The sequence below is a fragment of the Pectobacterium brasiliense genome, assembly GCF_013449685.1.
GTDB classification, from domain to species: Bacteria; Pseudomonadota; Gammaproteobacteria; order Enterobacterales; family Enterobacteriaceae; genus Pectobacterium; species Pectobacterium brasiliense_A.
The window spans coordinates 63,751-121,421 of the sequence record NZ_JACDSF010000016.1 but is presented as its reverse complement, the minus strand read 5'-3'; the positions used below and the strand labels follow the sequence as shown (position 1 = coordinate 121,421).

General features: G+C 51.9%; 51 protein-coding genes and 1 pseudogene (1 of these 52 running past the window's edge). 25 read left to right on the top strand and 27 right to left on the bottom strand.

The features are described from left to right. Positions 1 to 332, bottom strand: the beginning of a protein-coding gene (locus H0248_RS07005) for a methyl-accepting chemotaxis protein (protein ID WP_180785285.1). The gene continues 1,372 nt to the left of window position 1, outside the view; the window shows 332 of its 1,704 coding nt (coding positions 1-332); the start codon lies at positions 330 to 332; its stop codon lies beyond the left edge, outside the window. Between the two features lie 415 nt (positions 333 to 747). On the opposite strand from H0248_RS07005, the gene H0248_RS07000 reads away from it, so the two are divergent. Continuing rightward, complete coding sequence (locus H0248_RS07000; protein ID WP_180785397.1) at positions 748 to 1,749, top strand: zinc-binding alcohol dehydrogenase family protein; 1,002 nt, start codon at positions 748 to 750, stop codon at positions 1,747 to 1,749. A gap of 53 nt (positions 1,750 to 1,802) precedes the next feature. On the opposite strand, the gene serA is transcribed toward H0248_RS07000, so the two are convergent. Continuing rightward, positions 1,803 to 3,035 carry a phosphoglycerate dehydrogenase gene (serA, locus tag H0248_RS06995; protein WP_180785284.1) on the bottom strand — a complete coding sequence of 411 codons (1,233 nt, stop codon included), beginning with the start codon at positions 3,033 to 3,035 and terminating at the stop codon, positions 1,803 to 1,805. Positions 3,036 to 3,329: 294 nt separating this feature from the next. Beyond that, positions 3,330 to 3,989, bottom strand: a complete 660-nt coding sequence (gene rpiA, locus H0248_RS06990) for a ribose-5-phosphate isomerase RpiA (protein ID WP_180785283.1) — start codon at positions 3,987 to 3,989, stop codon at positions 3,330 to 3,332. Between the two features lie 240 nt (positions 3,990 to 4,229). Between rpiA and H0248_RS06985 the strand changes: the two genes are divergently transcribed. Next, a complete protein-coding gene (locus H0248_RS06985; RefSeq protein ID WP_015841813.1) occupies positions 4,230 to 5,123 on the top strand; it encodes a LysR family transcriptional regulator ArgP in 894 nt (297 codons plus the stop codon). Positions 5,124 to 5,242: 119 nt separating this feature from the next. Here H0248_RS06985 and H0248_RS06980 read toward each other — a convergent pair whose 3' ends face one another. The 3 genes from H0248_RS06980 to H0248_RS06970 form a co-directional block, all read right to left on the bottom strand. Continuing rightward, complete coding sequence (locus H0248_RS06980; protein ID WP_180785396.1) at positions 5,243 to 5,968, bottom strand: oxidative stress defense protein; 726 nt, start codon at positions 5,966 to 5,968, stop codon at positions 5,243 to 5,245. A gap of 252 nt (positions 5,969 to 6,220) precedes the next feature. After that, entirely contained in the window at positions 6,221 to 6,835 is a 615-nt protein-coding gene (gene argO, locus H0248_RS06975; protein WP_180785282.1) for an arginine exporter ArgO, read from the bottom strand. A 103-nt stretch (positions 6,836 to 6,938) separates the two neighbouring features. Then, positions 6,939 to 7,757 carry an IclR family transcriptional regulator gene (locus tag H0248_RS06970; protein ID WP_180785281.1) on the bottom strand — a complete coding sequence of 273 codons (819 nt, stop codon included), beginning with the start codon at positions 7,755 to 7,757 and terminating at the stop codon, positions 6,939 to 6,941. Positions 7,758 to 8,223: 466 nt separating this feature from the next. On the opposite strand from H0248_RS06970, the gene H0248_RS06965 reads away from it, so the two are divergent. The 11 genes from H0248_RS06965 (at position 8,224) to araD (ending at position 19,829) form a co-directional block, all read left to right on the top strand. After that, a complete protein-coding gene (locus H0248_RS06965; RefSeq protein ID WP_180785280.1) occupies positions 8,224 to 9,753 on the top strand; it encodes a sugar ABC transporter ATP-binding protein in 1,530 nt (509 codons plus the stop codon). Positions 9,754 to 9,840: 87 nt separating this feature from the next. Beyond that, positions 9,841 to 10,908, top strand: coding sequence for an ABC transporter permease (locus H0248_RS06960; RefSeq protein ID WP_180785279.1), 1,068 nt, complete (start codon positions 9,841 to 9,843; stop codon positions 10,906 to 10,908). Positions 10,909 to 10,985: 77 nt separating this feature from the next. Continuing rightward, a complete protein-coding gene (locus tag H0248_RS06955; RefSeq protein WP_180785278.1) occupies positions 10,986 to 12,086 on the top strand; it encodes an ABC transporter substrate-binding protein in 1,101 nt (366 codons plus the stop codon). 14 nt (positions 12,087 to 12,100) lie between these two features. Continuing rightward, positions 12,101 to 12,946, top strand: a complete 846-nt coding sequence (locus tag H0248_RS06950; RefSeq protein WP_180785277.1) for an SMP-30/gluconolactonase/LRE family protein — start codon at positions 12,101 to 12,103, stop codon at positions 12,944 to 12,946. A gap of 258 nt (positions 12,947 to 13,204) precedes the next feature. Continuing rightward, positions 13,205 to 14,203 (top strand): 3-dehydro-L-gulonate 2-dehydrogenase, encoded by a 999-nt coding sequence (gene yiaK, locus H0248_RS06945; protein WP_180785276.1) that lies wholly within the window; start codon positions 13,205 to 13,207, stop codon positions 14,201 to 14,203. A 14-nt stretch (positions 14,204 to 14,217) separates the two neighbouring features. Further along, entirely contained in the window at positions 14,218 to 14,691 is a 474-nt protein-coding gene (locus tag H0248_RS06940; protein ID WP_180785275.1) for a YhcH/YjgK/YiaL family protein, read from the top strand. Between the two features lie 121 nt (positions 14,692 to 14,812). Then, positions 14,813 to 16,114 carry an MFS transporter gene (locus tag H0248_RS06935; RefSeq protein ID WP_180785274.1) on the top strand — a complete coding sequence of 434 codons (1,302 nt, stop codon included), beginning with the start codon at positions 14,813 to 14,815 and terminating at the stop codon, positions 16,112 to 16,114. Further along, positions 16,114 to 17,619, top strand: coding sequence for an FGGY-family carbohydrate kinase (locus tag H0248_RS06930; protein ID WP_275898511.1), 1,506 nt, complete (start codon positions 16,114 to 16,116; stop codon positions 17,617 to 17,619). The genes H0248_RS06935 and H0248_RS06930 overlap by 1 nt, the downstream gene beginning before the upstream one ends. Then, positions 17,616 to 18,272 (top strand): 3-keto-L-gulonate-6-phosphate decarboxylase UlaD, encoded by a 657-nt coding sequence (gene ulaD / locus H0248_RS06925; protein WP_180785272.1) that lies wholly within the window; start codon positions 17,616 to 17,618, stop codon positions 18,270 to 18,272. The genes H0248_RS06930 and ulaD overlap by 4 nt, the downstream gene beginning before the upstream one ends. 1 nt (position 18,273) lies before the next feature. Continuing rightward, complete coding sequence (locus H0248_RS06920; protein ID WP_180785271.1) at positions 18,274 to 19,134, top strand: L-ribulose-5-phosphate 3-epimerase; 861 nt, start codon at positions 18,274 to 18,276, stop codon at positions 19,132 to 19,134. Next, positions 19,128 to 19,829, top strand: a complete 702-nt coding sequence (gene araD, locus H0248_RS06915; protein WP_180785270.1) for an L-ribulose-5-phosphate 4-epimerase — start codon at positions 19,128 to 19,130, stop codon at positions 19,827 to 19,829. Before H0248_RS06920 ends, araD begins: the two co-directional genes overlap by 7 nt. A gap of 46 nt (positions 19,830 to 19,875) precedes the next feature. Here the strand turns inward: araD and H0248_RS22085 are convergent. From H0248_RS22085 to tkt, 5 genes and pseudogenes are all read right to left on the bottom strand, one after another. Next, a pseudogene (locus tag H0248_RS22085) lies at positions 19,876 to 20,013 on the bottom strand (mechanosensitive ion channel protein MscS); the annotation flags it as partial. Between the two features lie 104 nt (positions 20,014 to 20,117). Continuing rightward, positions 20,118 to 21,194: a class II fructose-bisphosphate aldolase gene (fbaA, locus tag H0248_RS06910; RefSeq protein ID WP_039487408.1), complete on the bottom strand. Its 1,077-nt coding sequence runs from the start codon at positions 21,192 to 21,194 to the stop codon at positions 20,118 to 20,120. A gap of 138 nt (positions 21,195 to 21,332) precedes the next feature. Beyond that, entirely contained in the window at positions 21,333 to 22,496 is a 1,164-nt protein-coding gene (pgk, locus tag H0248_RS06905; protein WP_010681801.1) for a phosphoglycerate kinase, read from the bottom strand. A 72-nt stretch (positions 22,497 to 22,568) separates the two neighbouring features. After that, positions 22,569 to 23,585 (bottom strand): erythrose-4-phosphate dehydrogenase, encoded by a 1,017-nt coding sequence (epd, locus tag H0248_RS06900; RefSeq protein ID WP_014916731.1) that lies wholly within the window; start codon positions 23,583 to 23,585, stop codon positions 22,569 to 22,571. Between the two features lie 314 nt (positions 23,586 to 23,899). Continuing rightward, positions 23,900 to 25,894 carry a transketolase gene (gene tkt / locus H0248_RS06895; protein WP_039501599.1) on the bottom strand — a complete coding sequence of 665 codons (1,995 nt, stop codon included), beginning with the start codon at positions 25,892 to 25,894 and terminating at the stop codon, positions 23,900 to 23,902. Positions 25,895 to 26,307: 413 nt separating this feature from the next. On the opposite strand from tkt, the gene H0248_RS06890 reads away from it, so the two are divergent. Together H0248_RS06890 and H0248_RS06885 are read left to right on the top strand one after the other, a co-directional pair. Then, positions 26,308 to 27,060 (top strand): M48 family metallopeptidase, encoded by a 753-nt coding sequence (locus H0248_RS06890; protein WP_180785269.1) that lies wholly within the window; start codon positions 26,308 to 26,310, stop codon positions 27,058 to 27,060. 674 nt (positions 27,061 to 27,734) lie between these two features. After that, a complete protein-coding gene (locus tag H0248_RS06885; protein WP_180785268.1) occupies positions 27,735 to 28,280 on the top strand; it encodes a helix-turn-helix transcriptional regulator in 546 nt (181 codons plus the stop codon). A 179-nt stretch (positions 28,281 to 28,459) separates the two neighbouring features. On the opposite strand, the gene speA is transcribed toward H0248_RS06885, so the two are convergent. Further along, positions 28,460 to 30,442: a biosynthetic arginine decarboxylase gene (gene speA / locus H0248_RS06880; RefSeq protein ID WP_010285791.1), complete on the bottom strand. Its 1,983-nt coding sequence runs from the start codon at positions 30,440 to 30,442 to the stop codon at positions 28,460 to 28,462. A 712-nt stretch (positions 30,443 to 31,154) separates the two neighbouring features. Here speA and metK point away from each other — a divergent pair. The 7 genes from metK (at position 31,155) to ruvX (ending at position 36,937) form a co-directional block, all read left to right on the top strand. Further along, positions 31,155 to 32,306: a methionine adenosyltransferase gene (gene metK / locus H0248_RS06875; protein ID WP_180785267.1), complete on the top strand. Its 1,152-nt coding sequence runs from the start codon at positions 31,155 to 31,157 to the stop codon at positions 32,304 to 32,306. Between the two features lie 248 nt (positions 32,307 to 32,554). Further along, positions 32,555 to 33,067 (top strand): SprT family zinc-dependent metalloprotease, encoded by a 513-nt coding sequence (locus tag H0248_RS06870; RefSeq protein ID WP_180785266.1) that lies wholly within the window; start codon positions 32,555 to 32,557, stop codon positions 33,065 to 33,067. 96 nt (positions 33,068 to 33,163) lie between these two features. Beyond that, the gene (gene endA, locus H0248_RS06865) at positions 33,164 to 33,862 is read left to right on the top strand and encodes a deoxyribonuclease I (protein ID WP_180785265.1); all 699 of its coding nucleotides are present in this window, start codon (positions 33,164 to 33,166) and stop codon (positions 33,860 to 33,862) included. A gap of 304 nt (positions 33,863 to 34,166) precedes the next feature. Further along, a complete protein-coding gene (rsmE, locus tag H0248_RS06860; protein ID WP_180785264.1) occupies positions 34,167 to 34,901 on the top strand; it encodes a 16S rRNA (uracil(1498)-N(3))-methyltransferase in 735 nt (244 codons plus the stop codon). A gap of 11 nt (positions 34,902 to 34,912) precedes the next feature. After that, on the top strand, positions 34,913 to 35,872 hold the full coding sequence (gene gshB / locus H0248_RS06855; RefSeq protein ID WP_180785263.1) for a glutathione synthase: 960 nt from the start codon (positions 34,913 to 34,915) through the stop codon (positions 35,870 to 35,872). An 82-nt stretch (positions 35,873 to 35,954) separates the two neighbouring features. Next, positions 35,955 to 36,518 carry a YqgE/AlgH family protein gene (locus tag H0248_RS06850; protein WP_180785262.1) on the top strand — a complete coding sequence of 188 codons (564 nt, stop codon included), beginning with the start codon at positions 35,955 to 35,957 and terminating at the stop codon, positions 36,516 to 36,518. Continuing rightward, positions 36,518 to 36,937, top strand: coding sequence for a Holliday junction resolvase RuvX (ruvX, locus tag H0248_RS06845; RefSeq protein ID WP_180785261.1), 420 nt, complete (start codon positions 36,518 to 36,520; stop codon positions 36,935 to 36,937). Before H0248_RS06850 ends, ruvX begins: the two co-directional genes overlap by 1 nt. Before the next feature lie 64 nt (positions 36,938 to 37,001). Here ruvX and fbp read toward each other — a convergent pair whose 3' ends face one another. Next, positions 37,002 to 38,006, bottom strand: a complete 1,005-nt coding sequence (gene fbp / locus H0248_RS06840; protein WP_010285800.1) for a class 1 fructose-bisphosphatase — start codon at positions 38,004 to 38,006, stop codon at positions 37,002 to 37,004. 169 nt (positions 38,007 to 38,175) lie between these two features. Between fbp and mpl the strand changes: the two genes are divergently transcribed. After that, positions 38,176 to 39,561 carry a UDP-N-acetylmuramate:L-alanyl-gamma-D-glutamyl-meso-diaminopimelate ligase gene (gene mpl, locus H0248_RS06835; protein ID WP_180785260.1) on the top strand — a complete coding sequence of 462 codons (1,386 nt, stop codon included), beginning with the start codon at positions 38,176 to 38,178 and terminating at the stop codon, positions 39,559 to 39,561. A gap of 108 nt (positions 39,562 to 39,669) precedes the next feature. On the opposite strand, the gene H0248_RS06830 is transcribed toward mpl, so the two are convergent. The 11 genes from H0248_RS06830 to nnr form a co-directional block, all read right to left on the bottom strand. Continuing rightward, entirely contained in the window at positions 39,670 to 40,968 is a 1,299-nt protein-coding gene (locus H0248_RS06830) for an adenylosuccinate synthase (protein WP_014916742.1), read from the bottom strand. A gap of 99 nt (positions 40,969 to 41,067) precedes the next feature. Then, positions 41,068 to 41,268 (bottom strand): DUF2065 domain-containing protein, encoded by a 201-nt coding sequence (locus tag H0248_RS06825; protein WP_180785259.1) that lies wholly within the window; start codon positions 41,266 to 41,268, stop codon positions 41,068 to 41,070. Between the two features lie 123 nt (positions 41,269 to 41,391). Next, positions 41,392 to 42,387 carry a protease modulator HflC gene (hflC, locus tag H0248_RS06820; protein WP_180785258.1) on the bottom strand — a complete coding sequence of 332 codons (996 nt, stop codon included), beginning with the start codon at positions 42,385 to 42,387 and terminating at the stop codon, positions 41,392 to 41,394. Positions 42,388 to 42,390: 3 nt separating this feature from the next. Continuing rightward, the gene (gene hflK, locus H0248_RS06815; protein WP_010285819.1) at positions 42,391 to 43,650 is read right to left on the bottom strand and encodes an FtsH protease activity modulator HflK; all 1,260 of its coding nucleotides are present in this window, start codon (positions 43,648 to 43,650) and stop codon (positions 42,391 to 42,393) included. Positions 43,651 to 43,746: 96 nt separating this feature from the next. Beyond that, positions 43,747 to 45,027, bottom strand: coding sequence for a ribosome rescue GTPase HflX (gene hflX / locus H0248_RS06810; RefSeq protein WP_180785257.1), 1,281 nt, complete (start codon positions 45,025 to 45,027; stop codon positions 43,747 to 43,749). Between the two features lie 94 nt (positions 45,028 to 45,121). Continuing rightward, positions 45,122 to 45,421, bottom strand: coding sequence for an RNA chaperone Hfq (hfq, locus tag H0248_RS06805; RefSeq protein ID WP_015841848.1), 300 nt, complete (start codon positions 45,419 to 45,421; stop codon positions 45,122 to 45,124). A gap of 244 nt (positions 45,422 to 45,665) precedes the next feature. After that, a complete protein-coding gene (gene miaA, locus H0248_RS06800; RefSeq protein ID WP_180785256.1) occupies positions 45,666 to 46,601 on the bottom strand; it encodes a tRNA (adenosine(37)-N6)-dimethylallyltransferase MiaA in 936 nt (311 codons plus the stop codon). Continuing rightward, positions 46,594 to 48,603 carry a DNA mismatch repair endonuclease MutL gene (gene mutL, locus H0248_RS06795; RefSeq protein ID WP_180785255.1) on the bottom strand — a complete coding sequence of 670 codons (2,010 nt, stop codon included), beginning with the start codon at positions 48,601 to 48,603 and terminating at the stop codon, positions 46,594 to 46,596. The genes miaA and mutL overlap by 8 nt, the downstream gene beginning before the upstream one ends. A 51-nt stretch (positions 48,604 to 48,654) precedes the next feature. Further along, entirely contained in the window at positions 48,655 to 50,325 is a 1,671-nt protein-coding gene (gene amiB, locus H0248_RS06790) for an N-acetylmuramoyl-L-alanine amidase AmiB (RefSeq protein ID WP_180785254.1), read from the bottom strand. Continuing rightward, a complete protein-coding gene (gene tsaE / locus H0248_RS06785; protein WP_180785253.1) occupies positions 50,322 to 50,804 on the bottom strand; it encodes a tRNA (adenosine(37)-N6)-threonylcarbamoyltransferase complex ATPase subunit type 1 TsaE in 483 nt (160 codons plus the stop codon). The genes amiB and tsaE overlap by 4 nt, the downstream gene beginning before the upstream one ends. Positions 50,805 to 50,809: 5 nt before the next feature. After that, on the bottom strand, positions 50,810 to 52,378 hold the full coding sequence (gene nnr / locus H0248_RS06780; protein ID WP_180785252.1) for a bifunctional ADP-dependent NAD(P)H-hydrate dehydratase/NAD(P)H-hydrate epimerase: 1,569 nt from the start codon (positions 52,376 to 52,378) through the stop codon (positions 50,810 to 50,812). Positions 52,379 to 52,534: 156 nt separating this feature from the next. Between nnr and queG the strand changes: the two genes are divergently transcribed. After that, positions 52,535 to 53,674: a tRNA epoxyqueuosine(34) reductase QueG gene (gene queG, locus H0248_RS06775; protein ID WP_039317738.1), complete on the top strand. Its 1,140-nt coding sequence runs from the start codon at positions 52,535 to 52,537 to the stop codon at positions 53,672 to 53,674. A 525-nt stretch (positions 53,675 to 54,199) separates the two neighbouring features. Here the strand turns inward: queG and ahpF are convergent. From ahpF to H0248_RS06760, 3 genes are all read right to left on the bottom strand, one after another. Further along, entirely contained in the window at positions 54,200 to 55,762 is a 1,563-nt protein-coding gene (gene ahpF, locus H0248_RS06770) for an alkyl hydroperoxide reductase subunit F (RefSeq protein ID WP_180785251.1), read from the bottom strand. Positions 55,763 to 55,891: 129 nt separating this feature from the next. Then, complete coding sequence (ahpC, locus tag H0248_RS06765; RefSeq protein WP_039278061.1) at positions 55,892 to 56,455, bottom strand: alkyl hydroperoxide reductase subunit C; 564 nt, start codon at positions 56,453 to 56,455, stop codon at positions 55,892 to 55,894. Positions 56,456 to 56,549: 94 nt separating this feature from the next. Further along, complete coding sequence (locus H0248_RS06760) at positions 56,550 to 56,921, bottom strand: hypothetical protein (RefSeq protein ID WP_240345906.1); 372 nt, start codon at positions 56,919 to 56,921, stop codon at positions 56,550 to 56,552. Positions 56,922 to 57,435: 514 nt separating this feature from the next. On the opposite strand from H0248_RS06760, the gene H0248_RS06755 reads away from it, so the two are divergent. Continuing rightward, positions 57,436 to 57,666: a hypothetical protein gene (locus H0248_RS06755; RefSeq protein ID WP_240345907.1), complete on the top strand. Its 231-nt coding sequence runs from the start codon at positions 57,436 to 57,438 to the stop codon at positions 57,664 to 57,666. The last annotated feature ends 5 nt before the right edge of the window (positions 57,667 to 57,671 follow it).

Here is a 57,671-nt window from a genome sequence, read left to right as displayed (position 1 = left end):
TCATCAAGACGCTTCTGTGAGGCTCTGATTCGACCAATTGCCTGGTCTGAAGCGGATTTAAAGACTTCATGATCGCTAATACGGTTTGCTGCACCCGCTTGAATAAGCAACAATCTGGCAACGCGCAGTTGATCGAGACTGCTGTTGATACCAGCCCGAATGTCAGACAACTCATTAGCCTTATCCAATGAATCATTACTTTGTTTTAAGAAATAGCTCGCTGTGCCAATAGAAAGCGCAAATAAAATCAGGATAATTGAAAAAAGAGTAATAAATAACGAAACGAGACGTATATTGTTGATATAACTCAACTTCTCTTTTTTAACAGACATCGATTGCATTCTCATTTTCACCATCACTGGTCTACATTATCTCTGCCATTGCTGGTGCGGCAGAGCCCAGATATCACTGTGACAATAATGCCACGCAGGACAAACCTTTCATAAAAAAGTCAAAAGGAACCAAGGGGAGTTATCGGCATTTCCAATCCAATACGTACCTAAAATAAGTTGATGCCAATCACGTTTCAATAAAAATTGAAAAATACCTAAAAAAATGAAACAAAAATATTATGGGCATGACTATCACTGCGGCTTCTGCAAAAACGTTGAGTAATCATCCAGCGCGCGATACGGCATTATTTATTGTCCATCTTATCAGCCCTATCTCTTTGCTCTACAATGGGTTTTATTCAAAAACATGTCTTATTCACAAGACCGTATTCTGAAAATTAATGAGGAACAGACCATGACCGCTCATGCGATAGCTGTTGATCCACAACAGCCAGAAAATTTCATTGCCATCACGCAGGATATTCCCGAGCCCGGTGAATACGATCTGTTGGTCGGTGTAAAAGCCATTTCCGTCAATCCGGTGGATACCAAAGTTCATGCTGGGTTACGTCAGAATGGATTACAGCAGCCACGAATTCTCGGCTGGGATGCCAGCGGCGTCGTGCTGAAAATCGGCAGCGCGGTTAACAACATTCAGGTCGGTGATGAAGTCTGGTACGCCGGCGATATCACCCGCCCCGGCAGCAACACCACCCATCAGTTAATTGATTCACGTATCGTAGCGCGCAAGCCGGTGTCTCTGGACTGGGCAGCGGCGGCCGCACTGCCGCTCACGGCGCTGACCGCCTGGGAAGGCTTATTCGAGCATTTGAAAATACAGCAGGCCGACAGCAACAAAACGCTGCTGATTATCGGCGGTGCAGGCGGCGTAGGGTCTCTCGCGATTTCTCTGGCGGCATTGCGCAGTTCGGTAAATATTATCGCCAGTGCGTCACAGCCTGACTCAGCAGCGTGGTGCCGCCAGCGCGGTGCCCATAAGGTCGTGGATTACCGTAATCTGGTCGAGTCTCTGGAAAAAGAAGGGATCAAACAGGTCGATTACATTTTCTGCCTGAACGACACGGACGGCCACTGGGATGCCATCAGCAAACTGATCGCGCCGATGGGCCACATCTGCACCATCGTGGAAAACAAAAATCCGCTCGACCAAACGGCGCTGAAGCTCAAGAGCGCGGCGCTGCACTGGGAACTCATGTTTACCCGCAGCATGTTCACTACACCGGATATCGCGGAACAGGGGAATATTTTGCACGAAGTCGCACAACTGGTTGATGCAGGAAAACTTCAGGGAACCGCCAGCGAAACGCTACAAGGGTTAACGGTAGATACGCTGAAGCAGGCTCACGGTAAAGTGCTGGAAGGGCATATGCGCGGAAAGATCGTTATCGCGCTTTAAAAACGCAGCCAGCCCCAAAAGGGGCTGGCTGTTTATTCACTGATTAAAACGAATCAGAACAGCAGACGGGCACGAATGGTGCCAGGAATGGCTTTCATCAGTTGCAGTGCCGTTTGCGCACCGTCAGTTTCGACATCAATGACCACATAACCAATTTCAGGTGTCGTTTGCAGATACTGCGCGGCAATGTTAATGCCCTGCTCAGCAAAGATCTGGTTAATTTTGGTAATCATGCCAGGACGGTTTTCATGGATGTGCAGCAGGCGGCTGGCGCGTGCGCCATGGACAGGCAGCGACACTTCAGGGAAATTCACCGCAGACAGCGTAGAACCGTTGTCTGAATATTTCGCCAGTTTTCCAGCGACTTCATCACCGATATTTTCCTGCGCTTCCTGTGTGGAACCACCGATGTGCGGCGTCAGCAGCACGTTGTCAAATTCGCACAGCGGCGACAGGAATGGATCGCTGTTGGTTGCTGGTTCCTGTGGGAATACGTCAATCGCCGCACCGGACAAATGCTTGCTTCTCAATGCGTCACACAATGCAGGGATATCAACCACCGTGCCACGGGCAGCGTTAATCAGGATTGAACCCGGCTTCATCAGCGCCAGCTCTTCCGCTCCCATCATATTCTGCGTGCTGTCATTTTCCGGCACGTGCAGGCTCACCACGTCGCTCATATTCAGCAGGTCGGACAGATGACGCACCTGCTGAGCATTACCCAGCGGCAATTTACTTTCGATATCATAGAAGTAAACGTGCATCCCTAGGCTTTCAGCCAGAATCCCCAACTGGGTACCGATATGGCCGTAGCCGATGATCCCCAGCTTTTTACCGCGCGCTTCAAACGAGCCCACAGCCAGTTTGTGCCAGATACCACGGTGCGCTTTCGCGTTGGCCGCTGGGATACCGCGCAGCATCAGCAGCATTTCGCCGATCACCATTTCTGCCACGGATCGGGTATTGGAAAAAGGTGCGTTAAATACCGGGATACCACGCTTGGTCGCGGCCGACAGCTCAACCTGATTAGTCCCGATACAGAAACACCCTACCGCGATCAGTTTTTCCGCAGCAGCAAAAATCTCTTCTGTCAGATGGGTACGCGAGCGGATACCCACAAAATGCGCATCGCGGATGGAGGCTTTCAACGCCTCAGGCTCCAGCGCACCTTTATGGAACTCGATGTTGGTGTAACCCGCTGCACGCAGGTTATCCAGCGCGCTCTGATGCACGCCTTCCACTAACAGAAACTTAATCTTGTCTTTTTCCAATGATACCTTTGCCATTTCCCGACCTTATTTTCAGACTTCAAATGTGACAGAGTGCTCAATAGCTTCTGCCAACATAACAAAAATTACGCAGTCAGCAATACAAACGATTGCTTCGCCCAAATCGCGCCACACAGGAGCGCGCCTGATTTATGGCAAAAAATATTGCCAAAGATGTGCATCGCCATATCGACGATAAATAAAATAAGAAAATGTGATATTAAGTACCAAAAATGAGCCGTTAACTAAATGGATTTTTTTAGCTAAAAAATTTCTGACGTGGGGGTTCACCACGCCAGAACGATCGCGCACTCATTTAACGACGGTTTTTACACCCTCAGCCGTACCGACTAACGCGACATCCGCACCGCGGTTGGCGAACAGCCCAACGGTTACGACACCAGGGATGCCATTAATGTGGTTTTCTACCGCGATCGCATCCATGATATTCAGGTTGTGTACATCCAGAATGACGTTGCCGTTATCCGTCAGTACGCCCTGACGATAGACTGGCTGCCCGCCCAACTTTGCCAGTTCACGCGCCACGTAAGACCGCGCCATCGGGATAACTTCAACCGGCAGCGGGAATTTACCCAGCACATCAACCTGTTTAGATGCATCGACAATGCAAATGAACTGGCGCGACAGTGCCGAAATAATTTTCTCACGGGTCAGCGCTGCACCACCGCCTTTGATCATCTGCATGTGGCCGTTGATCTCATCCGCGCCATCGACATAAACATCCAGCGAATCCACATCATTAGCGTCAAAAACGGGGATACCCAGACTTTTCAACTTTTCCGTTGAGGCATCCGAGCTGGAAACCGCGCCTTTGATTTGATGTTTGATCGAACCCAGCGCATCAATAAAGTGAGCTGCCGTCGATCCGGTTCCTACTCCCACAATGGTGTCGGGACGGACGTAGTCGAGCGCTGCCCATCCCACTGCTTTTTTCAGTTCATCTTGCGTCATAATCTGCTTCTGGCCTGTAGAATCGATATACGAAAACGTGTGCGTATTATAGAACATGCACGTTGGGGAAAGCGTGCAAATTCACTTCACCGCCGATGCATTATTTCATGCGTACCCTTTCACACCTACCGTGCTGAATCGTGATTGCACACAACAGCCAAAATAAGATTTCTGCATGGCAAATCTGCAAAATGTGGCATAGTGAAAAAAAACAGACTCATTCAGAGGATTTTGACTTTCATGAAACGCCCGGACTATCGAACGCTTCAGGCTCTGGATGCCGTCATCCGCGAGCGTGGTTTTGAACGCGCTGCCCAAAAACTGTGTATTACCCAATCTGCCGTTTCACAGCGTATTAAACAGTTGGAAAACCTGTTCGGCCAGCCGCTCTTAGTCAGAACCATCCCGCCTCGTCCTACGGAACAAGGGCAGAAACTGCTGGCTCTGCTTCATCAGGTCGAACTGCTGGAAGAAGAGTGGCTGGGCAATGAAACCAACAGCGATATCCCGCTGCTGCTGTCGCTGGCGGTGAACGCCGACAGTCTGGCAACCTGGCTGCTGCCTGCGTTACAACCGGTGCTGGTTGATTCGCCGATTCGGCTTAATTTGCAGGTAGAAGATGAAACGCGCACGCAGGAAAGGCTACGCCGGGGTGAAGTGGTCGGTGCGGTGAGTATTCAGTCCCAGCCGCTGCCAAGCTGTCTGGTAGATAAACTGGGTGCGCTGGACTATCTGTTTGTCGCATCGCCGACCTTTGCCGCCCGCTATTTCCCGAATGGCGTGACGCGCTCGGCGTTGCTGCGTGCACCGGCGGTCGCCTTCGACCATCTGGATGATATGCATCAGGCCTTTTTACAGCAGAATTTTGATTTGTCACCTGGCAGCGTTCCCTGCCACATCGTGAATTCGTCAGAAGCCTTTGTACAACTGGCTCGACAAGGTACGACCTGCTGCATGATCCCGCATCTGCAAATCGAGAAAGAACTGGCCAATAACGAGTTAGTCGATCTGACGCCGGGGCTGTTTCAGCGTCGGATGCTCTACTGGCACCGCTTTGCGCCGGAAAGCCGGATGATGAGAAAAGTGACGGACGCCCTGCTCGCACACGGCCATCAGGTACTGCGGCAGTCATAACGTACTGAGAAGATGAGATTGAAGTAGTGATACTGAAGTCATGATAAAAAACAACAGGCCTGACTAAGCAGGCCTGTTGTTTTCATCACGGTTTACACCACAATGGCTTAAGGTTCTCGCTACGGCGTGCGCTGCAACTCAAACACCACATCCACCTGATCGTCAAAGTGAATGGTTTGCTGTTCATAGGTTTGTGCCGCTTCAGTTTGCACCGCGGCATCTGCCGTTTTAAACATCCGTGCCATTGGCATCGGCTGATAGTTGGCAACGTGATAGCGAACGCTGTAGATCGGCCCCAGCTTGGCGTTAAAGCCCTGTGCCAGCGCTGCCGCCTGATTCGTCGCCTGCTCGATGGCTTTCTTACGCGCTTCATCACGATAGGTTTCTGGGTTAGCAACGCCTAATTCTACCGTGCGAATCTCATTCAGCCCCGATTTCAGCGCCCCATCCAGCAGCTCGTTCAGTTTGTCTAACTGGCGCAGCGTGACTTCCACCTGACGCACCGCACGATAACCTTTCAGCACCGAGCCACCGGTTTTCAGATAGTCATATTCTGGCTGCGTACGTAAATTGGCGGCATTAATATCTTTTTTCTCAATGCCATTTTTACCGAGAAAATCAAAATATTGTGCAACGCGAGCATCGACCTGCTTTTTCGCTTCCGCCGCATCCTTTGATGACACGCTCACTTCAATCGCCAGACGCGCGATATCCGGTGTCGCATCGACGCTGGATGTCCCTGAAGTCACGATATGTGGGCCATCCGGCAATTCCGCAGCCTGTGCGACTATCGACACACCGCCAAGTCCTATCGCAGCGGCCAACGCCAGTGCATTGAGCTTCATCATACCTCGCTTCACACTCTCTCCTTACTTATGTTTCGTCACGCATGCCGCTCGCAGATTACCTGTATCAATAGATCGTCGGTATCAATAGATTGTCCGTATCAATAGATTATCTGTGCCAACACGGTATCTTCCAGAATGAAAGAGACAAGACGGATTGCTTTACCGACCAACATAACGCATTACCAACTCCACACAATATAGGTGAATTTCTGAAACACAGCGTAAGGTGAGGTTATTTATTTCCAACCATCATTGCCAACCGTGACGCGCCAGTTGCAAGGCAATGCCCCACATCACGACACCGACAAAAAAGCTGATGACCCGCTGTACCCGTGGCGTGTTCAACCACGGCGCCAGCCAGGAGGCCAATAGCGCCAGCGCAAAGAACCAGGTGAAGGAAGCCGTCATCGTCCCCAGCGCAAACCAACTTCGGGCATCATCAGCAAACTGGCTCCCCAGACTCCCTAGCACCACAAAGGTATCCAGATAGACATGCGGATTCAGCCAGGTCACCGCCAGCATGGTAGCAATAATGCGCCAGCGGCTTTGTTTCATCACTTCGGCGCTGGCGAAGACAATATTCTTGCTGAAGGCCGTTTTCATCGCTCCCCAACCGAACCAGAGCAGGAACGCAACGCCGCCCCAGGTTACTGCCGCCAGCAATAGCGAAGACTGACTGAGCAATGCGCTGCCGCCAAAAATACCGGCGGTAATCAACACCATATCGCTCAAAGCACATAACAGCGCCACCATCAGGTGGTACTGCCGGCGAATTCCCTGATTCATCACAAACGCATTCTGCGGCCCCAAAGGCAAAATCATCGCCGCCCCCAACAAAACGCCCTGTAAATACACCGCCCACATACTTCTCTCCTACACCGTTTGTTGTTATCGCGGGGGGAGTGTATGGAAGCCAATTAGATAAGTGAAATTGAATATTCTAACGCTACATTAGCTAAGCTAATGTTCAACTGGGCGTGACAAAACCCAGCTCCAGAGAAATACGCTGCGCGGTCGCGATGACCGGCTTAATCAGCGATTTCATACCGATTTGCTGTAACTTGGCTGTTGGTAGCGATACCGAGACGGCATAAGGAACACGCTGCTGAATATCAAACACTGGCGCAGCAATACATGATACGCCAAGTTCATTTTCCTCACGATCCATCGCCAGCCCTTTCTGACGAATATCCTCCAGCTCTTCATACATCTTCGGCAGCTCGGTGATGGTATTGCACGTGAGAGGCTGGATAGTATTTTGATGAGTTTGCCAATAGTACGCAGGGTAATCGCTTTTACCATACGCCATAAAGATTTTTCCCATGGCGGAGCAATAAAGCGGCATGTGCTGGCCGATATAAGCACGGGTACGCATCATGCCCGTCGTCGGCTCCAATTTGTAGATCAGAATGACATGATCGTCTTCACGGCTGGAAAAGTTTACCGTCTCTCCCACTTCTAGGTTTAATTGCACCAGATGGGGCGATGCGACATGGATAATATTCAGCGAAGACAGTGCCTTCTGCCCAATAGAGATAAATTTGGTCGTCAGACGATAGCTGCCGGGTGAAGGTGCCTGCGTGACATAGCCACTGGTGTGCAATCCTTGTAGCAACCGGTGTACGGTGCTTTTGTTCATCCCCGCCAGCTCTGACAGATGGGCGAGTGGGCAACCGTTAGGAAAATTACTCAGAATTTCAATCAACTGCAAACCACGAAATAGACTCTGGCTCCCCAGCGGTTTCTCTTTTTGATCGTCTTTCTCATTAACAGCTTTCGGGCTCATAACTGATCTCCAGAATCGAGGGCTGGGCAGTGCTTGCGCAGAAATTGCTGCAACGCAGTGTGTCGCCGCCATCCATTTCTCTTAAGAATAGCGATGTTACCGCAAGGGCTGCATGAGGTGAAGTGGAACGCCGTTTCATTGTCGGCATGACACCCCGAATACGCAACCTTCCCGCTGTCCATGAAGTGAGCAGTACGTCACAAATACGAAACAACAAAAATAACTATTTGTTTTTAAAAGAAATTAAAAACCTCTTTGCCTTTGCTTTAGCGCAATCTTCGGTATATTGTTTTTGAAATCAAGTTTCGTATATTGAAATATATGGTTTATTAAAACATCAATGCATTGCTAATTTCGTTCCTGCCACACCACATTCAGGACGCTATCCGCTCTGAATTAATGGGAACAGGTTACTTACCGATTTTGCACCGCATCGCAGCGTGTGCTGAACACAAGGGCGCATCACATGAATCAAATCAATGCGGATCAACCCATACTTGCGCTTAGACACATTACTAAACGCTTTGGCGGTAACATTGCGGTTAATGATGTCAGCCTTCAGGTCATGCCGGGCGAGGTACTCGCGCTGCTGGGCGAAAATGGCGCGGGGAAATCGACAATTATTAAAGTTCTCGCGGGCGTCTACCCCCGCGATGGCGGTGATATTCAATTCCGTGGAACCAGCATAGCCTCAGCCGCAGCGATAAAAAGTGATGGCCTCCAGCCTATTGCGTTTATTCATCAGGATCTGGGGCTAATCGAGTGGATGACGGTGGCGGAAAACATGGCTCTGGTCATGGGGTTTCCACGCCGTTTTGGATTAATTGACTGGCGGGGGATCCGTAAGCGTGCCAGCCAGGCGTTACAGGATGTGGGGATCGCACTCGATCCCGATGCCCGCGTATTTGAACTCTCCCGTACAGAAAAATCACTACTCGCCATCGCACGAGCCGTCGCCGTTAATGCCGAGCTGCTGGTGCTGGATGAACCCACTGCTTCGCTTCCAGCAAACGATGTCCGCCATCTTTTTTCCGTGATTAACCGACTGCGTGCGAAAAAGGTTGGCATGATTTACGTCACTCACCGACTGGATGAAGTGATCGATATCGCCGATCGCGTCTGCGTTATGCGTGATGGTCGCTATGTTGCGGGCGGAAAAACGGCGGATTATTCGCTGCGCGACCTGGTGCAATTGATTGTGGGCGAAGCAATGCCTGGCGATCAGCGTGAACCCTTACCTGCCCCTTCCTCCCCCGTTCTCCAGGTAAAAAACGTCACCGTAGGCGATATCGGACCGGTCAGCTTTAGCCTACAACCAGGGGAAATGCTCGCACTGGCCGGTCTGCGCGGCGCGGGTCAGGAAGAAATTGGTCGTTTACTCTTCGGGCTACGTCAATGCGACAGCGGAGAAATTCAGTTTCGTGATGCACCTTACCACGCCAGTTCGCCGCAACAGGCGATGGCTCACGGCGTCTCGCTGGTCGCAGGCGATCGCACCAATGAAAGTCTGGTGATGTCGATGAGCGTACGCGAGAACCTCTTTATCAACCCCTGCGCCAGCGGACACACGCTCTTTTCCCGCTACAGCCGTCGCGAAGAGATAGGGGCAAGTTGGTGGAAAGTGCAACTGTTCGATGTCCGCCCCAAAAACGTCAATATCGACATTAGTGCACTGTCCGGCGGCAACCAACAGAAAGTGGTGATGGCACGCTGGATGCATCTCGGCGCACCGCTGCTGATCCTCGAAGATCCCACTGCGGGCGTTGATGTCGGTGCACGTGCCGAAATTTACCATCTATTAAATAAGTCACTGGCAGAGGGCGTCGCGGTGCTGGTTATCTCCAATGATTTCGAGGAGATCGCCCACATTTGCAACCGTGCGCTGGTTTTCAATCGAGGCAGTGTCGTCGGCGAACTCAAGAATCAGCAGGTCTCTTTCGCCAACTTATTGGAACTGGCGTCTGCCAGCGCGGGAGAAACCACGGCATCGGCCTGAATGACGCATTATTGCGCAGGCGAACTGAATCAGCAGTAAAAAAATTCAAACGCTCACACAGCCTCACCTGTTCGAAGGAAGAAAATAATGTCTAATAAAACATCAGTAAAATCAACGGCGCTAGAGCAACGCGTGAGTCTGGCACAAGATGGTACAGGCCCCTGGCTGATGCAAATTCTGACCCGCTATGGCCTGCTGCTGCTGTGCATCGCGCTGGTTATTCTATTTTCACTCGCCACGCCATCATTCGCTTCCATGTTGACGCTACAGGCCATCCTCTCCAGCAAAGCCAAAATCGCCCTGCTGGCACTGGCCGCGACCATTCCTATGATCGTCGGAAAAATCGATCTCAACGTCGGTTTCGGTATCGTGCTCTGGCACATTCTGGCAATTACGCTTCAAGTGGAATACGGCTTCTCATGGCAGATGGCCGTACTGGCAGTGCTGGTCATTTCCGCGCTATACGGCTTGCTCAACGGTATTCTGGTGGCATTGGCCGATATCGATAGCTTCGTCGCCACGCTGGGTTCTGGCACCGTACTGTACGCTATAGCCCTGTGGCACTCAGGCGGCCGCCAGATCGTCGGCGATCTGCCTGATGCCTTTATCGCTCTACACCATACCGAGATCGGTGGAATCCCTATCGTGGCTTTCTATGTCTTGCTTGTCGCGATCGTTTTATGGCTCGTTACTGAACATACGCCGCTTGGCCGCTGCATGTATGCCGTGGGCGGCAACCCAGCAGCAGCACGGCTCAATGGAATTTCCGTTAATCGTTTTACTATCGGTGCTTTCATCGTCTCAAGCGTATTGACAGGTTTTAGCGGCGTGTTAATCGCCGCAGAACAAGGTGTCGGGCAGGCCAGCGTCGGTATGGATTATCTCTTGCCCGCGCTGGTTGGTGCATTCCTTGGCAGTACTACACTTCGCCCCGGCCGAGTTAACGTCTGGGGAACAGTAATCGGTATCGCCATTCTTGCGATTGGCATCGCCGGTATCCAGCAATTTGGCGGCGAATTCTGGGTTGAACCCTTGTTTAACGGAGCCACACTGCTGCTTTCCATCACGCTGGCAGGCTATGCCCAGCGCCGTCGCTTACTGAATCAAAAAGCCGTACAACGCCGTCAGGCTGACACACCCGAGCGCCACCACTAGGAGTCTTCTTATCAAAAAAAGACGCCACCAGAAAACAATAACCATAACGTGACACATCCCTAACAGGAGTACCCCCTATGAAACGTTTATTGCTGTTATCAGGACTGACCACCATGTTATTAAGCAGCCAGTCAACGTGGGCTGACAGCTATCTCGATCAGGCAACGGCGGCCGTTGCAAAAGCGACTGCCAGCAGCACACAGTGGGATGGACCAACTCAGGGGCCGCGGTTGCAACCGAATAAGAAAATTATTTTTATTGCTTCCGACATGAAAAATGGCGGCGTTCAAGGCGTGCAACAAGGGCTAAGCGAAGCAGCCAAAGCCGCAGGCTGGAAGCTGGAAACGTTGGACGGCGGCGGCTCGGTCAAAGATCAGTTGGCTTCACTCAATCAGGCGATCGCTCAGAAGCCAGATGGCATTGTGATTGGCGGCTGGAACCCGAACGTTGCCAAAATCCCGCTCAAGAAAGCCATTCAGCAAGGCATTGTTCTGACGGCATGGCACGCCGTGCCCGAACCTGGCCCGCTGCCTAAATACGATATTTTCTACAACGTGACATCCGATTCAAATGACGTCGCCCGTATTGCTGCACAATACGCCGTCGTTAAATCAGGTGGAAAAGCCAATGTCTTAATCTTTACCGATTCGCTTTATCAAATCGCCCTTGATAAAGCCAACGTCATGAAAGACGAAATCAGTAAATGCAGCGGCTGCAAGGTAGTGGAATTCATCGATACACCGCTCGCCGATACCGCAAACCGCATGCCTGCCATGACGTTTAGTCTGTTGCAGAAATACGGCGACAGCTTCCAGTATTCGCTGGCCATTAACGACCTGTATTTTGATTTCATGGCTCCGTCATTAAAAACAGCAGGGAAAGGCGGTAAAAACGCACCATACAACATTTCGGCGGGCGATGGTTCCATCTCTGCCTATCAGCGTATTCGCTCCGGCGATAGCCAATCAGCCACCGTGCCTGAGCCTCTGAAGCTGCACGGCTGGCAGTTGCTGGATGAGTTTAACCGCGCCTTTGCCAAGCAACCACCTTCTGGCTATGTCACTCCGGCACATTTGGTGACCGCCGAAAACGTCGCGAACGATGGCGGTAATAACAACCTGTATGACCCGCAAAATGATTATCAGGGCCATTATCAGGCAATCTGGGGGGTGAAATAAGTGGAGAGCTCAACATGACACAACAACTTGAGCGTCTGTGTTCTCCCGCCATCTGGGCCGAAGGCCCAGTATGGTTGCCGCAACAGGATGCTGTGGTCTTTAGCGATGTTAAAGGAAACCGGATGTTTATCTGGTCACGTAATAGCGACGTCACGCTCTGGCGCTATCCATCCCACTACGCCAACGGCAATGCACTTGATGCGCAGGGACGCGTTGTAAGCTGCGAGCATGGCCGACGCGGTATCAGCCGTCGTGAGCACAATGGCGATATTCACATCCTGGTTGACCGCATTGACGGGAAACGCTTCAACTCGCCAAACGATGTGGCTATCCATAGCGACGGCACGATCTGGTTTACCGATCCGCCTTATGGCATTACCAGCGATGACGAAGGCTACAAATCAGAAAGTCAGGTCATTGGCTGTTATGTCTACTGCTTCGATCCGCGCGATGGCTCACTCAGCATCGCGGCCAGCGATCTCCAGCGCCCAAACGGGCTGGCCTTTTCGCCAGATGAAAAATATTTATATGTTGCAGACATGTCGATTATTGATTTCCCAACACTGGGTCGTCGCGATCTGCGAATTTATCCGGTGGAAGGAAAGCGTCTGGGAGCGGGACAGTTTTTTGCCCGCGTAGAACCAGGCGTTCCCGATGGCTTCTGTGTTGATCGCACTGGCAATCTGTTTTGTAGCTGCGCTGACGGCGTTCTGGTTTTTAGTCCCGAAGGTCATCAGATCGGCAAAATTGATGTACCGGAGTGCGTGTCCAACTGCACCATCGGTGGGCCAGAAGGGAATGAACTGTACATCACGGCAACAACGTCACTTTACCGTATCGGGGTAGAGTCGTACCGGTAAAACCGCGCGTATGGGGGGAGCTAACAGGGTGAGGCTCTCACCCTGATTTTTCACGTCTGTACTTCGCGAACTGACCAAAATGCGGTACCGATCACAAAGTTACCACATCAAAATAACCACCTGTTTTTAAATGAAAATTTAAAACACTCTCGTTTTGACTTCATGCAAGTACAGGTATAGCATTTATTTGAAATGCAATTTCGCATAATGAAATTTGACGAATAAAAAGCAACCTAATTATCGTCATGGAGACGCGTTATGAGAGTGAGTTACAACGACCTTAAACAACAGTTCAAACGTGTTTTACTGGCGCGCAATGTAGCGGAAGAAACCGCCGATGCCTGCGCGACGCTGTTCGCCGATACTTCAGTTGACGGCGTTTATTCTCACGGTGTAAACCGTTTCCCACGCTTTATTCAGCAGTTGGATGCTGGCGATATCGTACCCGATGCCGAACCCAGCAAACTGCTCTCACTCGGTGCTATCGAACAGTGGGATGCCCATCAGGGCATTGGTAACCTGACGGCTCGCCGTATGATGGATCGCGCTATGCAGTTGGCCGATGCGCACGGTATCGGTTTGGTGGCGCTGCGCAATGCTAACCACTGGATGCGTGGCGGAGGCTATGGCTGGCAGGCCGCCGAGAAAGGCTATATCGGTATTTGCTGGACTAACTCGATCGCCGTTATGCCACCATGGGGGGCAAAAACCTGCCGCATCGGTACTAATCCGCTGATCGTCGCCGTCCCCAGCAACCCAATCACCATGGTGGATATGTCGATGTCGATGTTTTCCTATGGCGCGCTAGAAATAAACCGATTGGCAGGCAAGACCTTACCCGTTGATGGTGGGTTCGACAACGACGGCAATTTTACCCGCGATCCGGCCATTATCGAGGAAAATCGACGCATCCTCCCAGCGGGCTACTGGAAAGGATCGGCACTGTCTATTGTGCTGGACATGATCGCCACCCTACTGTCCGGCGGCGCCTCCGTCGCAGAAGTCACAGAAGATCATCGCGACGAATACGGCGTATCACAGGTCTTCATCGCCATTGAGATCGATAGGTTGATCGACGGCAAAACCCGTGATGAAAAACTGAAACGCATAATGGATTACATCACCAGCGCCGAGCGGACCCAACCTGATGTCGCTATCCGTTTACCGGGCCATAAGTTTCCGCGTATCCGCGAAGAAAACTTGCGCGATGGTATCCCAGTTGATGAACGGGTGTGGGCACGCATTCAGGCGCTTTAACAAGGAGACGTCCCATGATCTTTGGTCATATCGACAATACCGTTTTTGGTCAGCACCCTGTACCCGTCGCCCGTGCGCTGGCCTACCTGCAAAAAACCGACTTCAGCGCCTTATCGGCTGGCCGCTACCTTGATGAAGAGACAGGCTATACCGTTCAGGTACTGGACCTACACACGCAGACTAAAAGTGACTTACGTCCCGAAGTCCATCGTCACAATATTGATGTGCAATTTTTAGTCAGCGGAACCGAACGGATCGGCGTGGTAACGGATAACGGCCGCAATCCGGTATACCAGGAATGGAACGAAGCACGCGACATCTTGTTCTATCAGGATGTTGATGACGAGTCCTGGCTGACCATGCATTCCGGCAACTTTGCCGTGTTCTTTCCTCAGGATGTGCATCGTCCGGCCTGCATTCACGAGCAGTCCTGCCCAATCCGCAAAGTAGTGGTGAAGATACCGATGGCACACTTTCACACTCCCTAATCGTTTCTGATTTTGCCATGTAACACGACACATGCCTGCGGGCATGTGCGGGGATCGCTACGCGTGAAAAAGCCCAAAGTGAAGCACGCCATGAACGCAACATGTTGAAGGGTAAAGTGATATGAATACAGCTACCGTTTCTTCTAGCCAGCCCACAGCGGCAAACACTCCTCGATTGCGCTGGTTGCGGATCGTTCCGCCCATTTTGATTACCTGCATTATTTCCTATATGGACCGAGTCAACATTGCCTTCGCTATGCCGGGCGGTATGGATGACGAACTGGGTATTACGGCATCAATGGCAGGACTCGCAGGCGGGATCTTCTTCATCGGCTATCTGTTTTTACAAGTGCCGGGCGGCAAACTCGCCGTACACGGCAACGGTAAAAAGTTTATCGGCTGGTCATTGCTGGCCTGGGCCGTCATTTCGGTGTTAACCGGTCTGGTGACCAATCAGTATCAGTTGCTGTTTTTGCGCTTTGCGCTGGGGGTATCTGAAGGCGGCATGCTCCCAGTGGTGCTCACCATGATCAGCAACTGGTTTCCCGATAAAGAGCGTGGCCGCGCCAACGCGATTGTTATCATGTTTGTGCCTATCGCCGGAATTTTGACCGCCCCGCTTTCTGGCTGGGTCATCACAACCTGGGATTGGCGCATGCTGTTTCTGGTTGAGGGAGGGTTCTCGCTGGTGGTTATGCTGCTGTGGTGGTTTACCATCAGCAACCGCCCGCAGGAAGCGAAATGGATTTCACAGGCAGAAAAAGATTATCTGATCAAAACGTTACAGGAAGAACAAGCAGCCCTGCAAGGAAAAACCGTCCGTAATGCCTCCCTAAGCCGAGTACTGCGCGAAAAGTTGATGTGGCAGCTAATCTTGGTAAATTTCTTTTACCAGACAGGCATTTACGGCTACACCCTGTGGTTACCCACTATTCTAAAAGGGCTAACCAACGGCAATATGGAACAGGTCGGCATGCTGGCTATTTTGCCTTATATCGGTGCGATCATCGGCATGTTCACGATCTCTTATCTGTCCGATAACTCAGGAAAGCGTAAAGTCTTCGTCGCATTACCGCTCGCCTGTTTTGCTATCTGCATGGCGCTGTCCGTCTTGCTCAAAAGCCATATCTGGTGGTCCTATGCCGCACTGGTCGGCTGTGGCGTCTTCATTCAGGCGGCTGCGGGCGTGTTCTGGACCATTCCTCCCAAGCTGTTTGATGCCGGCGTCGCTGGCGGCGCTCGCGGTGTCATTAACGCGCTCGGTAATCTCGGTGGTTTCTGCGGCCCCTATATGGTCGGCGTCCTGATTTCAGCCTTTAACAAAGACGTTGGTGTCTACAGTTTGGCCATCTCGCTGGCGATTGCTGCTGTACTGGCCATGATGCTACCACCGCGCTGCGATGAGTCTACGGAGGCAGCATGATGGACTATTTTCTGGGGCTCGACTGCGGCGGTACCTTTATCAAAGCAGGGATCTATGACATCACCGGAACAGAGTACGGCATCGCACGTCGTAATCTGCCAATTACCACACCGCAACCCGGTTGGGCTGAGCGCGACATGCACACCCTGTGGCAGACCGCTGCTGAGGTTATTCGCGAACTGCTGAGCAGAGCAGCACTCCCCGCCAGCGCCATTTCTGGCGTAGGGATCTCTGCCCAAGGTAAAGGGTTATTTTTGCTGGATAAACATGACAAGCCGCTAGGCAATGCGATGCTGTCATCCGATCAACGCGCACGTGAACAGGTTCTGGCATGGCAGCAGGCAGGGATACCGCAAGTGCTTTATCCTCAGACGCGGCAGACGCTGTGGACAGGCCATCCGGTTTCGCTACTACGGTGGCTTAAAGACCACCAGCCAACACGCTATGCACAAATCGGTACGTTGTTCATGGCACACGACTATCTGCGTTTTTGCCTGACCGGAAAACGGGCTTGTGAAGAAACCAATATCTCCGAATCCAATCTCTACAACATGGATACGGGCCGCTACGATCCAGAACTAGCAAAACAGCTCGGGATTGCAGAAATCATCGATGCTTTACCGCCGCTTATCGGTTCTGCTGATATCGCAGGCCAAATTACCCCAGAAGCGGCACAGCTCACCGGGCTACAGGCAGGAACCCCCGTCGTCGGCGGATTATTCGATGTGGTTTCTACCGCTCTGTGCGCAGGCCTTCAGGACGAAACCCGACTCAATGCTGTAATGGGAACATGGTCTGTTACCAGCGGCATCACCGACACGCTCGCTGATGGCTACGACCATCCTTTTGTGTATGGCCGCCATGCGGAAGCAGGCCGTTACATCGTGCATGAAGCCAGCCCTACGTCTGCCGCCAATCTGGAATGGTTCTGCCAACAATGGGGGCTGAGTGACGGTTTAGAGGTCGATTATGCTCAGATCAACCGCTGGGTTTCGGATCTGCCTAAAGCAGGCAGCCCCCTACTGTTTGTCCCGTTCTTGTATGGCTCCAACGCCGGATTAGGGCTCAGCGCCAGCTTCTACGGCCTGCAAGCGTTCCACCAGCGAGAGCACCTCGTTCAGGCCATTTACGAAGGCGTGGTGTTCTGCCACATGGCGCACCTGAATCGTATGCGTCAGCGCTTCCCTAACGTGGATGCGTTACGAATTACTGGTGGGCCTGCCAAGTCTCTCCCTTGGATGCAGATGTTCGCGGACATCAGCAGCCTGCCTGTCGAACTCCCACAGGTAGAAGAAACCGGCTGTCTTGGTGCGGCGATAGCGGCGATGGTCGGCAGCGGTGCCTTTAGCGATTTCACTGCCGCCCAGCGGGTGCTCTCACCACGCATTACACGCCTTACCCCAGATGAACACGTTCGCACAGCCTACGACAAAAAATACCAACACTATCAGGCGCTCGTCGACGCGTTAAAAGCGCTGCAACCCGCCGGTAAGGAGAAACCATGACAACGCAACCCCGCCTACAACTGGCGCTCGACCACACTCGACTGGATGCCGCCCTCACTACCGTGGAATTACTCCACCCTTATGTTGACATCATCGAGGCAGGCACCATTTTGTGCATCAGCGAAGGTATTCAGGCTGTCAGGCAACTGCGTGAGCGCTACCCTCACCATGTGCTGGTGGCAGATCTGAAAGTCGCTGACGCGGGCGCAACGCTGGCGGATCAAGCCTTTTCTCACGGCGCTAGCTGGATGACTGTGATCTGCGCAGCACCACTTCCCACCATGGCCAGTGCACTGGAAGTGGCTGAGCGTCATCGGGGAGAGATCCAAATTGAGCTATTCGGTCGCTGGACGTTGGAAGATGCCAAAACGTGGCGTGCACTAGGTATCAAACAGGCGATTTACCACCGTGGGCGCGATGCGCAGGCCAGCGGCCAAACCTGGGGCCAGCAGGATTTGGACACGATGAAAGCCCTCTCTGACCTCGGTATGGAACTGTCTATTACTGGGGGGATTACCCCTGCGGATCTGCCGCTATTCAGCGATATCGCCGTCACTGCATTCATTGCCGGACGAGCGTTGGCGGATGTACCTGACCCAGTCAACTCGGCTCGCCAATTCCGTGCCGCCATTGACGCCATCTGGAGGACTTAATATGCGCCAACACCCATTAGGTATTTATGAAAAAGCCCTGCCGAAACACCTGACCTGGCCAGAACGCCTCGCGCTGGCAAAAGCCTGCGGTTTTGACTTTGTTGAAATGTCGGTAGACGAAAGCGACGAACGCCTGGCTCGCCTGCTGTGGAGTAAAGAGCAGCGACTTTCGTTGGTCAACGCGATGCTGGAAACCGGCATTCGCATCCCTTCGATGTGCTTATCTGGGCATCGGCGTTTTCCATTCGGCAGCCATGACGAGGCACTACGCCAGCGCGCCTTTACGATCATGGAGCAGGCCATTCAACTGGCCAACGACGTAGGCATCCGTACCATTCAGCTAGCTGGGTATGACGTCTATTACGAGCAACAGGATGAAAGCACGCTCGCTCGCTTTACAGAAGGAATGCAATGGGCGGTTGAACGTGCCGCCGCCGCGCAGGTGATGTTGTCCGTGGAGATCATGGATACCGCCTTTATGAACTCGATCAGTAAGTGGAAAGCCTGGGATGCCTGCCTGGCTTCACCGTGGTTTACCGTCTACCCAGACGTCGGCAACCTCAGCGCCTGGGGCAACAATGTCACGCAAGAATTACAGCTAGGTATCGATCGTATCGCCGCCATCCATCTAAAAGACACCTTAGCCGTTACCGCAACCTCGCCAGGACAGTTCCGCGACGTGCCATTCGGCGAAGGCTGTGTGGATTTCGTTTCCGTTTTTAGCACGCTGAAATCTCTCAATTATCGCGGTGCTTTCCTAATTGAAATGTGGACGGAAAAAGCTGATGAACCCGTCGCCGAGATCGTTCAGGCGCGCCGCTGGATCGAGCAGAAAATGCAACAAGGGGGAATGCCATGCTAACGTTACAACAGCTCAAACAACAGGTCCTGGAAGCGAATCTGGATTTACCGCGTCACAATCTCGTGACTTTCACCTGGGGTAACGTCAGCGTCGTGGATCGTGACCGCGGTCTGGTGGTCATCAAACCGTCAGGCGTAGAGTACGAACATATGGTCGTAGATGATATGGTCGTGGTCGATTTGGCCTCTGGGCAAACCATCGAAGGTAACAAAAAGCCTTCTTCGGATACGGCGACACATTTAGCGCTATATCGTGCTTTTACCGAGATCGGCGGCATCGTTCATACGCACTCGCGCCACGCCACCATCTGGGCCCAGGCAGGGTTGGATCTACCCGCTTGGGGCACTACACATGCAGACTATTTCTACGGTGCCATCCCCTGTACGCGATTGATGACACAGGACGAAATTGCGCAGCACTATGAGCAGGAAACGGGCAACGTCATTATAGAAACGTTCCGCCAGCGCGGTATCAGCCCGGCAGACATTCCTGCCGTATTGGTCAATGCCCACGGCCCATTCGCCTGGGGTAAAGACGCACACAATGCGGTACATAATGCAGTGGTGCTAGAAGAGATAGCCTATATGGGGATTTTTTCACGCCAGTTGACGCCGAGTATTACCACTATGCAGCAAGTTCTGCTAGACAAGCACTACCTGCGTAAACATGGGAAGAACGCCTATTACGGACAGTAAAGGTAAGGATCAATCAGGGGCCATGCGGCCCCTGTGGTGCAGCATATTATTTAGCTCGTTTCTGAACCTTATGCAGGTGCACATCCATCTGCGGATAAAGAATGGCAATACGGTGCTCATCCAGCACGCATTTAAAGCTTTCCAGCAGATCCCAATACACCGCCTGTGCGTTGCCGTTGGTTGTACACGCCGATATCGGCAGACTACACCAACAATCAGTACGAAAAGCCCCAAAAATTAAGGCTCCCGTAGGAGCCTTAGCATCAAATCATGTTTACGTCGTCTGACTTACAGCACGTCAACAGCATTAAGCTCTTTGAAAGCTTGTTCCAAACGAGTCACCATGCTTGCCTGTGAGGCACGCAGCCACACACGCGGGTCATAGTATTTCTTGTTCGGCTGATCGTCGCCTTTCGGGTTGCCCAATTGGCCTTGCAGATACGCTTCGTTTTCTTTGTAGTATTTCAGGATACCTTCCCACGTTGCCCACTGGGTATCGGTATCGATGTTCATTTTCACTACGCCGTAGCTAACGGAATCTTTGATTTCCTGAGCGCTGGAACCAGAACCACCGTGGAATACGAAGTCCAGGCTGTTGTGCGGCAGGTTATGTTTCTTAGAAACATATTCCTGAGAATCACGCAGGATGGTCGGGGTCAGTTTCACGTTACCTGGCTTGTATACGCCATGCACGTTACCGAAAGAAGCGGCGATAGTGAAACGTGGGCTGATCGCGTTCAGTTTAGTGTACGCGTAGTCAACGTCTTCTGGCTGGGTGTACAGAGCAGAAGCATCCATGTGGCTATTATCCACACCGTCTTCTTCACCACCAGTACAACCCAGTTCGATTTCCAGGGTCATATCAATTTTGGCCATACGCGCCAAATACTTAGAGCAGATCTCGATGTTCTCTTCCAGAGACTCTTCAGACAGGTCGATCATGTGAGAAGAGAACAGCGGTTTGCCAGTCGCAGCAAAGTGTTTTTCACCCGCATCCAGCAGGCCATCGATCCACGGCAGCAATTTTTTCGCGCAGTGGTCGGTGTGCAGAATCACCGGCACGCCGTAGTGTTCAGCCATTTGATGCACATGATGAGCGCCAGAAATCGCACCCAAAATTGCCGCCTGCTGACCTTCTGCTTTCAGGCCTTTACCGGCGATAAATGCTGCACCGCCGTTAGAGAACTGAACGATTACCGGCGCACGCACTTTGGCTGCGGCTTCCAGCACAGCATTGATTGAGTCGCTACCGACACAGTTCACTGCTGGCAAGGCGAATTTGTTTTCTTTTGCTACTGCGAAAACTTTCTGAACGTCATCACCAGTGATGACACCGGGTTTTACGAAATCAAAAATTTTAGACATGTTACGTGTCCCGTTTCGTTGGCCGTGGAGGGGTTAGAGAAATCGATGTTAAATCGACAAGGTTGTCTCGACACGATATTGCGAACATCACCTATCGAGACAACCACAGGAAAGAGGAAAAGCGCCCCTTACCTTAAATTATTGCTTGGCACGTTCTTCCAGCATAACCACTGCTGGCAGTTTTTTCCCTTCGACAAATTCGAGGAATGCACCGCCACCGGTAGAAATGTAGGAGATTTTATCTGCAATACCAAACAGATCGATCGCAGCCAGCGTATCGCCGCCACCTGCGATAGAGAACGCGTCGCTCTCTGCGATAGCACGGGCGATGGTCTCGGTTCCTTTACGGAAATTCGGGAATTCGAAGACGCCAACCGGGCCATTCCACAGGATGGTCTTGGCATTCTTGAGAATTTCAGCCAGACGCTCAGCGGATACATCACCCAGATCCAGAATCTGCTCTTCGTCTTTGATTGCCGTAACGGACTTCAGCGTTGCCGTTGCAGTTTCAGAGAATTCTGACGCAACACGCACATCGCTCGGTACAGGAATATCACAGGTTTCCAGCAGCTTCTTCGCTTCAGGAATCAGATCGGCTTCATACAGGGATTTACCCACGTTGTGGCCTTGTGCAGCAACGAAGGTGTTGGCGATACCGCCACCGACGATCAGCTGATCGGCGATTTTAGACAGGGAATCCAGCACGGTCAGTTTAGTGGAAACTTTAGAACCACCCACGATAGCGACCATCGGACGTGCTGGCTCGCTCAAGGCTTTACCCAGCGCTTCCAGCTCACCAGACAGCAGCGGGCCTGCACAAGCGATAGTGGCAAATTTACCCACGCCGTGGGTTGAAGCCTGCGCACGGTGTGCCGTACCGAATGCATCCATTACGAACACATCACACAGCGCCGCGTATTTCTTGGACAGGACTTCGTCGTCTTTTTTCTCGCCTTTGTTAAAGCGGACGTTTTCCAGTACAACCAGCTCACCTTCGGCGACATCAACACCGTCCAGGTAATCTTTCGCCAGACGCACAGGAGAAGATAGTTTTTCTTTCAGGTAGTCAACGACAGGCAGCAGAGAAAATTCTTCGTTGTACTCGCCTTCGGTCGGGCGTCCCAGGTGGGAGGTGACCATAACACGAGCACCTTGTTTCAGCGCGATTTCGATGGTCGGCAGAGAGGCACGGATGCGCGCATCAGACGTCACTTTCCCTTCTTTTACCGGTACGTTCAGATCCGCACGAATAAGAACACGTTTACCAGCCAGATCCAGATCGGTCATCTTAATTACAGACATGGTGAATCCTCTTGTTGATTCTCTTTTAAAGTTGCTTGAGCGAGATAGCGACCCCAGATCGCCACCGTCGTACTAGAAACCGCTGGCCGCCATCGCCCGTGTTGTATCCAACATCCGGTTGGCAAAGCCCCATTCGTTATCGCACCAGACCAATGTTTTAATCAGATGCTGACCACTGACCCGTGTCTGCGTGCCGTCGACAATGGCACTGTGCGGATCGTGGTTAAAATCAGCCGACACTAACGGCAATTCAGTGTAATCAACTATACCACGAAACGACTCATGCGCTGATTTTTGCAATAGTGCGTTAATTTCATTCACATTTACAGCTTTCCTGACGCTAACGCTCAGGTCAATTGCCGTGACGTTAATCGTCGGTACCCGCACCGAGATCGCCTCAAAACGATCGACAAACTGCGGAAAAATACGGGTGATCCCCGCCGACAGTTTAGTATCTACCGGAATGATCGACTGGCTGGCGGCGCGTGTACGCCGCAGATCGTGATGATAAGCATCGATCACCGGTTGATCGTTCATCGACGAGTGAATCGTCGTCACCGTCCCATTCTCGATACCAAACGCATCATCCAGCAGTTTGATTACCGGGATAATGCAGTTGGTCGTGCAGGACGCATTGGAAACAATGCGGTGCCCGCTTTCCAACTGGTGGTGATTGACACCAAACACCACCGTCGCATCCAAATCCGTCGTTCCCGGATGAGAAAACAGCACTTTCTTCGCACCCGCCGCCAGATGGGCTTCTCCATCTTCCCGGCTGCCGTAGACGCCGCTGCAATCCAGCACGATATCGACACCGAGTTCTCGCCAGGGCAATGGCTGAATCTCTGCCTGATGCAACAGACGAATACAGTCATCACCGACATAAAGCTGGTCGCACTCCTGACGCACATCCCACGAAAAACGGCCGTGGCTGGAATCATACTTGAGCAAATGCGCCATACCTTCCGCGCTCGCCAGCTCGTTAATAGCCACAACGGTAATCTCGGCTCGGCGGCCTGATTCATACAACGCACGTAAAACACTGCGGCCAATGCGGCCAAAACCGTTTATCGCAATACGGATCGTCATGGCGTTCTTTGTGATTCCTTGTGTCGTGGCAGGGTTACCCAGCACATAGGATATACCCTTCTTAGACACCAGAGAACCCCTGGAGAAACGCCGCCAGCACAAAAACTGAAACGCTTCAGCTAGCATAAACGAATTAACGCATAAAAGAAATATTCTCGTCTGGCACACACAAGAAGAGTGACCTACGTCATAAAAATGAAAAAACCGCGATCGAGGGGCAGGCAAAGCGCATCAAGAGGTAGGTGAAACTAAAGATGAAAAAAAGCCGCCAGCGCTAGCTGACGGCTTCTCATATAGAGATTAATGCGGCGTGATTACTTCAGCAGTGCCTGCGCTTTTTCAACGACGTTATCGACGGTGAAGCCGAATTCTTCGAACAGCAGCTCAGCCGGAGCCGATTCGCCGAAGCTCGTCATGCCGACAATCGCGCCGTTCAGGCCGACGTACTTGAACCAGTAGTCCGCAATACCCGCTTCAATCGCTACGCGTGCCGATACCGCTTTCGGCAGCACCGCTTCACGGTAAGCTGCATCCTGCTTGTCGAACGCATCTGTAGACGGCATGGACACCACGCGCACCTTGCGGCCGGCGGCAGTCAGTTTGTCATATGCGCCGACAGCCAGTTCAACTTCAGAACCGGTGGCAATCAGGATCAGCTCAGGTTGACCCTCGCTGTCTTTCAGCACGTAGCCACCTTTCGCCACGTTCGCCAGTTGCTCAGCGGTACGTGACTGCTGTGCCAGGTTCTGACGGGACAGGATCAGCGACGTCGGGCCGTCCTGACGCTCAATCGCGTATTTCCACGCCACCGCCGTTTCCACCTGGTCTGCCGGACGCCAGTTGCTCATGTTCGGCGTGACACGCAGGCTGGCCAGTTGTTCAACCGGCTGGTGTGTCGGGCCGTCTTCGCCCAGACCAATGGAGTCGTGGGTGTAAACGTAAATGCTGCGGATTTTCATCAGCGCCGCCATGCGCACGGCGTTACGCGCGTATTCCACGAACATCAGGAAGGTCGCGGTGTACGGTACAAAACCACCGTGCAGCGCAATCCCGTTGGCAATCGCCGTCATACCGAATTCGCGCACGCCGTAGTGGATATAGTTACCCGCGTGGTCTTTATCCAGTGAAACAGAACCGGACCAGATAGTCAGGTTGCTCGGTGCCAGGTCGGCAGAGCCGCCCAGGAATTCCGGCAGCAATTTGCCGTAGGCTTCCAGCGCGTTCTGTGACGCTTTGCGGCTGGCGATTTTCGCCGGATTCGCCTGCAAATCGTCGATAAATTTCTGTGCGTCCGCCTGCCAGTTGGCCGGCAGTTCACCGCCAGTACGGCGTTTGAACTCGGCAGCCAGCTCAGGGTACGCACTGGCGTAGGCGGCAAACGCCTCATCCCAGGCCGCTTCCTTACGCTGACCGGCCGGTTTCGCATCCCAAGCAGCATAGATATCAGCAGGGATCTCAAACGGCGCGTGCGCCCAGCCCAGCTGTTCGCGGGACGCTGCTACTTCCGCATCACCCAGCGGTGCACCGTGGGAATCGTGCGTACCGGCCTTGTTCGGTGAGCCGAAACCAATCACGGTTTTGCACATCAGCAGCGACGGCTTGTCGGTCACCAGTTGGGCTTCACCGATAGCGCGTTTGATAGCGTCCGCATCGTGACCGTCCACGCCGCGCACCACGTGCCAGCCGTAGGCTTCAAAGCGGGCGGCGGTATCATCGGTAAACCAGCCTTCAACGTGACCATCGATAGAGATGCCGTTGTCATCATAAAACGCAGTCAGTTTGCCGAGCTTCATGGTGCCGGCCAGCGAGCAGACTTCGTGGGAAATCCCTTCCATCATGCAGCCGTCACCCAGAAACGCGTAGGTGTGATGGTCGACAATCTCATGACCCGGGCGGTTGAACTGCGCGGCCAGCGTGCGCTCGGCAATCGCCATACCCACTGCGTTGGCAATCCCCTGACCCAGCGGGCCGGTGGTGGTTTCAACGCCGGCGGTGTAGCCGTATTCCGGGTGACCCGGCGTTTTGGAGTGCAGCTGGCGGAAGTTTTTCAGTTCTTCAATCGGCAGGTCGTAGCCGGAGAGATGGAGCAGGCTGTAAATCAGCATGGACGCGTGGCCGTTGGACAGCACGAAGCGGTCACGGTTGGCCCAGTTAGGGTTGGCCGGATTATGGTTAAGATAATCGCGCCACAGCACTTCGGCGATATCGGCCATGCCCATCGGTGCACCCGGGTGACCGGATTTGGCTTTCTGCACCCCATCCATGCTCAGCGCGCGGATAGCATTGGCAAGTTCTTTACGAGAGGACATGCTTGACTCCAGATCGGATTGAACGACTGCCCTTCCTGTATAATCATTAAAAATCAATAATTTAAACAAGAATGACAAAATAAATATGATTACAAATGTACATGAAAAGCAGAGGGAATGCACATGGAACCGTGAGCAAAAAACAGGGATTTATCGGCTGAGGAATCAATGACGGTTCTTTTACCAATTAGGCAGTTGATTACAGCGCCATACACCATGTTTTCTAGTAGGTTCACCTTTATCAACCGCGCCTTTTTGGAACACACCAAAAACAGAAATTCATCGTCGACGATGATAGAGGAAGACAGACAAATCAGATTTTCCGATCTATTTATCACTATCGTTTTCGGGTACCTTATAGCCGCTTTTTGGGTATTAAAAAAATAAACATTAATCGTATGGAGATGATTTTTATGGCTATTCGTTCTTCTGTACTGGCGCTGTGTGTAGCAACCTTGCTGACTGGCTGCCAGAACCTAAACACCAATACCTTGATGCAATCTGGCGTGCAGGCATTTCAGGCGGCGACGCTCAGCGATGCTGATGTTAAATCACTCAGCAATCAGTCCTGTGAACAAATGGATAAAGAAGCAAAGATTGCCCCTGCCGACAGCAAGTACACACAGCGCCTGAATAAAATTGCAGATGCGCTGGGTCATGACATCAACGGTACACCAGCCAACTATAAGGTTTATCTGACAAAAGACGTTAACGCCTGGGCAATGGCTAACGGCTGCATCCGCGTCTACAGCGGCCTGATGGATATGATGAATGACAACGAGGTAGAAGGCGTTCTCGGCCACGAAATTGGCCACGTTGCGCTCGGCCACACGCGTAAAGCGATGCAGGTTGCCTATGCAGCGACGGCTGCACGTACTGCCATTGGCTCTGCGGGTGGCGTAGCGGCATCCCTGTCACAATCTCAACTCGCCGATCTGGGAGAAAAACTGGTTAATTCTCAATTCTCTCAAACTCAGGAAACGCAGGCAGATGACTATTCCTTCGATCTGCTGAAGAAACGTGGCGTCAAGCTGGAAGGTCTGGCAAGCAGCTTTGAAAAACTGGCCAAACTTGATGCCGGTCGTGAAAGCAGCATGTTCGATTCCCATCCTTCATCAGAAGGGCGCGCCAAACACATTCGTGAGCGTATCGCTGCCGAGAAATAATCACACACGCTGATTACTCGCAAAGAACACACACGGGGCAATTGAAAAAATCTCAATTGCCCGCTAGTCATCCGACCACTATCATCCCCATCATATTCACGGTAAGCTGCGACATAACCGCTATCTCCAATCCCTTCTATGCTCAAAATGATAGGATTTAAGAATTAATAGATATAAATAGATAGCTATTTTCAATCGCATTTACTCTCCGTTCTCTTTTTAAGAAACGAATCTCGGCAGATTTCCTGATGCAGGGAGCCGCAATCCGCGAATGCGCAGCATACAGAAAAACAGGCAATCGCGATTAGCACAGAGACTTACGTCGCAATAAACAAGAATGATGGAGTAACCCCCTGTATTTAAAGATAGAAATAAACCAGTAAATCAAGCATACTATGTTAAACCAATAAAAATTTTTCCAGTTTGATCATATAGATATATGATAAAACCTGTTGCCGCGCCCGCAGGTTTCTCTATAGGCTCCACCTTTTAGCGATTCAAAGGCAGTTTAGGATCGTGATTTCTTAATAACTGGATAACATCAGCAACGATTATTGGTTTATGGCCACTTTCAGACAATAAACTCATATGTGTTAAAAATCATGGATGTGAGAATTTTCAGTAAATGCAATTTTACCACGGTAGGATTACGGGAAATCCTATCGAGTATCCCTATGCTCTCGATAAAACCTGTCAACCGGTTTACGCTACAGCAAGGAAAGAAGAAATGTATTTTCATCATTGACGGTAGCAGCGAGGGTTTTGAGGAATACTACGAGTCGATAAAAACTCACTTTTATAATATGGCCTCATCGTTCATTATCATCAATAATTCCCCCAATCACCCTCCCGTGTGCATTGACGAAAAAACGATTCTTATTTCAAAGTCAGCCGCCATCGATTCTTTTTATAAATTACTCGATTTCGTCCACCTTCACGACCGCCGTTTATTCAGTCCTGTCAGGCTGTCAAAATCTGAATATGCCGTATTCCAGTATTGGTGTGCGGGTTACTCAGCAGAAACGATTGCCGACATCATCGGGCTAAATAAGAAGTCTGTACTGAACAGCAAATCACGATTACTGAATAAATATGGCGTTCAGGATAAAAACTCTTTACTACTTATTGCTAAAATTATCTTCAAAGACAGCGTCATTGAAGAATTTGATTCCCTTCCAAAACCAGCAGCCGATATCAATATGAGTCATTCGATTATCTAATCGACAGACGAAAAAAAGGGATGCTCACTCGCATCCCTTTTTACTCAGTCATATACCCGTCATACTTCAAGTTGCATGTGCGTTGGATACGTTCACTCACCCGAATCACTTACCAGTGTAAGTTCATCGGGATTCCTTCTCTTGCCGCCTTCCTGAAACTCGAATTATTTAGGGTATACTCACTCTTCATCTTCCAAATAAGTATAACCGTACAGCCCGCTTTCAAACTCCTCCAGGAACTGCGCCTGAAGTTCGGTATCCAGATCGGTTTCTTTCACCTGATCGCGGAAACGGGTCATCAACACTTTGGGGTCAAGCTGCACATACTCCAGCATGTCAGCAACCGTATTCCCTTCGTCAGATTCTTCAATCTCAACGGTGCCATCCTGGAAGACAAACACGTCAACGGTCGACGTATCGCCAAACAGGTTATGCATATTCCCCAGGATTTCCTGATAGGCACCGACCATGAAGAAACCCAGCAGCGGCGGATTTTCTGGATCGTAAGGCGGCATTGGCATCGTCGTCGCGATCCCATCACCATCAACATAATGATCGATCGTACCATCGGAATCACAGGTAATATCGAGCACGACAGCACGGCGCTCAGGCGGCTTGTTTAGCCCTTCCAACGGCATTACCGGGAACAGCTGATCGATCCCCCATGCGTCCGGCATGGATTGGAACAGCGAAAAGTTGACATACAGCTTGTCAGCCATCCGTTCCTGTAATTCATCAATGACCGGCCGATGCGCACGGTTGCTCGGATCCAGCTGTTCCTGAATCATCTGACAGATGCTCAGATAAAGCTGCTCTGCTTTCGCGCGCTGCGTCAGATCCAACATACCGTGCGTGTATTGGGTATGCACATCGTGCAAGTCCATCTGGCTGTCGTGCAGCCATTCACGCAGTGAACGACGTTTCCCCGGCTGCTTGATTTCTTTCCAAGTTGACCACAGGCTCTCCAGCGCACGCGGAGCGCCTTCTTCCGGCTCAGTCGGGTCACTGAACTCGTTGCGTTCCACACCGATAATATTGGAAACCAATACGGTATGGTGCGCAGTTACCGCGCGGCCAGACTCGGTGATGACCGTCGGATGCGGCAACCCATGTTCGTTACAGGCATCACCGATGCCCCAAATCACGTTGTTGGCATATTCGTTCAGGCCATAGTTCACTGAACAATCGGACTGAGAGCGCGTGCCTTCATAATCCACGCCCAACCCGCCACCGACGTCGAAGCACTGGATATTCACGCCCAGCTTATGCAGTTCAACGTAGAAGCGCGCGGACTCACGCACGCCCGTCGCGATATCACGGATATTCGCCAACTGCGATCCCAGATGGAAATGCAGCAGTTGCAGGCTATCCAACTTCCCAGCCTCACGCAGCATCTCAACCAGTTGCAGCACCTGGACCGCCGCCAGACCAAACTTGGATTTTTCACCGCCGCTGGATTGCCACTTGCCCGACCCCTGAGAAGCCAGACGCGCACGGACACCAAGACGTGGCACCACATTCAAGCGCTCGGCTTCTTCTAGCACCAGCCGGATTTCGGACATCTTCTCGATGACCAGATAAACCTTGTGGCCCAGCTTTTCGCCGATGAGTGCCAGACGGATGTATTCACGGTCTTTGTAGCCGTTACACACAATCACCGTGCGGGTCATGCCTGCGTGGCCCAGTACCGCCATCAGCTCCGCTTTTGAACCCGCTTCCAGACCCAACGGTTCACCGGAATTAGCCAGTGACTCAATGACGCGACGATGCTGGTTAACCTTGATCGGATAAACCAGAAAATACCCGCCTTCATAACCAAACGATTCGCGAGCCTGTTTAAACGCAGCGTTAATAGAACGCAGGCGATGCTGAAGGATTTGCGGAAAGCAGAACAGCGCAGGAAGGCGCTGATGGTTATCTTTCTGCATATCTTTGACCAGTCTGGCCAGATCGACGCGAGCTTCTGGTACGTCAGGATCCGGGCACACGCTAATATGGCCGAGCTCATTGACGTCATAGTAATTATTGCCCCACCAGGCAATATTGTAAGTACGAAGCATTTCGCTGGCATTACGGTCATTCATGGCAACCTCCTGCATAGAGCGCAAATTTTCATGTTTACCCGTCGCTGACGAGCCGTGATGAATCATGTCGTCAGACATAACGAACCTCTTCTTTTTCTAGACTACTGATCACATCAGTACCTGAATAATAAACAGCCCACATGAACATACCTGCAACATGCGGCATCGACAGTGAAAAAACCGGCGTAGTGAAGTATGCCGTCACTTTATTACTCTTATTAGTGTAAAACACGTTGTCAGGCTCCGTGTTACGGGTCGATAAAACTCGTTGTGAAAATCACCGGGCGAACGTGACCAGAAAGACGCTAAACGCTTCTGGCAGCAAGAATAACAGGCAGGTTAACCAGCCCTGGAGTCCTGTGTCGAATTTAAAGACAGGCTACGTCGAGAAACGGAAAAGAAGGGTTGAGTCGCGGACGCGGTAGCGTCAAAAGGGACATATTGCGAACGCAATATACTCAGTAAACAACGGATCATTAATCCTACCACCTCCACGTGCGCCGCAGGCTATGCGGTCAGCTATCAATAAAAAATTCAAGATGTCGCGGGTTGCATCACCGCTCGCCGTTTATACCGACATGCTGCTGGAAAAGCAAAATGAAAATTACCGCTAGTCATCTCTTGTAAAAGAAAAAACGGCCGATGATAAAAGAACGATGGCGCGCTAATGCGAAAAACTACTGGCACTGAGGCTAAAAGGTGACCTAGAATAGCCATCCAGATGTTAATCCGTCTATACTGATTAACTGATACACTGCTTAACGGCTTTGATTTGAAGGTAAAGAAACTCATGGCTAAACACCTTTTTACGTCCGAGTCAGTCTCTGAAGGACATCCTGATAAAATTGCTGACCAGATTTCTGATGCGGTTCTCGACGCCATTCTGGAGCAAGACCCAAAAGCGCGTGTCGCTTGTGAGACTTATGTAAAGACCGGCATGGTGTTAGTCGGTGGTGAAATTACCACCAGCGCCTGGGTCGACATCGAAGAAATTACCCGTCGTACCGTGCGTGATATCGGTTATGTCAACTCTGAAATGGGCTTTGACGCTAACTCTTGCGCCGTACTGAGCGCGATTGGCAAGCAGTCTCCTGATATTAATCAGGGCGTTGACCGCCGCGATCCGCTTGAGCAAGGCGCAGGCGATCAGGGTCTAATGTTCGGTTACGCGACTAACGAAACCAACGTCCTGATGCCCGCACCTGTGACTTACGCACACCGTCTGGTTCAGCGCCAGTCGGAAGTCCGCAAGAGCGGCTCTCTGCCGTGGCTGCGCCCGGATGCAAAAAGCCAGGTTACGTTCCTGTACGACGATGGCAAGATTGCCGGCATCGATGCCGTGGTACTGTCTACCCAGCATTCAGAAGACATCAGCCAGAAAGATCTGCATGAAGCGGTGATGGAAGAGATCATCAAACCGGTTCTGCCTGCAGAATGGCTGTCTGCCAATACCAAATATTTCATCAACCCTACCGGACGCTTTGTTATCGGCGGCCCAATGGGTGACTGTGGTTTGACTGGCCGTAAAATTATCGTTGATACCTACGGCGGCGCGGCACGTCACGGTGGCGGTGCGTTCTCCGGTAAGGATCCGTCTAAAGTAGACCGTTCTGCTGCCTACGCTGCACGTTATGTTGCCAAGAATATCGTCGCGGCTGGTCTGGCCGATCGCTGCGAGATTCAGGTGTCCTACGCTATCGGCGTGGCAGAACCAACCTCTATCATGATCGAAACCTTCGGCACAGAGAAAGTGCCTACTGAGCAACTGACGCTGCTGGTGCGTGAATTCTTTGATCTGCGCCCTTACGGCTTAATCCAGATGCTGGATCTGCTGCATCCGATTTATCAGGAAACAGCAGCCTATGGTCACTTTGGCCGCGAACATTTCCCGTGGGAAAAAACGGACAAAGCCGCAGAGCTGCGTGAAGCTGCTGGCCTGTAATCTGGCAACTCAATAAAGGCTATACCCTAAATAATTCGAGTTGCATGAAGGCGGCGACACAGCGAATCCCCAGGAGCTTACACCAGTAAGTGACTGGGGTGAGCGAGGAAAGCCAACACACATGCAGCTTGAAGTATAACGGGTATAAAACGGCGAATGAAAATTCGCCGTTTTTCATTCCGGCTCCCCCGTATTTCCCTCTGGTTCGCCTATTGCGTCTCCCTGCCACTCAATTTATGCTCACAGCAATGAACACACCCCGAATCCCCATTGCCAGCCATCAGGCTGTAATGCGCTGTCTGCGTGATAAATTGCAGCAGGCTAACCTCACCTTGCAGACGGACTACACCGAGCCAACAGTGAATTACCAGCAACGCGGTTCAACGGCAGGAACGGCCTGGCTGCAACACTGGGAAATTCGGCTCAATCCCGTCTTGTTGCAGGAAAATCAGCAGACCTTTATCGATGAAGTCGTTCCCCATGAGTTAGCCCATCTGCTGGTTTATGCACGTTTTGGCCGTGTCGCACCGCATGGCAAGGAATGGCGCTGGATGATGGAAAGCGTCCTCCACGTCCCGGCAAAACGTACACATCGGTTTGCGGTGCAATCCGTACAGGGGAAAACCTTCACCTACCTGTGTGATTGCCAACGGCATGAGCTGACGATCCGCCGGCACAATCGGGTGCTGCGCGGCGAAACAGAATATCGCTGTCGTCGTTGCGGGAAAACCTTACGTCATGATGTAAAAAGTTCTATTTAAAAGGGAATTTCCAGTTTTAAAAACTGCTTTTGCATTTGCCTGCCGACGAGACATCCGGTAGTCTGCCAACTTTACAGCCTGTGGATTATTTGGAATATGCTACGCAAAATTCTCGCTATCGCCGCCGTAGGCGCGGGTCTGTTTTCGGCTACCGCGCTGGGTCAAAACATCAATAATTTTTCGCAGGCAAAGGCCGCCGCTGTCGACATTAATCGCGATGCGCCAGGTTCGTTCTACTGTGGCTGCAAGATTACGTGGCAGGGCAAGAAAGGCACGCCCGACCTTGAGTCCTGTGGCTATCAGGTGAGGAAGAATGAACAGCGTGTCAGCCGTATCGAGTGGGAGCATGTTGTGCCAGCTTGGCAGTTCGGCCACCAGCGCCAGTGCTGGCAGGATGGCGGCAGAAAGAACTGTAACAGCGACCCTGTCTACCGCGAGATGGAAACCGATTTGCATAACCTGCAACCTGCTATCGGCGAGGTAAACGGCGATCGCGGCAATGCCATGTATGGGCAATGGAACGGTGGTGCATCCCAATATGGTCAATGTGAGATGAAGGTCGATTTCAAAAATAATCTGGCAGAACCGCCCGCTCGCGCTCGCGGACAGATCGCGCGTACCTATTTCTATATGCGCGACCGCTATCAGTTACGCCTTTCCAGCCAGCAAACCCAGTTGTTCGAAGCCTGGGATAAGCAATACCCGGTCACCCAGTGGGAATGTACCCGCAATCAGCGCATCGCCGCAAAACAGGGAAACCCAAATCCCTACGTTCAACAGGCTTGCCAGCGCTAGTTCGTCTACCTACTATAGCGAATCTGTTTCCAGCAAAACCACCGCCAGATGACGGTGGTTCAGACCGTTGACAAACCTATTTACAGAACGAGAACGGTGGTAATGGGATAGAAGAGTAAAGCGTTTGCGCTAGGGATGGCGCAATCCGAGCTTACAGGACGTACTTGCAGCGTCTTTACGATCTACCCATTATCACCGCTCAGCGTATTTTGTTCGCAAACTCGGCCACTATTAAACGACGGTGGTTTTACCTATTTCTGGCGTTTCTGCGCCGCTCTATTTCATTCAAAGGTCTTAATTCAGTATGCGAATACCACGCATTTTTCATCCCGAAACGCTCCCCCTTAACGGTGGTGAAGTCGAACTGAGTGACGATGCCGCTAATCATGTGGGTCGCGTGTTACGCATGACTACGGGTCAGTCATTGCAGCTATTTGATGGCAGCAATCATGTCTTTGATGCAGAAATCATCGCGGCTGGCAAAAAGAGTGTGCGCGTTCGCTTCACAGCAGGTAAGTTGGAAGATAAAGAATCGCCCCTACATTTACATCTGGGACAGGTGATGTCGCGCGGCGAGAAGATGGAGTTTACCATTCAGAAATCCATCGAGCTGGGCGTCAATGTGATTACCCCACTGCTTTCTGAACGCTGTGGCGTCAAACTGGATGCCGAGCGTATGGAGAAAAAAATTAGCCAGTGGCAGAAAATTGCGGTTGCCGCCTGTGAACAGTCCGGCCGCAATTGTGTGCCGCTGGTGCGGCCAGCGATGACGCTGGAAGCCTGGTGTGCGGAGCAAGACAACGCGTTGAAATTAAATCTGCACCCGCGCGCCACACAAAGCATCAATACGTTACCACTGCCGGTCGCTCGGGTCAGGCTGCTGATCGGCCCGGAAGGCGGGCTCACCGCCAGTGAAATTACCATGACCTCAGAACACGGATTCACTGATATCCTGTTGGGGCCACGCGTTTTGCGCACAGAAACCACTGCACTCACCGCCATGACCGCCTTACAGGTACGTTTCGGCGATTTGGGGTAAAGGAGAAAAGAATGATCAAACTCGGTATCGTGATGGATCCGATTGACACCATCAATATCAAGAAAGACACCAGCTTTGCCATGCTGCTTGAAGCACAGCGCCGTGGTTGGGAACTGCATTATATGGAGATGAACGATCTCTATATGCATGCGGGCGTCGCGCGTGCAACAACGCGTCGCCTGAGCGTCCAGTACGATTACGACGGCTGGTACGATTTCTCCGGCGAGCAAGATATTGCGCTGGAAGAATTGGATGTGGTGCTGATGCGTAAAGATCCGCCGTTCGATACGGAGTTCATCTACGCCACCTATATTCTGGAACGTGCGGAAGAGAAAGGCACGCTGCTCGTCAACAAGCCGCAGAGCCTGCGTGATTGCAATGAGAAACTGTTCACCGCCTGGTTCCCGCATCTGACCCCCGATACGCTCGTTACACGTCGTGCAGACAAACTGCGTCAGTTCCATGAAAAACACGGCGACGTCATTCTCAAACCGCTCGACGGCATGGGCGGCGCGTCTATTTTCCGTTTGAAGCAGGATGACCCCAACGTCTCGGTCATCATCGAAACGCTGACCGAACACGCGACTCGTTACTGCATGGCACAAAACTATCTGCCGGCAATTAAAGACGGCGACAAGCGCGTGCTGGTGGTCGATGGCGAACCCGTTCCTTACTGCCTGGCGCGTATCCCGAAAAGCGGTGAGACACGCGGCAATCTGGCAGCCGGTGGGCGCGGCGAAGCACGTCCATTAACCGAAAGTGACTGGAAAATCGCCCGTGATGTGGCACCAACGTTAAAAGCCAAAGGCCTGATTTTCGTCGGTCTGGACATCATCGGTGACCGCCTGACAGAAATTAACGTCACCAGCCCGACCTGCGTGCGTGAAATCGAAGCGGCTTACCCAGATGTTTCCATCACTGGCATGCTGATGGACGCCATTGAAAAGCGTCTGGCTGCACGTACCCGCTAAGACCAGAACACCTGACACACCACTCGGCCCGCGCAATGCGGGCCGTTTCTCCAACGCTGACGGATATCGATAAAAATACACAATGAATTTACAGCATCACTTCCTCATTGCTATGCCAGCACTACAGGACTCTGTATTTAAACGTTCGGTGGTCTATATCTGCGAACATAATGAAGACGGAGCCATGGGGCTGATCATCAACAAACCGATGGATCAGTTTTCCGTGGAAAATGTGCTGAAAAAGCTAAAAATAGATCCGACACCGCGCGATCCCACCATTCGATTGGATAAACCCGTCTTCATAGGCGGCCCATTGGCGGACGACCGTGGCTTTATCCTGCATACGCCCTGCCTCGGCTTCGGTTCCAGCATCAGTATTTCTGAGGACACCATGATCACCACGTCAAAAGACGTGCTGGAAACGTTAGGCACGCCTAAACAGCCAAAAAATACGCTGGTCGCCTTAGGCTATTCCGCTTGGGAGAATGGCCAACTGGAAGAAGAACTGCTGGAGAATGCCTGGCTGACGACGCCAGCCGATGAAGACATTCTGTTCCACACGCCGATTGCCGAACGCTGGCGGGCAGCGGCCAGGAAGTTGGGCATCGATATTCATAATATCTCCACTGAAGCAGGACATGCCTGATGAGTAGCAGAACCCTTCTTGCCTTTGATTTTGGGACAAAAAGCATCGGTGTCGCTATCGGTCAGGAAATTACCGGTACAGCGCGTGCACTGACCTCGTTCAAGGCGCAGGAAGGGATACCCGACTGGCAAAAAGTAGAGAAGCTATTGTCAGAATGGCAGCCCGATCTGGTCGTCGTCGGCCTGCCGCTCAACATGGATGGCACCGAACAACCCCTGACGGCACGGGCGCGGAAGTTCGCTAACCGACTGCATGGCCGTTTTGGTATCGCGATTGAGTTACACGATGAACGCTTGAGTACGGTGGAAGCACGTGCCGATCTCTTCGAACGCGGTGGTTTTAAAGCGTTGGATAAAGGTAGCGTAGACGCGGCGTCTGCGGTGATTATTCTGGAGAGCTGGTTCGAAGCACAGCGTTAAAAGACAATCCCGTGTAGCCGAAGATCCGACCACACGGGACTATATTGATGACTAATTAATGTAATTAGGCGTCTGGGAATTCACGGATGAAACGTTCAACGTCATCAACCATGGATTCTGTTCCTACAAAGAACGGTGAACGCTGGTGCAGTTTCTCCGGCGTGATATCCAGAATACGGTTTTTACCGTCGCTGGCCTTACCGCCCGCCTGCTCCGCCAGAAACGCCATCGGGTTGCATTCGTACAGCAAACGCAGTTTGCCTTTCGGATAGCTCGCCGTGCTTGGGTACAGGTAAATTCCGCCTTTCAGCAGATTGCGGTGGAAATCTGCAACCAGTGAACCGATGTAACGCGACGTATAAGGACGCTGCGTCTCTTCATCCTGCTCCTGACAGTATTTGATGTATTTCTTCACGCCGACAGGAAACTTGATGTAGTTCCCTTCGTTGATGGAATACATATTCCCTTTTTCTGGGAAGCAAACTTTTTCATGCGAGAGACAGAACACACCGAGCGACGGATCGTAGGTAAAGGCATGAACGCCGTGACCCGTGGTGTACACCAGCATGGTTGAAGAACCGTAAACGATGTAGCCCGCAGCAACCTGCTGACTACCCGGCTGCAAGAAATCAGCTTCCGTGACTGACGTTCCCAGCGGCGTAATACGGCGATAAATAGAGAAAATCGTACCGACAGAGACGTTTACATCAATATTCGACGAGCCGTCCAGCGGATCCATCAGAACGACATACTTGGCATTTTCCGCCTTATCACCTTCAAAGATAACAATTTCGTCTTCTTCTTCGGAGGCAATACCAGCCACTTCACCACGTGCTTTTAATGCCGCTTTCAGTTTCTCATTGGCATACAGATCGAGCTTCATCTGCACTTCGCCCTGAACATTAGAAATACCGCTGGCTCCCAGGATATCAACCAAACCCGCTTTATTGATATCACGGTGAATAATCTTGGCACCCAGTTTAATAGCAGACAGCAGCGCGGTAAGCTCACCTGTGGCGTGAGAGAAATCGTGCTGTTTTTCGACGATAAATTCGCCTAACGTTTTCATAACACTATTCCAGAATCTACGGATGAAAAGCGGTTTCATTTCTGCACCGCCAACGTTTGCGCATGCAGTGTAGCCCAAAGAGAAAGTGAGTACCTAGTCAAATCCATTTCTTATGGCGGATTCATAGCGTTAGAATGTGACGCAGACTCACTGTGAAGATGGAAAATGTATGCGTATTCATATTTTAGGTATCTGTGGCACCTTTATGGGTGGCCTTGCCCTGCTTGCTCGTTCGCTGGGGCATGACGTCACAGGCTCAGATGCAAATGTTTATCCCCCCATGAGTACCTTACTTGAAGAACAGGGAATCACACTGATTCAGGGATACGATCCGGCACAGCTTAGCCCTGCACCTGATTTGGTCATCATCGGTAATGCGATGACGCGCGGAAACCCGTGCGTTGAAGCCGTACTGGAACAGGGATTACCTTATGTTTCCGGCCCACAGTGGCTGCATGATTATGTGCTGCGCGATCGCTGGGTGATTGCCGTTGCGGGTACACATGGCAAAACCACCACGGCGGGGATGGTCACCTGGATTCTGGAAGATTGTGGCTATCAGCCTGGGTTTGTAATCGGTGGCGTTCCTGGCAACTTCACCGTTTCAGCACGCCTGGGTGACAGCCCGTTCATGGTGCTTGAAGCCGATGAATACGACTGTGCGTTCTTCGACAAACGTTCCAAATTCGTACATTACTGCCCAAGAACGCTGGTGCTCAACAATCTTGAGTTCGATCACGCCGACATCTTTGACGATCTGAAAGCCATTCAGAAACAGTTCCATCATCTTGTGCGACTGGTGCCGGGCACGGGGAAAATCATCCTGCCAGCCAATGACCTTAATCTCAAACAGGTGATGGGAATGGGATGCTGGAGCGAGCAGGAACTGGTTGGCGAAGAAGGCACATGGCGGGCAAAAAAAGTAGCGATCGATGCCAGCCAATATCAGGTTTACCTGAATAAAGAACTCGTCGGTGAAGTCCACTGGAAACTGGTGGGCGAACACAATATGCACAACGGGCTGATGGCCATTGCTGCCGCTCACCACGTTGGCGTACTGCCCGCAGATGCCTGCCGCGCACTGGGTGGATTTATTAACGCACGTCGTCGTCTGGAGTTACGCGGTACGGAGCACGGCGTCACGGTTTATGACGATTTTGCGCACCACCCTACCGCAATTCTGGCGACGCTGTCGGCGCTACGCAGCAAGGTTGGCGGCACGGCTCGGATTTTGGCTGTGCTTGAACCCCGTTCTAACACCATGAAATTGGGGATGTGCAAAAACGAGCTGGCGCCGTCATTAGGCCGCGCCGATGAAGTTTTCCTCTTCCAGCCAGCCCATATTCCATGGCAGGTGGTAGAAGTTGCGGAAGCCTGCGTACAACCCGCTCACTGGAGCGCAGATATTGACACGCTGGTAGAAAACATCGTCAAGACCGCACAGCCTGGCGACCACATTCTGGTGATGAGCAACGGCGGGTTCAGCAACATCCACAATAAGCTGCTGGATGGCCTGAAGAACAAAGCGCAGAAGGCCAAAGACGTTCAGGAATAATAGGTAGAAGCCGTCGTCGTTCACATTACGACGGCCAAACGGCAGATAGCAAAAAGGACGGGAATCCCGTCCTTTTCATCTTCGCATCACCCATTAAGGGTGGCAAAATCAAGCGTCGAACGGATCGCGCAGCACCATCGTTTCGCTACGATCTGGGCCGGTAGAAATAATATCAATCGGCACACCAGTGATTTCTTCGATACGTTTGATGTAGTTCAGCGCAGCCTGCGGCAGTTTGCTGTGATCTTTCACGCCAAACGTGCTTTCAGACCAGCCAGGCATGGTTTCGTAAATCGGCTCAAGACCTTCCCAGCCCTCAGCAGCCAGCGGAGTGGTATCCACTTCGGTGCCGTTCGGCAGGCGATAGCCTACGCAGATTTTAATCTCTTTCAGGCCGTCCAGAACATCCAACTTGGTCAGGCAGAAACCAGACAGCGAGTTGATCTGTACCGCACGACGTACGGCAACCGCATCAAGCCAGCCGGTACGACGACGACGACCCGTTGTCGCACCAAACTCGTTACCTTTCTGAGACAGATGCTCGCCTACTTCTTCAAACAGTTCAGTCGGGAATGGACCTGCACCTACACGGGTAGAGTAAGCTTTAACGATACCCAGTACGTAGTCTACATAGCGTGGACCCAGACCAGAACCGGTAGCAACGCCGCCCGCAGTGGTGTTTGAAGAAGTCACGTACGGATAAGTACCATGGTCGATATCCAGCAGCGTACCCTGCGCGCCTTCAAACATGACGAAATCGCCACGCAGGTGCGCTTTGTACAGCAGATCGGAAACATCAACGACCATGCCTGTCAGAATATCAGCAATCGCTAACACGTCGTCCAACACTTTCTGGTAGTCGACGGCATCCGCTTTATAGTAGTTAACCAACTGGAAGTTATGGTACTCGACGATCTCTTTCAGTTTGACAGCAAAGGTTTCTTTATCAAACAGATCGCCAACGCGCAGGCCACGGCGAGCAACTTTATCTTCATACGCAGGACCGATACCACGGCCAGTCGTACCAATTGCTTTCGCACCACGCGCTTTTTCACGCGCGTTATCCAACGCGACGTGATAAGGCAGGATTAACGGACAGGCTTCAGAAAGCAGCAGACGTTCGCGTACCGGGACGCCACGCGCTTCAAGCTCCGTCATCTCTTTCATCAATGCGTCAGGTGCCAGCACAACACCGTTACCGATGATGCTGACAACATTTTCACGCAGAATGCCAGAAGGAATTAAATGAAGGACGGTTTTTTCACCGTTGATAACCAGCGTGTGGCCAGCGTTGTGTCCGCCCTGATAGCGCACAACATATTTAGCCCGTTCAGTCAGCAGGTCAACGACCTTGCCTTTACCTTCGTCACCCCATTGGGTGCCCAGTACGACGACGTTCTTACCCATTTCAAGAATCACCAGGTTGCTTAAAAAAGGATTCTACCATCTCATTTGGATGCTTTCAGTACTTTTAGCACACGATTGCGCACATTTTTCTGCTTAATTTTAGCCACCCATCCGGCTACGCAACATGTAGTAGATCACGCACCCTGCAACAACTATTCCGCCGCCAAAACGGCGCAAAATAGTATCTGGCAACTGCGCTATTCCCAACATCATACGTCGCCAGAGACGGGGGAACAGCAGCGGCCCCAACCCTTCGAGCACCAAAACCAGCCCGAGCGCCAGCCAAATCGTTGAATTCATAACCCCCCCTTTCCCGCTTAAAGTACGAACAGGACAAAACGCTTAGATTTGTCTCTGCCAGAAAATGGCAAAAAAAAGCCCGGAGAAAGAACCCGGGCTTGATGAGACGTTAGTGAATGACTATCAGCGGCGTGGTGCCATGCTGCTTTCCGGTGACTTCATGTAGCGGAAGAAGTCGCTATCCGGGCTGAGCAACATCACGTCCTGATTATTACTGAAGCTGTTTTCATACGCGCGCAGGCTACGAACGAAAGCGTAGAAGTCAGGATCTTCACTGAATGCGTTAGCAAACAGTTTCGCCGCTTCGGCATCCCCTTCACCACGGGTGATACGTCCCTGACGTTCAGCTTCAGCCAGCGTACGGGTGACTTCATAGTCGGCCGTCGCTTTCAGCTTTTCAGCCTCTTCCTGACCTTGTGAACGGTGGCGACGTGCTACCGCTTCACGCTCTGCACGCATACGTTGGTAAATCGCGTCAGACACTTCAGTTGGCAGGTTGATTTGCTTAATTCGCACATCGATAACCTCAATACCCAGCGCAGCCATACTGTTAGGGTTGATATGAGGTTCGTTGCTCGTTGTCTCTTTCTCAACACGCGCAGCAGCAGAAGCAATCGCATTATCGGCTTCGGTCGTTTCACCGGTACCAGTATTCAGCGCTTCACGCACGTCAGACATCAATTGACCACGCGAGTCGGTCACAATGCCTTTCACATCCAGACGACCAATCTCAGAACGCAGACGGTCACTGAACTTACGTTTCAGCAGTACTTCAGCCTGAGAGATGTCACCACCGCCCGTAGCCAGATAGTAACGGCTGAAATCGCTGATACGCCACTTAAGGTAAGAATCGACAATCAGGTCTTTCTGCTCTTTAGTGATAAAGCGGTCAGCCTGGTTTTCCATGGTCTGGATACGTGCATCCAGCATTTTCACTGAGTCGATAAACGGAATCTTGAACTGCAATCCCGGTGCATAGATCAGCGGCTTATTGTCGTCATCACGCAATACTTTGCCAAAACGCATCACAATGCCGCGCTGGCCTTCCTGCACCACAAACAGTGACGCATAGACCACCATCAGTACCAGGATCAGGATAAATAGTAAGGGCTTACGCATCGATTATTCTCTCCCTACTCGAGTGAAGTCATCACGCTGCGCATTTGCTCTGCGCTGATCCATGATATTTCCATTGTTACTGCTGCGCGTTTGATTGCTATTCGTCGCACCGCTGCTGTTGCCAGGCAAACGCAGTGGGTTAGCGCTGCTGCTGTTATTGCTTTGCGTATTTTCACCGCCTTGTCCACGCAGCATCTGATCCAACGGCAGCACCATCAGGTTGCCCCCCTTGTCATTGACCAGAACTTTACGGGTATGGCTCAGTACGCGTTCCATCGTTTCGATATACAAACGCTCACGGGTGATTTCTGGTGCAGCTTTATATTCCGGTAAGACTCTGGCAAAACGGGCAACTTCACCCTGAGCTTCTAGAACGGTACGGGTTTTATAAGCGCGAGACTCTTCCAGAATACGTTGCGCCTGACCGTTAGCACGCGGCTGAACTTCGTTCGCGTAGGCTTCCGCTTCACGAATATATTGCTGTTCGTTTTCACGTGCGGCAATCGCATCATCAAACGCGGCCTTCACTTCTTCCGGCGGACGTGCGGTCTGGAAGTTGACGTCCAGCAGCGTGATACCCATGTTGTACGGACGAACGGTTTCTTCCAGTACACGCTGAGTATCCGTACGCACAATGGTACGGCCTTCCGTCAAAATTTTGTCCATCGTGTATTTACCAATAACACCACGCAGCGCACTGTCAGTTGCCTGACGCAGGCTGTCATCCGCATTGGTTACACTGAACAGATATTGTTCTGGCTGCGTGACACGATACTGCACGTTCATTTCAACGCGCACGACGTTTTCATCTGACGTCAACATCACACCCGACGTCGCCAATTCACGCACCGATTCAACGTTCACCGCACGAACTGAATCGATGAAGGTCGGTTTCCAGTTAAGACCCGGACCAACCAAATGGCTGAATTTACCAAAGCGCGTGACGACACCGCGTTCCGCTTCTTTAATGGTATAGAAACCAGTAGCAGCCCAGATGACAACCGCAGCGACGGCAGCGATACCGACGATCCGGCCACCCAGTGCTGGGCCGCCAGAATTTCCGCTGTTGCTTGAGCCTGAACCTTTTCCGCCACCCAGATCGCCGAGTTTTTTGCTCAGTTTACGGAAGATGTCGTCCAGATCCGGCGGCCCCTGATCTCGGCCACCTTTATTGTTATTTCCGCCAGAGTTGCCGCCATTATTGCTGCTGCTCCCCCACGGGTCGCGGTCTTGTCCGTTATTACCGGGCTGATTCCACGCCATGTTTTAGCTCCATTCTTTATGATAGGTGTTCTTCAGGTTCAATATCCCAGAGTCCGTCAGACTATTTCACCGCTCAGACTGTTTATGCCAGTCAAATCAGACAATATAGTCCAGCAGTTCCTGCTCTTTTTTGCAGAGGCGGTGCCAGTCAGCAATAGGCATACGAATAACCAAACCAATTTGCCCATCCTCTTCAATCCATTCTTTTTCTATTGCCTGAAGCTGGTAAAAACGACTACGCAAGCGTCCTGCCTGCGGGGGAAGATGCAAGGTATGTTGTGCGATTTCCCCAGAAAGCCGCTCAGTCAATGCCTGAAATAGCAACGGAATACCGTCGCCGGTCTGTGCTGAAAGCCAGACCCGTACCGGTAGGTTCTCTTCGTTGCGATCGATACGCGGAACGAAATCATCCAGCATATCAATCTTGTTCATTACCAACAGCGCAGGTATTTCGTCCGCCTCAATTTCCGCCAATACGTCATCAACCGCTTCAATGTTCTCGTCAAGACGAGGATCGGCAGCATCAACAACGTGCAGCAGCAGCGAGGCCTGACGTGTTTCCTGTAATGTAGCCTTAAACGCAGCCACCAAATCGTGGGGCAACTGCCGGATAAAACCTACGGTATCCGCCAGCACCGTATCACCCACATCATCCACTTGAATGCGGCGCAATGTTGGATCCAGTGTGGCAAATAACTGATCGGCGGCATAGACGCCCGCCGATGTAATCGTGTTAAACAGCGTGGATTTACCCGCGTTGGTATAGCCCACCAGCGAAACGGTGGGGACATCGGCACGAACCCGCGACCGGCGCCCTTGTTCACGCTGTTTTTCTACCCGTTCAAGACGCGACAGTATCTGCATGATACGGTTACGCAATAAACGACGGTCGGTTTCAAGCTGGGTTTCACCCGGGCCACGCAAACCGATACCGCCTTTCTGACGTTCAAGGTGCGTCCAGCCGCGAACCAGTCGGGTCGCAAGGTGGCGCAGCTGTGCCAGTTCTACCTGTAATTTCCCCTCGTGCGTACGCGCACGCTGGGCAAAAATATCTAAAATCAGTCCGGTACGGTCTATCACCCGGCACTCGCACAAACGCTCCAGATTACGTTCCTGAGCAGGCGTAAGCGCATGATCAAACAGCACGACAAACGCGCCCGTTTCTTTTACTGCCTGAGCAATTTCTTCAGCTTTGCCTTCCCCGACAAAATACTTGGGGTGAGGCGACTTGCGGCTGCCAGTAACAACCTGCAAAGATTCAATACCGGCAGAAGAAACCAGAGATTCAAACTCCAGCAGATCTTCCGTATCTCTATCTTGCGAAAAGAAAATATGAACTAATATAGCCCGTTCACCTGATTCATAACGGTCAAACAAGCGAGTAACCTCTCAAACGAGCAAAAAACACCACAGCGAAGGAACCGAGCGATGCGTCCAGCTCTCCCGCGCCGTGGTGAATTGACAATACGCCTTATTCGGCGTCATCAGCTTCCTGCGACTGCTGCGAAGCCGCCGTGTTGTTACCGTGATAATTGCTACCGCCGCCTGGATTATTGCTATGGTGAGAGACTGGGCGAGAGGGAACAACTGTAGAGATGGCGTGCTTATAAACCATCTGACTTACCGTGTTTTTCAACAAAATCACGAACTGATCGAAAGATTCGATCTGACCTTGCAACTTAATACCGTTCACCAAATAAATCGAAACCGGAACACGTTCACGACGCAAAGCGTTCAAGAACGGATCTTGCAAAGATTGCCCCTTAGCCATTCTATATTTTCCTTATTTGTATGTTGTTTGTAACAAAGAACCCTACGGCTCTAAAATAACGGTGTAAAAGAACTTGCACGCCGAGACTCACCGATTGTACACAATCACTCAACCTATGCACTAACAACCTGTCCACTCGTCATACTTCAAGTTGCATGTGCGTTGGCTGCGTTCACTCACCCGAATCACTTACCTGAGTAAGCTCATCGGGACTCCTTCCCTTGCCGCCTGCCTGAAACTTAAATTATTTAAAGTGTATGACTTTATCCAGTGCTTCAGTTGGTTTTTCGCTATCCAGCCAGCAGACATCATCCCAACCGCGCAGCCAGGTCATTTGACGCTTCGCTAACTGACGCGTCGCACAAATTCCCCGATAAACCATCTCATCGTAATCAATTTCACCGGATAAATATGACCACATCTGGCGATAACCAACGCAACGAATAGAGGGCATATCCGTATGAAGGTCATGCCGGGCAAACAATGTCCGGGCTTCTGTCTCAAAACCTGCCGCCAACATCTGATGAAAGCGCTGTTCAATCCGCTCATGCAACAATTCACGCGTCGCCGGGGCGATAGCAAACTGATGAACCTGATAGGGCAGCGCGTCGCCAGACGTTTTTGTCAGTTCAGTTAAAGTGTTACCTGAAACGAAAAAAACTTCCAGTGCTCGCGAGAGTCTCTGCGGATCATTTGGATGAATCCGAATTGCTGCTACCGGATCGATCTCACTGAGCTGCCGATGCATCGCTTCCCAGCCGATTTCTTTTGCCTGTTCTTCAATACGCTGGCGCACGGCAGCATCGGCTGAAGGCAGAGGAGAAAGCCCCTCCAGCAGCGCCTTGAAATACAGCATCGTCCCCCCAATCAGGAGGGGAATGCGCCCGGCAGCGGTAATGTCTGCCATCTCACGTAGCGCATCGCGGCGAAAATCGGCCGCAGAATAAGATTCCGCTGGGTCGAGAATGTCGATTAACCGATGCGGTGCCAATGCCAGCTCTTCCGCATTCGGTTTCGCAGTCCCGATATCCATGCCTTTATAGATGAGGGCGGAATCTACGCTAATCAACTCTACCGGCAAATATTCTCGTAACGCCATTGCCAATGCCGTTTTTCCTGACGCCGTTGGCCCCATGATAAAAATGGCGGGCGGCAACGACGCTTTTTCTACATCACTCATGCTTTAAAGCCTTGATGGCATCATGGATGTCCATCATATATAAAAGTTCAGACGGCGGCGTTTTCGCCAACTGCGGACAAAGCCGCTCGACATCCGCCAGTAATTGTATGGCCTGAGAATGACTCCAGCTTTCCTGCTCACTCTGCAATCGCGTTGCCATCCACGACGCCAATTCGCCAGGTTCCACCTGCTGTGTCTCAACCGTCTGATAGTCGGGCAGATAGCCTATCAGTTCGGAGATCAAGTTTTGTAAATTTTGTTGGCGCAATGGTAAAGGTACGGCACGCAATGTGGCACGCTGTGACTCAACCACGACATCAATACCAAAACGCGCCAGCAAAGCGTGATGGGCGGACAAAACATTCAGCTCGGATTTACTCAACGTCAGGCGCTGCGGAATCAGCAACGGTTGCGCCCGCAACCCTTCTTCCGGCGGCGTCAACTGCACCGCTTTCAGATAGCGTTCAGCAACGGAAAGCGACAGCATCGCCAATCCCTTATGGTACTCCAGCAGCGCGTAGCACGGCGGATAAACCGTCAATACCCGCCCAAAACCGTTTGATTGGCTTTCCAGCGGTGATTCAACCAGCGCACGTTGCCTGTTATTGCTCGCTGCAGTGTCCGTTACGGTTCGATTTGGTGGTACGTCATGCGATACCGTGGATGGGACAACCCTATCCGGCGACATAACGTGACTCGACGGTGCAGAAATACGCTCGCCAGACGACGGTGGTACACTTGCTGCATTATCCGCTGGTTGCAGCAGCGCCTTATACAGATCACCCTGCTTCTTCTGGTACGGATTCTCTGGTTGATAGCCGGAATAAGCAGATTCTCTCGCCTGACCAGAATGGCTCGCGCGCGGCGTTTTCCCACCATACGACGGCGAACTATCGGTACGTGACGGCTGGGCAAAATGGTTTTCACCGGCGGCAGTGCGGTTTTCCTGCTGCCATTGCACGGGTTTCCCGGTCTCCGGCTCTGTTATGCCGAGCGCCGGTGAGGATGCCTGTTGCAGAACGGACATCACCGCCTGATAGATGAAGTCATGCACCAGACGCGCCTGATGGAATCGAACTTCGTGCTTGGCAGGATGCACATTGACATCCACCTGATGCGGGTCGATCTCCAGATACAGCACATAGGCGGGCTGCTGCTCGTCACTAAGCTGATCCTGATAGGCCTGCCGAATGGCATGATTAATCAGCCGGTCACGCATCATGCGCTGGTTCACGTAGCAATACTGCATATCAGGCAGTTGCTTGGCTCCAACCGGATCGGCCACCCAACCATGAATGGTGAGATCGCCGTGTTGCCATGACACTGCCAGCGCATGTTGCAGGAACGTCGCCCCGCAGATGCTGCCCAAACGGCGTTCATACTGGCTTTTATCCGGCGCAGCACGATACTGCCGCATCAGCTTACCGTTATGATGCAGCGTGATGGCGACATCGAAACGCGCCAGCGCGATGCGGCGCACCACCTCATCAATATGGGTGAATTCGGTTTTTTCGGTGCGCATAAATTTACGGCGGGCGGGCGTGTTATAAAACAGATCCAGCACTTCCAGCGTGGTGCCCACAGGGTGAGCCGCGGGTTTAACCGTCACTGCCATGTCACGCCCTTCGGCGTAGGCCTGCCAGGCTTCGGATTGTTCAGCGGTGCGCGATGTCAGGGTTAGACGAGAGACGGAACTGATACTTGCCAGCGCTTCGCCGCGAAAACCCATACTCACGATGGCTTCCAGATCGTCGAGCGTGGCGATTTTGCTGGTCGCATGACGCGCCAGCGCCAGCGTTAATTCATCCTTTCCAATCCCCGAGCCATTGTCACGAATACGGATCAGCTTCGCGCCGCCGCGCTCGATGTCGATATCAATCCGGGTCGCACCTGCATCCAGACTGTTTTCCACCAGCTCCTTCACGACCGAAGCCGGACGCTCAACCACTTCTCCGGCAGCGATCTGGTTAGCCAGTTGCGGTGGCAACACCTGAATCGGCATGGCGTATCCCTCTTACTATCCTCAATCTATCGACATCGTCAGCATGAAGAATCAGGCAGACGGAATAACTAGCGTTTGACCCAGTTGTACCGTGCCGGAGCGCATATTATTCGCCTGTTGGATCTCTTTCATGCTGACACCGTAACGGGCAGCAATCGCACTCAGGCTATCACCCTTTACGACCTTATGCTTCACCGGCACTGCCTTTTTAGGCGCAGGTGTTGATGCTGTCTGCCTCGTCCCAGTAGCCGGAATATTCAGGCGCTGCCCAACCCAGACGATGTCCTTGTTCAGCTTATTCACGTCACGCATAGCCGCGAGGCTGACGCCATAATTCCGGGCAATGGAAGAGAGCGTTTCACCACGTGCAACGGTATGACGCGTGCTGCCCGCACTCGCTTTTGCTGCGGTTACGTTACCACCCGACGTTGCTCTATCACTTGCCGCCGACTGTAGTGGGCGGCTTTCCTGCTTTGGGAGGGATTGCATCGGGTGAGTTTGGAAGTAACTTCCCAGCCCCTGATAAATCGCATTGGCGATTTTTTCCTGATAGTCGTTGCTCCCCAACAGCCGCTCTTCCGAGACATTGGTGATAAACCCGGTTTCCACCAGTAGAGAAGGAATATCCGGCGAGCGCAACACGCCCAAACTCGCGTGCTCAGGCAGTCGTTTATGCAGCCCCCCGACGCGCTGGAGCTCACGCAGCACCTTGGTCGCGACGTCATACCCCACCCGCTGAGAGTGACCAAATTGCAGATCCAGTACCGCCTGACTGAGGTAAGGATCCGCGCTGCTGTTTGCCAGTAGATCGCCCGCGCCGCCCAACAGTTCAGACTGCTTCTCATGCTGCTCCAGCCAGTTTGCCATTTCACTGTTCGCACGACGGTTGGACAGTACCCAAACAGATGCCCCTTTCGCATTGCGGTTCGGTGCCGCATCCGCGTGAATCGACACTAATAGGTTCGCGCCCTGCTTACGCGCCACGTCCGAGCGCCCCATGACGGAGATAAAGTAGTCGCCGTCACGCGTCAGCACACCTTTAAAGGCCGGATCATTATTCAGTAAGGCTTGTAACTTACGCGCGATAGAAATGGTGACATTTTTCTCCCGCAGCCCGTTCGTACCAATCGCCCCTGGGTCCTGCCCGCCGTGCCCAGCATCAATTGCCACAACGATGCGCTCATTCCCCTGTCGTGCTGACACGCGGGTAGATGACGAACGGGTATCGACGGCAACAGTCGATTTGTTGCTAAACGGATTTTTAGCCGGTTCTGCCGGCGCGCTATTTTGCTGACGTGAAGCCGGAGGCGCTGAGGTTTGCACCGTTTTTGCTTTATCACCAGTGATGGTGAAAACCACAACGTAACCCGATCCTTCTTTTTGCGTCACCGCCCGCGTTTTAGCCGCCTGAGTCAAATCCAGCACCAAACGCAGGCTTTGTGCGTCCTGCGCGTTACTGGTGCGCACACGCTTAATCAGATTTTGCCCGCTGAAATCCAACGGCAGCCCTTGAATGACGCCAGTCTGACGAATATCAATCACCACTCTGGCCGGGTTACTGAGTGGGAAAAAAGCATAAATAGGCTGACCGCTAAAGCTCAGGCGCACCGTGGCCTGACCTGAGGCATTGTCTACCTTAATGTCCGACAAGTTGGCCGCCCACGCCGTCCCTGCCAGCAACAGCCACACGCCGATGAACAGCGTAACCATACGACTCATCATGATCCTGTTGTTCCTGGCTGAAGAGAAAAACGTTGTAACATCGCGTCTCCTGCCGCAGAAACAGCGGACAGTTCAGCCTGTCGACCCTGATCCTGATAGCGTAAATGCAGTTCGATATCCGCATCGGGCAGCACGCCAGCGCCCTGCTGAGGCCATTCAATCAAGCAGATGGCATCCTGTGTCAGATAATCGCGGATCCCCATAAACTCCAACTCTTCCGGATCGGCCAGTCGATAGAGATCAAAGTGGTAGACCGCCAGCGGCGATAACGCATAGGGCTCGACCAGCGTATAAGTGGGGCTTTTAACATTGCCCTGATGACCGCGCGCCTGTAGGAAACCGCGACTAAACGTCGTTTTTCCCGCACCGAGGTCGCCATAAAGGTGGATAACACAAGCACCGTCACAGGCTTTCGCCAGCGCCGTACCTAACGAGATCGTTGCTGCCTCATCCGGCAGAAGTAAGACTATTTTTTTCATTCTATCTATTGTTCTAAAAACATAGGTTCTGAAAGCATCAGCTCTGGAAACACCCGCTCGGGATTAACATATCGGAACAGCACAGGCAGTAAATCGGTTGCCAGCATACCGCGGGTGCCACGTCGCGCTGCCAGCCAATCGGCCGCCGCACCGTGAACGACACACCCTGCACAGGCAGCATCATACAGCGAGAGCTTTTGCGCCAGCAAACCGCCAACGATACCCGACAGCACATCACCCATGCCGCCTGTCGCCATGCCGGGGTTTCCCACATCAGCAATGGCAACCTCGTCTCGCTCGCTGGCAATCACCGTTCCCGCACCTTTCAATACGACAACGCCGCCATAGCGTTTTACCAACTTTGTGGCCGCAAGTAAGCGATCACTTTCAATATCAGAGACGCGGCAATTCAGTAAACGTGCCGCCTCACCGGGGTGAGGTGTCAGCACGCGATTCTGCCGCTTATGCGGATTGATTGCCAGCAGGTTAAGCGCATCCGCATCCCATAACATGGGTTTGTTACAATTTTCTGCCAGACGCAGCGCGGTTTTGCCCCATTCATCCTGCCCTAAACCGAGTCCAATCACCACGACATCGGCCCATTCCAGCCCCTGCCGCAGCGTCTCTGTCATCAATTCTTGCACCATCAGCTCAGGCCGAACCGTGAGAAACGCCGATTGATACTGTTTGTGAGTAAGCACTCGCACCAATCCTGCGCCGCTGTGTAACGCCGCATCCGCGGCCATCAATACCGCACCGCCTAAGCCGACGTTACCGCCTACCACCAGCAGCCTGCCGTTATCACCTTTATGCTGTCCGGCTGGACGAGGCGTTAACCACTCGGGAAGTTGCGCCGCGGTCAGCCGCCGTATCGGCGCGGTTTGATCGTCCAGCCACGCCTGCAATCCTAACGAATGATAATGTAATGTTCCGACGTGCTCACGGGCGCGACCAGTCAGTAGTCCCGGTTTCAGCGCGATAAACGTCACCGTCTGTGCCGCGCAAATCGCAACGCCCGCACAGGTGCCGGTTTCGGCATCTAAACCAGAAGGAATATCCAGTGAAACAATAGGAGCGGGATAGGCATTCGCCTGCGTCATTAACGCCGCATAAGGCGCACGCGGTGCAGCAGAAAGACCGGTTCCCAGTAGACCATCCACAATAAGATCGATCCCATCCGGCCACGGTATATCACCATCCTGCGCATTCACGTCCTGAACACGACCACCCTGCTCCCGCCAGCGCTGGCGCGCAAGATGAGCCTCATCAGGCAGCGGCTTATCGCTGACACAGGCAACAACATCTATCTCTATGCCCGCCGCCAGCGCCAGACTGGCGACCACATATCCATCACCGCCGTTATTGCCGTGTCCAGCCAGCACCCGCCAACGGCGAGCTGAGGGATAGCATCGGCGAGCCACCTGAAACGCGGCTTCTCCCGCACGCTGCATGAGTTCCCACAGCGAAAGCCCCGACTCACTAGCCGCTCTGGCTTCTTCACGCCGCACCCACTCGGCGTAAAACACCGAATCAGGCAACTTATCCTCTCGCTTCCGGTCGTGACCCGTCATCATCTACTCTTAGTTTTCATTACAATTTTTTCATTACAATGACTTAAAATTAGCAAGCAACCTAAACGACCGCCAGCATTCCGCACGTCTCAGCGGGCATCGGCTCTGCGGCGCGAATATGGTAACATCAGCACGTCTTGTTTATTTCTGTGGCCCATCATGTCATACCCCTACGATCTCAACGAATTAGCGCAACACATCAAACAATGGGGACAGGCATTGGGGTTCCAGCAGGTCGGCATCTGCGACACGGATTTGTCCGCAGAAGAACCTCGGCTTCAGGACTGGCTGGATAAGCAATACCACGGGGAAATGGACTGGATGGCGCGCCACGGTATGTTACGAGCGCGTCCGCATGAGCTGCTGCCCGGCACACTGCGCGTCATCAGTGTTCGTATGAATTACCTGCCAGCCAAAGCCGCATTCGCCAGTACCTTAAAAAACCCAGAACTCGGCTACGTTAGCCGCTATGCGCTCGGTCGTGATTACCACAAGCTATTACGCCAACGTCTGAAAAAACTCGGCGACCAGATTCAGGAATACTGCGGTGAATTGAATTTTCGTCCCTTTGTCGATTCCGCTCCCATTATGGAACGTCCTTTGGCTGCGAAAGCTGGGCTTGGCTGGGTTGGTAAACACTCACTAATTCTGAACAGAGAAGCAGGCTCCTGGTTCTTTCTCGGTGAACTGCTGATCGATTTACCCCTACCCGTCGATCGCCCACAGGAAGAACAGTGCGGCCGCTGTGTCGCCTGCATGACCACCTGCCCAACCGGCGCGATTGTCGCACCTTATACCGTTGATGCCCGCCGCTGCATTTCCTATCTGACTATCGAATTGGAAGGCCCGATTCCTGAAGAATTTCGTCCGCTAATGGGTAATCGCATTTATGGCTGTGATGACTGTCAGTTGATTTGCCCGTGGAATCGGTTTTCACAACTTACCGACGAGGCGGATTTTAGCCCGCGTGCCGCGCTGCATACGCCAGAGCTGCTGGCACTATTCGGCTGGAATGAAGAGAAATTTCTGCGCATTACGGAAGGGTCGCCGATCCGGCGCATCGGCCATCTCCGCTGGCTACGCAATATTGCCGTCGCACTGGGGAATGCCCCCTATCAGGATAGTATCGTACTGGCGCTGCAAGCCCGTCTGGGTGAAAGCGAACTGTTGGATGAACATATCCACTGGGCAGTTCATCAGCAGTTGGAACGTCGTGCATCACTGGGAATCGACGTCCAATCCACACAAAAAAAACGACTTATTCGTGCAGTCGAGAAAGGATTACCGCGTGATGCGTGAGCCACTCAAACTCTTGTCATCAGTTTGTCGCGCGCGCTGTGAATAAATAAAAAAAACCGTTGCCAATCAACTGTCACAAAAAGTACAAGCGATAGTTATCGCGTTTTATAAGTAAAATTTATAAATAGATATCAATAAGATACTCTACAGTATTTTATCAATAACATAGCGCGATTAATAAATAACCAACCGACAGCCTGTGGATAAGTCTGTTAAGAAGAATATGATTTTTTGTATTAACTGATAAAAAATGATGTGGATTGAGGTAACGCCTGCGCTCGAAATAGGATGCTATGTAGACAGTAAAAAACGGGCAGCAGCACAAAGCGGCGAGCATTATGAATTTCTTATTGTCCTTTAGCAAGGGCTGAGATCTACTTTTTACGATCGAAAGAAAAATTTTACGATCAAAAACAAAAACGCAGCGACACTTCTATGAAGCATCGCCGCGTGGAACGTTAAGATCGTCGTCAGAGAAACAGAAGGATGGCCAATATATCCGCCGTCGTCCTCAACAGACCGACGTTATGCACGGGTTCTGATCAGGTAGTCAAAGGCGCTCAAGGACGCTTTTGCGCCTTCACCCGTCGCGATAATGATCTGCTTGTACGGCACCGTCGTACAGTCGCCGGCAGCAAAGATCCCTTTCACGCTGGTTTCGCACTTGGCATCGATCTCAATTTCACCGATGCGGTTTCTGGCTACCGTACCTTCCAGCCAGTGGGTGTTAGGCAGCAGGCCAATTTGTACGAAGATCCCTTCCAGCGCTAAATCATGCACCGTATCGGTAAGACGATCTTTGTAGCTCAGCCCCGTCACCTTCTGTCCATCACCTTTCACTTCCGTGGTTTGCGCATTCAGGATGATGTCAACGTTTGGCAAGCTACGTACTTTCTCCTGTAATACCGAATCCGCTTTCAGTTCCGGCGCAAACTCAAGCAACGTGACGTGTTTCACCACACCAGCCAGATCGATAGCCGCTTCGACACCGGAGTTTCCGCCACCAATCACCGCGACGTGCTTGCCTTTAAACAGCGGACCATCACAGTGCGGACAGTATGTTACACCGCGCGTACGGTACTGATCTTCGCCAGGTACATTCATGTTTCTCCAGCGCGCGCCGGTCGCAATGATCACACTGCGTGCTTTCAATGTCGCACCGGATACGGTAATCACCTGATGCGGTTTACCCGGTTCGCCGCCAGGAATTAGGGCTTCTGCGCTCTGCGCGTCGATCACGTCAACATCGTAGTCATCAACATGGCTCTTCAGCGCAGTTGCCAATTTGGCTCCTTCCGTTTTCGGAACGGAAATGTAGTTTTCGATATCAACGGTATCCAGCACCTGACCACCAAAACGCTCACCGACCAAACCGGTGCGGATACCTTTACGCGCCGAATAGACCGCCGCCGCTGCGCCCGCAGGGCCGCTACCGATGATTAACACATCATAGACGTCACGTTGGTTCAGCTTCTCAACTTGTTTGGCAACCGCGCCAGTATCGATTTTCGTCACAATCTCAGCCAGGCTCGTGCGCCCCTGACTAAAGTGCTCGCCGTTCAGGAAAACGGTCGGAACGCCCATGACATTACGGCTTTGGATCTCATCCTGGAACACGCCGCCGTCAATCGCGGTATGGGTGATATTTGGATTCAAGACCGCCATTAAATTCAGCGCCTGCACCACGTCCGGGCAGTTGTGGCAGGACAGTGAGTAATACGTTTCAAAGTGGAATGAACCGTCAAGATGGCGGATTTGATCGAGTAATTCTTTCGCTTCTTTCGACGGATGACCGCCCACCTGCAATAACGCCAGAATCAGGGAGGTAAATTCGTGTCCCATTGGCGCACCGGCAAAACGCGGGCCACTTTGGGAATCTGGATTGGTAATCAGGAATGAAGGCTTACGTACTGCCAAGTCATTCTTTTCAATAAAACTTACCCGATCGGACAGCTCAGCAATCTCAGCCAGCAGGGTTCTGACTTCAGCAGATTTAGCAGAGTCATCCAGAGTCGCAATCAACTCAACAGGTTTGGTTAATTTTTCCAGATAGGCTTTCAACTGGACTTTCATCGTATTGTCGAGCATCGGTCGTCCTTAATTAGGCAAGGTGGTACAAAAACAAAATCGTGCGGGGGTGCTGGCCCCAAAAAGCCGGGCCAGAAAAATCGGGTGCAATGCACCCGACAAAACAGTCATATTTTCCGAGGTGTCAGCTTAGATTTTGCCAACCAGATCCAGAGACGGTGCCAGCGTAGCCTCGCCTTCTTTCCACTTGGCTGGGCACACTTCGCCTGGGTGAGAAGCCACGTACTGCGCCGCTTTCACTTTACGCAGCAGGTCAGAGGCATCACGGCCAATACCTTCCGCCGTGATTTCTACCGCCTGGATGATGCCCTGTGGGTCAACGATGAATGTACCGCGATCGGCCAGACCTTCTGCTTCGCGCATGTTTTCAAAGTTACGCGTCAGTTGGCCCGTTGGGTCACCGATCATGGTGTATTTGATTTTGCCGATGGTTTCAGAGCTGCTGTGCCACGCTTTGTGCGTGAAGTGGGTGTCGGTGGAAACAGAGTAAATTTCCACGCCACGCTGTTGGAATTCGTCGTAGTGGTCAGCGACATCACCCAGTTCGGTCGGGCAGACGAACGTAAAGTCAGCCGGATAGAAGAAGAACACGCTCCATTTGCCTTCGATGTTCTTCTCTGTCACCTCAATGAATTGACCGTCTTTGAAAGCCATGTTTTTGAATGGTTTAACTTGGGTATTGATTACTGACATCACTTTATCCTCATGTGTTTTCGCATGTGGCTAAAGTACAGAAACGTGATCGTTATCACCAATCCGTTGTCTTTATCGAATCAATAAGTAATACCTAACGTAGGGTGGAATCAGGGATACGTAATCTCCATATTCTGGTCACCGATCCTAACCGTCTTGAGCAGATATAGCCGAGGAGGATGCCACACAGCACCCAGGAATCCAGCAGACGGAATAGTCCATTTTCGCAGAGGACCCAACCGCTGATGGCGGTCATCAGCACGGTCAACTCGCCAGCCAACAGCCACGTCTTTTTCACAAAGAGAGTGCGTTCCAGCCATTGCAGACTGATGCCGCCAACCACCGCTATCGTTATGAGCATTCCCTGAAGAGCGCCCTCTTTCATTTCCAGCGCCGCGACGAGGAGCAGCCCCTGAAGCAGGCCAATAGCCAGATAAAACGTTAACGATGGGGAATGGGCGGACATGGCAAATCCTTTTGTCGACGTACGTCACATATCGGTCGGTGGTGTAGACACGTTTTCACCACTCGAATGATGTGGGGTAGCAAAATGAGAATAGTGCGAGCAGTCTACAAGTAAACGCTTCAGGTATCACGCTTCGGTGACAAGTTTGCAACACCATGTTTTTCCCTAATAACTCCACGAGACAGTGCGCTAAAATTTAACGCATTCAGAATAGTCATATCAAAACATTAGCCATGAATATAATTTCATGGAAATTATATTAAAATGAAACATCACTGGAATTGAATAATAATAAACTCAGTAAAATAGCGCACCAAATATATCAATATGGGCTATAAATCTATTTCAAAATAACCACAAAAAATTAAAGTTATTTAATTCAATTGCCGATTTTATACTAATACCCATATCGCGGTTTGTCTGAATCTTATGGCTACAGTGCACAGACGCTGTATTCCGCCCTATGGTACGAACACAACGCCCAGATATCAGCCTGCTACCTGGAAACCTGAAGATGATTAATTTAAATAACCTTCCCGCCACCAAAAGCATTGATGTTAGAGATACGGAAAAAACAAACTCATCTGCGGTAACAGGCAACACGTCGAACAAAACGACGTCATCCGTCTCCTCAAATGAATCAACAACAAAAGATAAAAGCAGCGTATCGTCGCTGGCACGGCAATTGAATGATGCCGCAATACGTGCAGAAGCGAGGGATAGCAGCAATCAGGGCGAGATCTAACTCAC

Excerpts from the sequence above, each read along its gene's own strand:
- hflK (WP_010285819.1), bottom strand. The coding sequence starts at position 43,650 with ATGGCGTGGAATCAGCCCGGTAATAACGGACAAGACCGCGACCCGTGG.
- serA (WP_180785284.1), bottom strand. The coding sequence starts at position 3,035 with ATGGCAAAGGTATCATTGGAAAAAGACAAGATTAAGTTTCTGTTAGTG.
- epd (WP_014916731.1), bottom strand. The coding sequence starts at position 23,585 with ATGACGATCCGTATTGCGATAAACGGTTTTGGCCGCATTGGCCGCAGT.
- H0248_RS06885 (WP_180785268.1), top strand. The coding sequence starts at position 27,735 with ATGCTCTCGATAAAACCTGTCAACCGGTTTACGCTACAGCAAGGAAAG.
- yiaK (WP_180785276.1), top strand. The coding sequence starts at position 13,205 with ATGAGAGTGAGTTACAACGACCTTAAACAACAGTTCAAACGTGTTTTA.
- H0248_RS06960 (WP_180785279.1), top strand. The coding sequence starts at position 9,841 with ATGTCTAATAAAACATCAGTAAAATCAACGGCGCTAGAGCAACGCGTG.
- ulaD (WP_180785272.1), top strand. The coding sequence starts at position 17,616 with ATGACAACGCAACCCCGCCTACAACTGGCGCTCGACCACACTCGACTG.
- H0248_RS06980 (WP_180785396.1), bottom strand. The coding sequence starts at position 5,968 with ATGAAGCTCAATGCACTGGCGTTGGCCGCTGCGATAGGACTTGGCGGT.
- nnr (WP_180785252.1), bottom strand. The coding sequence starts at position 52,378 with ATGATGACGGGTCACGACCGGAAGCGAGAGGATAAGTTGCCTGATTCG.
- H0248_RS06965 (WP_180785280.1), top strand. The coding sequence starts at position 8,224 with ATGAATCAAATCAATGCGGATCAACCCATACTTGCGCTTAGACACATT.
- H0248_RS06850 (WP_180785262.1), top strand. The coding sequence starts at position 35,955 with ATGAATTTACAGCATCACTTCCTCATTGCTATGCCAGCACTACAGGAC.
- H0248_RS06825 (WP_180785259.1), bottom strand. The coding sequence starts at position 41,268 with ATGAATTCAACGATTTGGCTGGCGCTCGGGCTGGTTTTGGTGCTCGAA.
- H0248_RS06890 (WP_180785269.1), top strand. The coding sequence starts at position 26,308 with ATGGCTATTCGTTCTTCTGTACTGGCGCTGTGTGTAGCAACCTTGCTG.
- fbaA (WP_039487408.1), bottom strand. The coding sequence starts at position 21,194 with ATGTCTAAAATTTTTGATTTCGTAAAACCCGGTGTCATCACTGGTGAT.
- queG (WP_039317738.1), top strand. The coding sequence starts at position 52,535 with ATGTCATACCCCTACGATCTCAACGAATTAGCGCAACACATCAAACAA.
- H0248_RS06985 (WP_015841813.1), top strand. The coding sequence starts at position 4,230 with ATGAAACGCCCGGACTATCGAACGCTTCAGGCTCTGGATGCCGTCATC.
- H0248_RS06870 (WP_180785266.1), top strand. The coding sequence starts at position 32,555 with ATGAACACACCCCGAATCCCCATTGCCAGCCATCAGGCTGTAATGCGC.
- rpiA (WP_180785283.1), bottom strand. The coding sequence starts at position 3,989 with ATGACGCAAGATGAACTGAAAAAAGCAGTGGGATGGGCAGCGCTCGAC.
- miaA (WP_180785256.1), bottom strand. The coding sequence starts at position 46,601 with ATGAGTGATGTAGAAAAAGCGTCGTTGCCGCCCGCCATTTTTATCATG.
- H0248_RS06955 (WP_180785278.1), top strand. The coding sequence starts at position 10,986 with ATGAAACGTTTATTGCTGTTATCAGGACTGACCACCATGTTATTAAGC.
- metK (WP_180785267.1), top strand. The coding sequence starts at position 31,155 with ATGGCTAAACACCTTTTTACGTCCGAGTCAGTCTCTGAAGGACATCCT.
- tkt (WP_039501599.1), bottom strand. The coding sequence starts at position 25,894 with ATGTCCTCTCGTAAAGAACTTGCCAATGCTATCCGCGCGCTGAGCATG.
- araD (WP_180785270.1), top strand. The coding sequence starts at position 19,128 with ATGCTAACGTTACAACAGCTCAAACAACAGGTCCTGGAAGCGAATCTG.
- gshB (WP_180785263.1), top strand. The coding sequence starts at position 34,913 with ATGATCAAACTCGGTATCGTGATGGATCCGATTGACACCATCAATATC.
- hflC (WP_180785258.1), bottom strand. The coding sequence starts at position 42,387 with ATGCGTAAGCCCTTACTATTTATCCTGATCCTGGTACTGATGGTGGTC.
- H0248_RS06930 (WP_275898511.1), top strand. The coding sequence starts at position 16,114 with ATGGACTATTTTCTGGGGCTCGACTGCGGCGGTACCTTTATCAAAGCA.
- H0248_RS07000 (WP_180785397.1), top strand. The coding sequence starts at position 748 with ATGACCGCTCATGCGATAGCTGTTGATCCACAACAGCCAGAAAATTTC.
- ahpC (WP_039278061.1), bottom strand. The coding sequence starts at position 56,455 with ATGTCAGTAATCAATACCCAAGTTAAACCATTCAAAAACATGGCTTTC.
- hfq (WP_015841848.1), bottom strand. The coding sequence starts at position 45,421 with ATGGCTAAGGGGCAATCTTTGCAAGATCCGTTCTTGAACGCTTTGCGT.
- ruvX (WP_180785261.1), top strand. The coding sequence starts at position 36,518 with ATGAGTAGCAGAACCCTTCTTGCCTTTGATTTTGGGACAAAAAGCATC.
- endA (WP_180785265.1), top strand. The coding sequence starts at position 33,164 with ATGCTACGCAAAATTCTCGCTATCGCCGCCGTAGGCGCGGGTCTGTTT.
- mpl (WP_180785260.1), top strand. The coding sequence starts at position 38,176 with ATGCGTATTCATATTTTAGGTATCTGTGGCACCTTTATGGGTGGCCTT.
- H0248_RS06950 (WP_180785277.1), top strand. The coding sequence starts at position 12,101 with ATGACACAACAACTTGAGCGTCTGTGTTCTCCCGCCATCTGGGCCGAA.
- amiB (WP_180785254.1), bottom strand. The coding sequence starts at position 50,325 with ATGATGAGTCGTATGGTTACGCTGTTCATCGGCGTGTGGCTGTTGCTG.
- H0248_RS06755 (WP_240345907.1), top strand. The coding sequence starts at position 57,436 with ATGATTAATTTAAATAACCTTCCCGCCACCAAAAGCATTGATGTTAGA.
- argO (WP_180785282.1), bottom strand. The coding sequence starts at position 6,835 with ATGTGGGCGGTGTATTTACAGGGCGTTTTGTTGGGGGCGGCGATGATT.
- speA (WP_010285791.1), bottom strand. The coding sequence starts at position 30,442 with ATGTCTGACGACATGATTCATCACGGCTCGTCAGCGACGGGTAAACAT.
- H0248_RS06940 (WP_180785275.1), top strand. The coding sequence starts at position 14,218 with ATGATCTTTGGTCATATCGACAATACCGTTTTTGGTCAGCACCCTGTA.
- H0248_RS06970 (WP_180785281.1), bottom strand. The coding sequence starts at position 7,757 with ATGAGCCCGAAAGCTGTTAATGAGAAAGACGATCAAAAAGAGAAACCG.
- H0248_RS06935 (WP_180785274.1), top strand. The coding sequence starts at position 14,813 with ATGAATACAGCTACCGTTTCTTCTAGCCAGCCCACAGCGGCAAACACT.
- mutL (WP_180785255.1), bottom strand. The coding sequence starts at position 48,603 with ATGCCGATTCAGGTGTTGCCACCGCAACTGGCTAACCAGATCGCTGCC.
- fbp (WP_010285800.1), bottom strand. The coding sequence starts at position 38,006 with ATGAAAACGTTAGGCGAATTTATCGTCGAAAAACAGCACGATTTCTCT.
- pgk (WP_010681801.1), bottom strand. The coding sequence starts at position 22,496 with ATGTCTGTAATTAAGATGACCGATCTGGATCTGGCTGGTAAACGTGTT.
- rsmE (WP_180785264.1), top strand. The coding sequence starts at position 34,167 with ATGCGAATACCACGCATTTTTCATCCCGAAACGCTCCCCCTTAACGGT.
- ahpF (WP_180785251.1), bottom strand. The coding sequence starts at position 55,762 with ATGCTCGACAATACGATGAAAGTCCAGTTGAAAGCCTATCTGGAAAAA.
- tsaE (WP_180785253.1), bottom strand. The coding sequence starts at position 50,804 with ATGAAAAAAATAGTCTTACTTCTGCCGGATGAGGCAGCAACGATCTCG.
- H0248_RS06920 (WP_180785271.1), top strand. The coding sequence starts at position 18,274 with ATGCGCCAACACCCATTAGGTATTTATGAAAAAGCCCTGCCGAAACAC.
- H0248_RS06760 (WP_240345906.1), bottom strand. The coding sequence starts at position 56,921 with ATGTCCGCCCATTCCCCATCGTTAACGTTTTATCTGGCTATTGGCCTG.
- H0248_RS06830 (WP_014916742.1), bottom strand. The coding sequence starts at position 40,968 with ATGGGTAAGAACGTCGTCGTACTGGGCACCCAATGGGGTGACGAAGGT.